This window comes from Nocardia sp. NPDC059177, assembly GCF_042755165.1.
In the GTDB taxonomy this organism is placed as follows: Bacteria; Actinomycetota; Actinomycetes; order Mycobacteriales; family Mycobacteriaceae; genus Nocardia.
The window spans coordinates 57,195-114,865 of record NZ_JBHZBX010000016.1 but is presented as its reverse complement, the minus strand read 5'-3'; the positions used below and the strand labels follow the sequence as shown (position 1 = coordinate 114,865).

The window sequence follows — 57,671 nt, the reverse complement described above, 5'->3', positions numbered from 1 at the left end:
GCCGCCGATCTCGTCGCGATCAAAGCGGCCTCGGCCTCCCCGCTCGGCGCACTCGCCGATCTGGCCGAGGGCTACGTCCGGTTCTCCCGCGAGCATCCGGCCCAGTTCCGGCTGATGTTCCGGCCCGAGCTGTCCCAGCCGGAGAAGCACCCCGACGCGCACGACGCCGGCGACGCGGCCTTCCATGTCCTCGCCGACACGATCGGCGAGTGCGTCGCCGCAGGCACGCTGCCTGCCGACGGTGCCGACAGACTCGCCATCGCCTGGTGGGGCCTCGCCCACGGGCTGGCCTCGCTGTGGCTCGACGGGCACCTCGACAACCGCAGCGCCCAGCTGGGCACGCACACCCCCGAGCTGGTCGACGCGATCATGCGGGGGTTCACCGCGCTCATCGCGGCGCGCCCGATCGAGTCCTGACGCGCCGCCCATATTCCCGTGATCCGGCGTGTCGACTCCCCTAGAGTGGGAAGTACTGCACCACCGACGCGTTATCGACTCGACCAGGAGGCCGGATGTCTGGCACCGCGAAACTCGACCCGGTGGTCGAGGCGTTCGTCGACGCGCTCAACGCCCAGGACACCGACCGCTTCTACGGTGTGCTCACCGAGGACGCGACCATGTCCGACGACGGGGTCGAACGCAATCTGGCGCAGTGGACCGAAGCCGAGATCTTCAGCGCCAACGGGCATCTCCTCGTCGACTCGGTCGACGAGGACGGGTTGGCGCTGACCGCCGACTACACCAACAGCCGCTGGGGTTCGATGCGTACCACCTGGCGGTTCGTCCTGCGTGACGGGCTGATCAGCCGATTCGAAACCGGGCAGGCGTGAGCGAGCGACACCTTCTGATTCCGCAGTACGGCGACGGTTCCATCGCCGATCTCCTTCCCTCCGCACTGGCCTGCCTCGGCGTGCCCGGCGAAACCGACCGGCTCGGGCTCGGACTCGATGTCGACCATGTGTGCGTGCTGCTCGTCGACGGGCTCGGCGCCAACGCGCTGGCCGCCGAATCCGCAGCGGCGCCATTCCTGTCGAGCCTGCCGCCCGCCACCCTGACCACGGGATTCCCGAGCACCACCGCCACCAGTCTGACCACCCTGGGCGCCGGGGTCCCGCCGGGCGAGCACGGCGTGGTCGGCTATCAGGTGCGGCTGCCCGGCGAGGAGCGGCTGTTCAACATGCTGCGCTGGCAGCTCGTCGGCGACGGCCCGAAGGTCGACGCGCTCACCGCGTTCCCGCCGGACCGGATCCAGCCCGCCACCACCGCTTTCGCCCGCGCGAGCGCCGCAGGCATCGCCGCGGTGCAGGTCGCGCCGAGCTACCAGGACGGCTCCGGCCTGACCAGGGCGGGCTGGCGCGGTGGCGGCTTCCGCGCCGCCTACTCGGTCGGTGACCTGGTCGACGGCGTACTGGCGGCGATCACCACGGCACCGAAGACGCTGGTCTACACCTATCACGCCGATCTCGACACCACCGGTCACGCGCGCGGTCCCGGTACCCGTGCCTGGCGATTCGAGCTGGCCAATGTCGACCGGATCGCCGCCGAACTCGCGACCAGGCTGCCCGCGCGCTCGGCGCTGATCGTCACCGCCGACCACGGCATGGTCGAGCTCGTCGACCGCGTCGACTTCGACACCCACCCGGTCCTGCCCGACGGCGTGGCCGCCCTGGCCGGCGAACCGCGGGCCCGCCACGTCTACACCGAGGCGGGCGCGACCGCCACGGTCGCCGATACCTGGCGCGGCATGCTCGGCGACCGGTTCCTGGTGCGCACCAGGGCCGAGGCGATCGCGGCCGGCTGGTTCGGACCGCGGGTCACCGAGGACGCCGCCGCGCGGATCGGCGATCTGGTCGTGGTCGCGACCGGTGACGCGGGCGTGGTCCGCAGCGCCGCCGAGCCGATGCAGACGATGATGGCAGGCCACCACGGGTCGCTGACGCCCGACGAGGTGCTGGTTCCGCTGCGGATCCACCGCACCTGACTCACCCACCGCATAGGCTGTAGCCGACTCGATGCGCAGGTGCGCTCGGCGAACCATCCAGGAGGAACCATGCACGCGAGCACCCGAACCGGCGCCGTAGCGGTGGGCGTTGCGGTGCTGGCCGTCCTGACCGGCGGCTGCGCCGAGGTGGAGCGGGTGCTCAACCAGGGCGGCGAGACCACCTGCCGCGACTACGTCAACCAGGAACCCGACACCAAACGGATCACCATCACCAAGGCGATCAAGGAACGCAACGGCACCGACAACGAGCCGTCGGGCACCCTGGTGGATTCGATGATCGTGCAGGTCGACCTGCTGTGCGCGGGCCAGCGCAATATCGACACCCAGATCAAGAACGCCGATATCGCCGGCCTGTTCCTCAACAAGTAGCGCCGGCGTCAAGGCGCGGCGACACTCCGGCCACCGGCGACCGGGCGGTCCTGCGGCAAAGGCTGTGCGTCATCGGGGCACAGCTGATAGAACAGGAAGCGCCACACCGGTTCTCGGCCGCAGACCGGTGCGTCACCGACCGACAGGGAGTGAACGTGGGCGCACACGACGACCCGATCGCCGGACCGCCCAGGCCCGACCGGCTCTCGGACTATCGCGGCGCGCTCGAGAAGCAGTGGAACCGGCTGGCCGCGCCCTCGCGTCCGCTGCAGCTCCCCCGCGATACCGGTGCGGTGCGCGAAGAGGTCGCCAAATCCTGGCAGCGCTCACTGCACACCGTCGACCCGGGACAGACCGTCGCGCCGGGCTTCAACGACATCAGCGATCGCTGGTCGGAGTCGCCGCTGCGCAGGCCGGTCACCGAACTGGCCGGCCAGCTGCGTGGTATGGCCGAGGAATCGGGTTACCTCGCTGTCGTCAGTGACGAATCGGGCACCATCTTGTGGACCGCGGGTGATCGCGCGCTGCGACGGCAAGGTGAGCAGGTGAACTTCGCCCCCGGCGGGGTGTGGGACGAGAGCCACATGGGCACCAACGGGTTGTCGCTGGCGCTGCACGACGACAAGGCCGTCACCGTCTTCTCCGCCGAACACCTGGTCGCCGCCCTGCACGGCTGGGTCTGCTATTCCGCGCCGATCCACGGCCCCGACGGCAGGCAGGTGGGCGTGCTCGACCTGTCCTCCACCTGGGAGCGCTCGCACCCGATGGTGATGACCTCGGTGCGTGCCCTGGTGACGGCGGTGGAGACGATGCTGCGCGCCGAGGCGCCCGCGCCCGCACCGGGTGTGCGGCTCGAATGCCTCGGCGCCGCACGGCTGTTGCGCGACGGCAGGCCGGTCCCGCTGCCGCCGCGACAGCTCGAGATCCTGGCCCTGCTGGCACTGGAACCCGACGGTTACACCCCCGAACAGCTGCACGCCGCCGTTTACGGCGATCGCGGAGTGTCGCTGAACACGCTCAAAGCCGATGTGTCCCATCTGCGGCGGGCCACCCGCGGCGAGATCACCAACCGGCGCTACATGCTCACCGGCCTGGTCTCCTGCGACGCCGTCGACCTGCTGGCCGCGATCGAGGGCGGCGATCTCACCTCGGCGCTGTGGCTCTATCGCGGTCCGCTGCTGCCCGGCTCGGATCTGCCCGGCGTCGAACAGTGGCGCGCGCACCTGGACGTCGGCATCCGCAACGCGGTGCTCACCAGCGACCGGCCCGAGCACGCCGTCGCCTTCGGCCAGCGCTGCCCCGGCGACATCGCCATCCACGAGCACGCCCTGCGGCTACTTCCGGGCGACGATGTCCGCCGCGCCGTCGTCACCGCCCGGCTCTACACCGCGCGCCAGTCCTGACCTGCGCGAACACACTCGCCAACCTCGTACCAACCTTCGCCGACCATAGTGTGAGCCACCACGCAAGGGTCGCGAGGGAGCGAGGCGCATGATCTACGGCAAGCCCGGATCGGATACCGGCATAGTCAGCTATGCCCCCCGATACGACAACTTCATCGGAGGTGACTGGGCTGCCCCTGTCGAAGGCCGCTATTTCGACAACACCTCGCCCGTGGACGGCGAGATCTTCTGCGCGGTGGCCCGTTCCACCGCGGCCGACATCGACATGGCACTCGACGCGGCACACCGTGGCGCCGGCCGCTGGGCAGCCACCCCGGTCGCCGAGCGGGCCGAGATCCTGCTCAAGATCGCCGACCGGATCGAGAACAGCCTCGAACCGCTGGCGGTGGCCGAGACCTGGGACAACGGCAAACCGGTGCGGGAGACGCTGAGCTACGACCTCCCGCTGGCGATCGACTGCTTCCGGTCGCACGCCGGTCTGCTGCGCGCCCAGGAGGGCGGGGTCTCGCAGATCGACGCCGACACCGTCGCCTACCACCTCCACGAACCGCTCGGGGTGGTCGGCCAGATCATCCCGTGGACCTTCCCGATCCTGCTGGCGGCCCGCAAGCTGGCACCAGCGCTGGCCGCGGGCAACTGCGTGATCATCAAGCCCGCCGAGCAGACACCGGCCTCGCTGCTGCTGATCGTCGAGCTGATCGCGGATCTGCTGCCCGCGGGAGTGCTCAATGTGGTCAACGGGTTCGGGATGGAAGCGGGCAAGCCGCTGGTGCAGAGCCCGCGGGTCGCCAAGATCGCCTTCACCGGCGAGACCGCCACCGGCCGGCTCGTCCTGCGGTACGCGAGCGAGAACCTCGTCCCGGTCACGCTCGAACGGGGCGGCAAGAGCCCCAACATCTTCCTGCCGGACGTCACGGCCGCCGACGACGGCTACCTGGACAAAGCCGTCGAAGGTTTCCTGATGTTCGCCCTCAATCAGGGCGAGGTGTGCACGTGCCCGTCACGCGCGCTGATCCACTCGTCGATCTATGACGAGTTCCTCGCCCGCTGCATCGCCCGCACCGAGGCCATCGTGTCCGGTCATCCGCTCGACACCGAGACGATGATCGGCGCGCAGGCAGGCAACGACCAGTACGAGAAGATCCTGTCCTACTTGGACATCGGCCGAGCCGAAGGCGCCCGCGTGCTCACTGGAGGGGAAGCACGCAAGGTCGACGGACTGCCCGGTGGGTACTACGTGGAACCCACGATCTTCGAAGGCGAGAACACGATGCGGATCTTCCAGGAGGAGATCTTCGGCCCTGTCGTCGCGGTCACCCGCTTCGCGACCATCGACGAGGCTGTTCGCATCGCGAACGACACCCGCTACGGTCTCGGTGCGGGCGTATGGACCCGCGATCTGATCACCGCTCATCGGCTCGGCCGCCAGCTCGAGGCGGACCGGGTCTGGACCAACTCCTACCCCGCGCACCCTGCCTGGGAGAACGACGCCATGACGCTGGCCCACTACCAGCAGACCAAGAACCTGCTGGTCAGTTACTCGACGACGAAACTCGGGATGTTCTGATGCAGAACCGGATACACCGTGTGGAGATCACCGAACGCGCGCAGACCCTGCTCCGCCGCCTCATCGAGGACAACGGCCCCGTGCTGTTCCGGCAGGCGGGCGAGGGCTGCGACGAAAAGGATCTCACCCCGGTGTGCCTATCGGCCAAGCAGTTCCCGATCGAGAAGGCCGATGTGTTACTCGGCCGGCTGAGCTGGCACACCGAGTTCTGGATCAGCCCGGCGCAATTCGAGTGCTGGAAGGACACCCATCTCACCGTCGACGCGGTGCGGGGTCAGGCCGGTCCCGAATCTCTCGAAGCCGGGCAGGGCATGCGTTTCGTGCTGCGCGCGCGCAGGCTGACCGACGCGGAGCACGCGGCGCTGGCCGCTGGACCGCCCCCACGCACCGGCGCCGACCGTACACTCTAGCGGCGCCGACGACCTGACCTGGCTGGATCTTCCCGGTACGGCCAGGCCACGGCGAGCCCCCGCCGACTGGGCCATCGCGGCTCAGCCGGCGGGGCGAGCTCGCTTTCCCATATTCACGCGCAGATAGCAAATGCGTTCCGCCGCAATTCAAATCACATCCCGCTCAGCGAGACACGCACGACAAGACTGCAACGATTCCGTTACGTTATGGCGATGTTCTTAGCGAGACTCGGTGTTCGCACCCGGATTCTGGCGATCGCTCTCGTACCCAGTCTGACCCTCGTGGTGGTCGGTGTCGGTACCGCGGGTTATCTCGTCGACGAGAGCAACAAGGCCAAGACCTGGGCCTCGGAGATGCAGGCGGCCGGGCCGTTCACCCGTGAGCTGATCGAGTCGGTGCAATCCGAACGTCAGCTCACGCTGGCCTATCTCGCCGGCGACGAGACCGCGGCCACTGGCCTACCGCCGGCGCGCGCCCGCCTCGACGCCGCCTTCAAAGCTCTCATCGAGATCTCCGAAGGTATCCGCGAGGTCGACGATTCCGAGATCGGTGACGACAAGGGTGGTTTCAACACCCTCGGCACGCACCTGAGCGGTGTCCGCGGTGGCGCCGATGCCCGCATGCTGCCCGCCGCGGACGCCTACACCTTCTACAACCGCCTGCTCGATGTCTTCACCCAGGGCACCAAGGTGGCCGAGCGTGCGGCGCCCGACGCCGTGGTCGCCTCCGGTGTGGCCGAGGGTCTGCGCATCCTCAATGCCGCCGAGTCGATGTCGCGCAGCAACGCACTGGCGCTGTCGCTGGTGGCCACCGACGGCGCGAGCGCCATCCCGCTCGAGGAATTCACCCGCCAGAGTGGCTTCTACCACAACGAGATCACCAACATCACCGCCGAACTCGCCGAATCGCAGCGCACCAACATCTCCGCGCTGAGCACCTCGGCCGCCTGGCAGCAGCTCACCGCGATGGAGAACGCGATCGCGCAGCACTTCGCCGCGCTCGCGGCGGTGGAGGCCGCCGGCGGCAAGGAGCCCACGCTGCCGCCGCTGCCCTTCTCGACCGCCGAATGGCAGAACGCGGCGGCCGAGGTCAACCGCGGCCTGCTCGACACCTACACCCAGCTCAACGCCGATGTGCAGAAGTCCGCGCAGGACACCGCCCGGCGCGCCGAGGTCAATGCCGCCCTCGCCGGTGGTGGCGTGCTCGCGCTGTCGATCCTGGTGTTCCTGATCGCGGTCCTGCTGGCCAACCGGATCATCCGCCGGCTGCGCCGCCTGCGCACCGAAACCCTCGCGCTGGCCGACGATCACCTGCCCACCACCATGCGCGCGCTGCGAGAGGGCGGCGACATCGAGTCCATCGACACCGAGCCGAAGCTGGACTTCGGCCTCGACGAGATCGGCCAGGTCGCCAAGGCCTTCGAGCACGCCGCCTCGGCCGCGCTGCGCGCCGCGGTCGACGAGGCCCGCACCCGTGAGGGCGTGCGCGCGGTGTTCCTCAACATCGCCCACCGCAGCCAGATCGTGGTGCACCGCCAGCTCGAGATCCTCGACGAAGCCGAACGCCGCCAGGAGGATCCGGCGCTGCTCGAGACGCTGTTCCGGCTCGACCACCTGGCCACGCGCGAACGCCGCAACGCCGAGAACCTGATCATCCTCGGCGGTGGCCGCCCTGGCCGTCAGTGGCGCAACCCGATTCCGGTGATGGATGTCGTGCGTTCGGCCATCGGCGAGACGCTCGACTACGCCCGGGTGCGCGTCACCAAGCTGCCCGAGATCAATGTCGTCGGTACCGTCGTGGCCGACCTCGTGCACCTGCTCGCCGAGCTGGTCGACAACGCGACCGCGTTCTCCCCGCCGCAGTCGCGGGTGGAGGCGGGCGGCAATGTCGTCGGCAAGGGCGTGGTCATCGAGATCACCGACCAGGGCATGGGCATGAGCGCCGAGGACATGGCCCGCTACAACGACATGCTGGCCGATCCGCCGGACTTCGGTGTCGGCACGCTGTCCTCGGATTCGCGCCTCGGCCTGTTCGTGGTCGCGCGGCTGTCCACCGCGCACGGTGTCTCGGTGCGGCTGAGCGAATCCGACTACGGCGGCATCCGGGCGATCGTGCTCATCCCGCAGCAGCTGCTGGCCGGCGAGGCCGATCCGTCGAGCATGCCGCCGGCGATGACCGGTCCGCTGCGCCGCGGTCTGCCCGCCGCGCCGCAGGAGCCGGCTCCGATCGCCGCCATCGAGTCGGCGCCCGCGCCCGTCGCGACGCTGGTCGCCGATCCGCCGCCGCCGCCGCGCCCGGTGGTGGCGCCCGCCCCGGAAATGCCTGCCGTGCAGCCGCAGAACTACGACGACCGGCCCGCCCTGCCGCGCCGCCACCGGCAGGCCAATATCGCCCCCGAGCTCACCGAGCCCGCCGCCGAGGCACCGCGGGCACCCGAGCGGCCCCGCTCCGCCGAGCAGGCGCGCGACATCATGTCCGCGATCGAGAACGGCACCCGGCAGGGTCGCAAACCATTGACCGATTCCAATTCGGACGAACAGGAAGGCTGAGGTGAACTCTTCCCACCCAGGTGATCTCAACTGGTTGCTCGACGATCTCGTCGACCGGCTGGCAGGGGTCCGCTACGCGGTCGTACTGTCCACCGACGGGCTGCTGCTCGGACGTTCCTCGCAGATGAAGCGTGAGGACGCCGAACATTTCGCCGCCATGTCGTCGACCCTCTACGGGCTGGCGCGCAGCGCGGGCAGCCGGTTCGACGGCGGCGGGGTACGGCAAGCGGTGATCGAACTCGATCGCGCCGTCCTGTTCGTCACCTCCGCCGGTGACAACGCCTGCCTCGCACTGCAGGCCAACGAGTCGGCGAATCTCGGTATGGTCGCCTACGAAATGAATCTCACCGTGCAGCGCGTCGGCAACTACCTGTCGACCGAACCCCGGCACGGGCTAGCCGAGCTCTAGGAACCAGCACCATGACTCGACTCGGTGATCCGTGGTTCGACGACGCGGCGGGCCCGCTGGTGCGGCCGTACGCGATGACGCGCGGCCGCACCATGGGCGCGGCGCACGACCTGGACATGCTGACGGTGGTGGTGGCGGTGCACCCCGCCCCCACGCTGCGCCGTCCCGAGCCCGAATACGCGACGATCGCACAGTTGTGCAAGCGGCCGCAGTCGGTGGCCGAGGTCTCGGCCGTGCTGAAACTTCCTCTGGCGGTGACCAAGATCCTTGTCGGTGACCTCATCGGCGAGGGCCACCTCATCTTCCGGGCTCCGGTGACGGCCGAGGCCGGTCCCGGTGACCTCAACGTATTGCGAGCGGTTCTGGATGGCATCCGAAAACTTTGACCCAGCGTCCGCGGGCGGCCAGCATCTGGCGGCCTCGGTCAAGATCCTCATCGCCGGCGGCTTCGGCGTCGGCAAGACCACCATGGTCTCCTCGATCAGCGAGATCGCGCCGCTGCGCACCGAAGAGCTGATCACCGAGGTGAGCTCCGGTGTCGACGACCTGTCGGGGGTGGAGCAGAAGCACACGACCACCGTCGCACTGGACTTCGGCCGCATCACCATCGACCGGGATCTGGTGCTGTACCTGTTCGGTACTCCCGGCCAGGACCGGTTCTGGTTCCTGTGGGACGAGCTGTGCCGTGGCGCGCTCGGCGCGATCGTGCTGGCCGACACCCGGCGCCTGAGCAACTCCTTCGCCGCGGTGGACTTCTTCGAACGGCGTGGCCTGCCGTTCCTGATCGCGGTGAACTGCTTCGACGGCGCCCCGCGCTACACCGTCGACGAGGTGCGTGACGCGCTCGACCTGGATCCCAACACCCCGGTGATCCTGTGCGACGCGCGTGATCGCCCGTCGGCCAAGGCGGTACTCACCCACCTCGTGGAGTACCTCATCGACCGGGCCACCCGCACCCCGGTTACCACGTAGGTACCCCGCGGACCACCCTCGAAACCCGCCTTGCCCCGCACCGATGCGGGTAAGGCGGGTTCGGTTTTGTGGTGGTCAGGCGGGTTCCGGTGCGGCGACGGCACGTTCGGCGGCGCGGCTGGTCTGCTCCCAGCCCGACCAGGTCGCCATCTTGGCGCGGGTCAGGTCGAAGGCCAGGTCGTAGACCATGTCGCCGAGCAGCAGCCGCAGCGGCGGATTGTCGCTGTCGACCAGTCGCAGCAGTGCCTCGGCCGCCAGCGCGGGCTCGCTGTCGACCGAGGCCTCGGCCCACTGCGCCTCGAGTTGCGCGCGCAGCGGGGCGTAGGCCTCGATCGGGGTGGTGTTGCGCATCGCGGAGTACAGGTCGGTCCAGTAGCCGCCGGGTTGCAGGATGCTCACGCGCACACCGAAATCCGCGGCTTCCCTGGCCAGTGCCTCACTCATGCCCTCGAGCCCGAACTTGCTCGCCGCGTACATCCCCGACAGCGGGAATCCGGCGAGGCCGCCGATGCTCGAGACCTGCACGATGTGCCCGGATCCCTGGGCGCGCAGGTGCGGTAGGACGGCCTGGCTCACCCAGAGCGCGCCGAAGAAGTTCACCTCCATCTGTTCGCGGGCTTCGGCTTCGGTGAATTCCTCGATCATGCCCATCGACAGCGTGCCTGCGTTGTTCACCACGATGTCGAGGGCACCGAAGTGGGCGATGGCCGCGTCGACGGCGGTGACGACGGCTGCGCGGTCGGTGACGTCGAGGACCAGTGGCAGCACCTGGCCCGGATGCGCGGCGGCGAGTTTCTCGAGCGCGGCGACGGTGCGCGCCGCGGCGGCGACCCGGTCTCCCGCGGCGAGGGCGGCCTCGGCGAAGGCGCGGCCGAGCCCGCGGCTGGCGCCGGTGATGAACCAGGTGCGGGATGCGGTGGTAGCGGCGGTGCGCATATCGTCCTCCTGAGCTAGACGAGACGTTGCGTCTCGTTCGTGATCCCAGTGTGCACCGGTGACGGGATCCTGTCAAGACGCAACGTCTCGTCTCTTTGATGCTAGATTCGGGGCCATGCCCCCGAAGTCCTCCTCGCCCAGGCCCGCGGATGTGACCCGCCGCAATGAAGCCTCCCGGCGCGCGATCCTGACCGCGGCGTTCGATCTGGCCGGCGAGATCGGCTTCGACAAGCTGACCATCGAGGCCATCGCCGCGCGCGCCGGTGTCGGCAAGCAGACCATCTACCGGTGGTGGCCGTCCAAGGGCGCGGTGCTGCTCGACGCGCTCCTCGCGCTGTCGGAACCCGACAACGCTGCCGAGGCGCCGGAGGCCGGCCTGCCCGACACCGGCGATCTGGAAGCCGACCTGAAACTGGTCCTGCGCGCCACCGTCGCCGAACTCGCCGACCCGCGTTTCGATCGTCCGCTCCGTGGCCTCACCAGCGCGATCATGCACGACACCGACCTGGCCGCCACCTACGCCGAGCGGCTCCAGTCCCCCGTCGACGCCCTCAAACGCCGCCGCCTCGAATCCGCCAGGGCCGCGGGCCAGCTCGCCCCGGAGGTCGACCTCGACATCGCGATCGCGCTGATCTGGAGCCCGCTGATGGATCGCTGGCTGCTGCGCAGCGGCCCGCTCACCCCCGAGTTCGCCGACCGGGTGGTCGAGACCGCGTTGCGTGGTCTGCGGCCGTAGACCCGGCACGTACTCCGGGTGGTTATCAGAGCTGCCGGGTCCAGGCGATGCAGAACAGGACGCCCACCGCGGTGAAGACGACGGCGATCGGCACCGGCCACCAGCCCTCGGCGCGTCCGAGGACCCGGCGGGTCAGGCGCAGTTGCAGGCGGCCCAGCAGAGCGACCAGGCCGATGAAGGCCGGGGCGAGGAGCAGGCCCAGCAGGGCGTGGACCAGCCATGCCCCCACCAGGGTCGGTCCGCCCCAGGCGTTCTCGTAGCCGTCGCCGACGAGCAGCGGATAGGCGAGCCCGCGGATCAGGACCATGATCGCCAGCAGCACCAGGAACCAGGACACCAGGCCGACGCCGGCGGCGAGCACCGAGTGGACCCCACAGCGCCACCACGAGACCCGTTCCGCGCTGACCGGCACGCGGAGCAATCGGCGCGGCACCCGCAGCCGGGTCCGCACCCGGGTACCCGCCAGCGGCAGGGCCAGCAGCGCGAAAACGACTGTCCGGGTGAGGGCGCCGATCACCGTAGCGACCCCGCCGCGGCGAGATCGTCGAAGAGCAGCTGGTCGACCGGCGGCACCAGGTCGCGGTCGGCGGCCCCGAACCAGGCCAGCGCCTCGATCTCGCTGCTGGCGGTGAGCACGCCGCGATAATCAGCGGTGTAGCAGGCCATCCGGACGACAGTGTCGGTGTGCCCGGGTACCGCTGCCTCGTAGGTGCCCACGTGCACGGCGCTGCCGGGGGTGATGTCCACGGCCAGCTCCTCGGCGACCTCGCGGACCAGCGTCTGCAGATCCGTTTCCGCGCCTTCGCGTTTGCCGCCGGGGATGAAGAAGACGTCCTTGCCCCGGGGACGCCCGCACAGGATGCGACCGTCCTCGATCAGGACCCAGGCGACGGTATCGATCAATTTCCGTGAGGAAGCATCCACGGCCCGCAGCCTAGCGCGGTCAGTGTCCCGGCAGCACGCACGCGGTGTCGAGGCCGAGCACCCGGTTCAGCCGCCCAAAGGCGAGCCAGGAGCCGATGCTCATGCTCAGTTCGACCACTTCGGGCTGGGTGTAGTGCTCGAACATCCTGGTCCAGAACTCGTCGTCGAGGCCGTGGTGGTCGGTGGCGTAGCGCTCGGCGTACTCGGCGGCCAACCGGGCCCGCTCGTCGAACAGGTCGGTGGTGCGCCAGTTCGTCACCGCGTCGGCGAATTCCGGTTCTACTTTCACGCCGTCGCGTTCGGTGCGCCAGTCCTGGCAGAACAGGCACCCGTTGATCTGGGCGATCCGCAACCGGGCCGCTTCGAATTCGCGCAGGCCGAGGGTGGAGTGTTCGTAGACCGACAGCGAGAACGCCGCCGCGGCCACGCCGATGCCGGGCACCATCTCGCCCCACACGTAGCCGATCGGGTCCTTGCCCTGGGGTACGTCGATGATCATGCAGTCTTCCTTCCGAGTTTGCCGTCCGCGGCCCGCAGCGGCACATCGAGTGCGTCGTAGAGCCCGGGTTCGGCCTCGACCAGCCAGTCGATCGCATTGACCAATCGCCCCACCGCCGTGGCGTTTCCGCCCGCCGCGCGATTGCCGCCCTCGTCGTCGGCTTCGATACTGATCGCGATGCGCGGCCTGCCCTCGATGATCACCCGGTGCGCGCCGTCGCCGTCGGGCGGCATCGGCCAGTCCGGTGCGCAACTGGCGTGGATGCGGGTGACGTGCTCGATGACGATGCGGGGTTCGCCTTCGACGATGCCCTGCACCTCGAAACGCACCGCACCCTGGGTACCCGCCGCGAATTCGCCCATCTGCACGGTCTGCACGGTCGCATCGAGTGCACGCCGGTCCACGGTCTCGCGGATCTCGTCGAGTTCGACGCCCAAAGCCCTGGCCATCAGCCGGATCTGGCCGCCCCACACCATGGACGGCACCGACGGCAGCAGCATCGGCGGCTGGTAGTCCATCGGCTGGCCCATGCCGACGAGATAGCGCACCGAGTCGGGCTGGTCGTAGGTGCAGTAGTCGAAGATCTCCTGGCAGCGCACCACATCGATGGTCCCGGCGACCCCGCTGATCAACAGCGGCAGCACATCGTTGCCCCAGCCGGGATCGACGCCGGAGACGAACAGCGAACCGCCGCCCTCGGCGATCGCGGCCAGCACCGGATCCCGCATCTCGGCGGGCGCGTTGCGCGGATCGTAGAGCGCGTAGAGCGCCGGGCTGACGACGACCGCCCCGGCCCGGATCGCCCGCACGATGTCGGCGAGCGCGTCGTCGGGGCGGATCTCGCCGGAGGCCGCGTAGACCACCGCGCCCGGGCGGGCGGCCAGTGCCGCGGCGATGTCGTCGGAGGCGGCCACCCCCAGTTCCTCGTCGAGCCCGGCGAGCAGGCCCGCGTCGCGGCCGACTTTCTCGGGGTTGTTGACCAGTACCCCGGCCAGTTCCAGTGCGGGATGGGCAGCCACGGCTCTGATGGCCGCGCGGCCAACATTGCCGGTGCCCCAGACGATCGTGGGGATCATCGCGCGAGCGTAGCAAGCGCTTGGTTTGGTGTCCGGAATATCCGAATACCTCCGAATACCAAGGGCGAGCACGGAAAAGGCGTGACTGTGCGTCACGCACAAACCGGCCGGGTTCAGATCGTGGTGGCCAGGACGTGCGGGTGCCAGCGGCAGACGCCGAGGGCGAAGCGGAGATCGAAGGTGTCGGTGTCGACGGGGACACCGTAGTGGCCGGTGATCTGCTGGATGCGGTACTGGACGGTATTGCGGTGGACGTCGAGCAGACGGGCGGTGCGCGAGTAACTGCTGCTCGCGGCGAGGAAGACATCCAGGGTGTGGCGCAGCAGCGCCATCTTGGTGGTGTCGCGGGCCAGGGGGCCGAGCACACGGTGGACGACACCGGCGAGCTCGCCGGGCTCGTCGGTGAGCAGGGCGAAGGGAGCGACCGCGTCGAAGTCGACGACCTGCGGGGCGCCGGCACCCGCGGAGACCGACAGAGCCTTCGCTCTGGCCGCGCCACGGGCCGAGCGGCGGAAGCCGGGCACGCCGTCGCCGAGCGGGCCCAGCGCCACGCGGACCGGCAGCTCGGCGGCGGTGAGCGCGGCGGCGAGCCGGTCGGCGGGCCGGGACCGGTCGACGGGCAACCACAGGCGCAGATCGCGGGCTCCGGTCGCCGAGACCAGTTCGGCACCGCCCGCGCCCAGCTCGGCCGAGAGCACCTCGCGCGCCTGTTCGAGCGCGCGCACGGCCTCGGCGACCGCGGTGCTCGGCGCGGCCCACACCTCGGCGGCCAGATGCCGCTGGTCCAAGCGGTAGCCCAGGGCCGCCTCGGCGGTGCCGACGTCGACCTCGTCGCTGTCGAGCAGCCGGGCGATCCATTGCTGCCGGGCGGCCTGCCTGCTGCTGAGCCAGCGATCGCGTTCGGCCTCGTAGATCCGGCCCATGGACGAGTTGAGGCGATCCAGATAGGTGCCGGCGAATTCGAGGAGTTCGGCCACGCGGGCGGCCTGGTCCCGGCCGGGGACGGCGAGGACCACCCCGATCGCGGCATCCAGCAACCGGTACTGCCCCAGCCCGTAGGCGCGCAGCAGCACGGTCAGTGGCACTCCGCGCCGTGCCAGGCGCTGCGCGTAGGCGGCCGCGGCGGCCGGCGGTGTGACGGTCGCCGGGTCGATATTGTTCGCGAGCACGTACTGGACCAGGGTCACGTTCTCGGCGATGCTGGCGGCGCGCAGCTCGGCCAGGTCGAAGGCCAGGTCGCGGACCGAGATCAACTCCTCGGTGACCCGGATCAGCTCGTCGGTGATGGCGCCGGTGAGTGGTCCGAGCGCCTGCCCCACCCAGACGAGGGATCCGTAGCCCGCCATCGCGCCCGCTCCGTCCGTTGCACAAAAACCGTCGGGGTTATCGTGCCATCTGCACAAATTTCGGCTTCAGCTGGCACCGGGTGCCGCAGAACAGACCGGTCGTGTGGTCCGTGGGCCCCGACCTGTGGTCTCATGGTCGCCGAATCCGGCCCGGGTTCGTGGGTCGCGGCGTGCCGCGGCCCGGTTGCCCCGAAGGATGTTCTACCCCGATGAGTGAAGTTCGTCGTGCGTCGCGCGGTCGAGGCCCCCGCAAGTCGAGCACCCCGCTCTTCCCCCAGCTGCTGACCGCGGCGGTCGACACCGCGGGCGCGAGGGTCGCGCTGTGCTACTCCCCCGCGCACGGCGAACGGCGGGAACTCACCTACACCGAACTCGACGAGTACTCGTCGCGGCTGGCCAGGGAACTCATCGAGCGCGGCCTCGGTCCCGGCGACGTCATCGCCCTGGGTTTCACCCGGTCGATCGAGTCGGTGGCGGCGGTGTGGGCCGTGGCGAAGACCGGTGCCGCCTATGTCCCGGTCGACCCGGGTCTGCCGCCGGAACGCATCGCCTACCTGCTCGCCGATTCCGGCGCGGTGCTCGGGCTCACCTGCGCGGCGCACCGGGCGATGCTGGGCGAGTCCGTCGCGTGGCTGACCGTCGACGCCGCGCCCGACCGTGACCGGATCGCGGCGCGCCCCGCGCATCCGGTCTCCTATCTGGATCGTGTCCGCGCGCTGACCGAACAGCACCCGGCCTATGTCATCTACACCTCGGGGTCGACCGGCAGGCCCAAGGGTGTCGTGGTCACCCACACCGGTCTGGGCGCGCTGGTCACCGCCGCGCGGGACCGGTACGGAGTCGGCGCGGGTGACCGGGTGCTGCACGTGTGCTCGCCCAACTTCGACGTCTCGGTGCTCGAGCTGCTGCTCGCGTTCCAGGCCGGCGCCACGCTGGTGGTGTCGCCGCCGTCGGTGTTCGGTGGGCCCGAGCTCGCCGCGCTGGTGCGCCGCGAGCGGGTGACCCACATGCTGATCACCCCGGCGGCGCTGGAATCGGTGGATCCCCGGGAGCTGGATTCGCTGCGGGTGGTGGTCGTCGCGGGTGACGCGTTCGGCCCGGCGCTGGTCGAGCGCTGGGCGGTCGGCGCGCGGGCCTTCTTCAACGGCTACGGCCCGACCGAGGCGACCGTGCTGGCCACCGGGAGCACCGCACTGCTGCCGGGCCTGCCGATCACCATCGGCTCGGCGTTCACCGGCGTCGGCGCGGTGGTCCTGGACGCGCGGTTGCGGCCCGTGCCCGCCGGGGTAGCGGGTGAGCTGTACCTGTCCGGGCCCGCGCTGGCACAGAGCTATCTGGGCAGGCCGGGACTGACCGCCGAGCGGTTCGTCGCCGCGCCCTTCGCCGGGGCGGCGGGCGCGCGGATGTACCGGACCGGTGACGTGGTGCGCCGCACCGGCGACGGCGAGCTGGAGTATCTGGGCCGCTCGGACTTCCAGGTGAAGATCCGTGGCTTCCGCGTCGAACTCGGCGAGATCGACGCCGCCCTGACCGCGCATCCCGATCTGGACTACGCCGTCACCCTGGGCGTGACGGCGGATTCGGGCGCGACGGTGCTGGTGTCGTATGTGCTCGCGCGCGAGGGCCGCGCGGTGGACACCGAGGAACTGATCCGCTTCGCCGGTACCACCCTGCCCGGGCACATGGTGCCCACGATCGTGCTCGTACTCGACGAGATCCCGCTCACCCCGAACGGCAAACTGGACCGGAAAGCGCTGCCCGCACCGGTTTTCGGCGCGGCGGGCTCACGCGCGCCCGAAGGACCGGTCGAGTCCCGGATCGCGGAGCTGTTCACCCGGATCCTGGGTGTCGACGAGATCGGCGCCGATGACTCGTTCTTCGCCGCCGGCGGGGACAGCATTCTGTCCATCCAGCTGGTGACCCAGGCCAGGGCGGCGGGGATCTCGTTCACCCCGCAGCAGGTGTTCGAGCATCGCACGGTCGCCGGGCTGGCGCGGGTCGCGGTGCTCGGCGCCGAGGCGGCGCCGACCTTGACGGAACTGCCCGGCGGCGGGGTGGGCGAGATCCCGCTGACGCCGGTGCTGGCCGGGGCGGTGGCCGGTGACCGGTTCTTCGGCCGGTTCAGTCAGCAGATGGTCCTCGCGCTGCCCGCCGGGATCGACCGGGCGGGCCTGATCGCTACGCTCACCGCCGTCGTCGACCGGCACGACATGCTGCGCGCGAGCCTGCGCCGCGCCGAGGGACGCTGGCAGCTGCACACCCGCCCACCCGGCACGGTCGAGGTCGAGCACCTGCTCACCCACATCGCGGTCCCGGCGGGCCTGGACTCCGCCGGGCTGGGCGAGTTCGCCACGGCGGCCATGGATTCGGTGCTCGAGACCCTCGATCCGCAGTCCGCGCGGATGATCGCGTTCGGCTGGCTCGCGCGCGCGGACGGGCCGGACGGGCTCGTCGTCGCGGCCAATCACGCGGTCGTCGACGGTGTGTCGTGGCGCATCCTGCTGCCGGATCTGGTGACGGCGTGGGCGCAGTACGCGGCCGGGCAGCCGATCGTGCTGGCACCGGTCGGCACGTCGTTCCGCCGGTGGGCGCACGGCCTGACCGACGCGGCCGCCGATCGCCGCACCGAACTCGACTACTGGCGGCGGACATCGAGCGTGCCGGACCCACTGCTCGGTACCCGCCCCCTCGACGCCGCGGTCGACACCGCCGCCACCGTGCGCACCGTCAGCGTCGAGGTACCCGCCGCGATCACCCGCGCGGTCCTGACCGAGCTGCCCGCGCGCTACCGCGCGGGCGCCGAGGACGGTCTGCTCGCGGCGCTGGCGCTGGCCGTGCGCACCTGGCGGGCCCGTCGCGGGATCGAGGCGGCCGCGACCCGGGTGCGCCTGGAAGGCCACGGCCGCGAGGAATCCGCCGTCGGCGGCGCCGATCTGACCCGCACTGTCGGCTGGTTCACCAGCATGTACCCGGTCGCGCTCGCACTGGACGGGATCGATACCGAGGCCGCGTGGCACGGTGGCGCCGCCACCGCCGCGGTGGTCAAGGCGATCAAGGAACAGCTGCGCGCAGTACCGGACAAAGGCATCGGCTTCGGCATGCTGCGCCACCTCGACCCCGCGACCGCCGGTGCGCTCGACGGCCAGATCGGCCAGATCGGGTTCAACTACCTGGGCCGGATCTCGGCCGACACCGTGCCGGGCAGCGACCACAGCTGGCTGCCCACGGCCGACTGGGGTGAGCCCACCGCCGCACAGGATCCGGCGCTGCCCGCGGCCGCCGTGGTCGACATCAACGCGCTGGCCACCGCTGCTGCGGACGGCACCCGGTTGCGGGCCTCGTTCTCCTATGCCGCGCGGATCATCGACGAGGCATCGGTCCGGGAGCTGGCCGAGTGCTGGACCGAGGCGCTGCGCGTGCTCGCCGAACATCTCGACGACCCGGCGGCGGGTGGCCTGACGCCCGCGGATGTGCCGCTGGTGCGCGTGACCCAGGCCGAACTCGACACCTGGCACGGTGCCCGGCCCGGCCTTCAGGAAGTGCTGCCGCCCGCGCCGTTGCAGCTCGGATTGCTCTTCCTGGCGCAGATGTCGCCAGCAGACCCGTATCTGGTCCAGCTCGCGGTCGAGCTGGGTGGTGCGGTGGACACCGATCGGCTGCGACGCGCGGCGCAGACCGTGCTCGACCGGCATGCCATCCTGCGCACCGCGTTCGGGACGACCGCGACGGGGACACCGGTCGGATTCGTCACCACCGGTGTCACCGTGCCGTGGCGCGTCGTGGACACCGCCGAGACCGACGCCGCCGCCCTGCTCGCCGCCGAGGCCCTGACCGGTTTCGACCTGTCGATGGCACCGCTGCTGCGATTCACGGTGTACCGCAACGCTTCCGGCGGCATCCACCTGCTGCTGACCGCCCATCACCTGCTGGTGGACGGCTGGTCCATGCCGTTGCTCATGCGGGAACTGCTCGTCGGCTATGCCGCCGACGGCGCCCCCGCACCACTGCCCCGGGTCCGCCCCTACCGTGACTATCTCGCCTGGCTCGACGGCCAGGACCGGACCGCCGCGACTACGGCGTGGTCGACGGCACTGGCCGGGCACACCCCGACCCTGCTCGCCGCGGCGCTCACCCCGCCCACGACCCCGGCGGACGGCTATGCGACGTGCGCGCTCGAGCTCACCCCGGCCGAGGCCGAGGTCCTCAGCGCCTGCGCCGCCGCCCACGACGTCACGGTGAACACGCTGTTCCAGGCGGCGTGGGGCCTAGTCCTGGCCGGTGCGGCCGGCCGCGACGATGTGGTGTTCGGCGCGGTCGTCTCGGGTCGCCCGCCGCAGCTCGACGGCGTCGACGCCATGGTCGGTCTGTTCGCGAACACCATTCCCGTGCGGGTGCGTTCGGCCGCGAAAGTTTCGCTGCGGGCGCTGCTGGCTCGGGTGCAGTCCGAGCAGGTCGCGCTCCTGGGCGGACATCACCTGGGGCTGGCCGAGATCCAGCGCGCGGCCGGCGCGGGCGAACTGTTCGACACGCTGCTCGCCTATGAGTCCTACCCGGTCGACACCGAGGGTCTGCGTCGCGCGCACAGCTCGATCGACGGCCTCGAGATCGTCGACGTCACCGCCGCCAATGCCACCCACTATCCGGTGGCGGTCGGCATCGAGGTGGGTGACGGCATCCGGATCGGGCTGCAATACCGCCTCGACACCATCGACCCCACCATCGCCCACGCCCTCACCACGCGACTACGGACCATCCTCGACGCCTTCGCCGAAACCCCCGACCACACGGCCGCCGAGCTGCTCGACACCCTGGCACTGATCGACGACCCGATCGCCCGAATCACCCACTGGCGCACCGTCTTCACCGACCTCCCCACCGACCTCCCCCTCCCCACCGACCGGCCCCGTCCCCGCACTCCGGTGACCACCGACAGCCACCTCACCGTCGAGCTCCCCGCCACCCTCCAGCAGGCATTGCGGGCGACCGCCGAAGCCGGGACGGTCTTCACCGTCGTCCACGCCGCCTTCGCGACCCTGCTCGCCCGCCTGTCGGGCACCGAGGACATCGCCCTCGGCACCGTCGCCCCCGCCACCGGACGCACCCTGGTTCTGCGGCTGCACGTGCCCGCCGCCCGCCCCGTCGACGAGCTGCTCGCCGACGCCGGCCAGGTCACCCACCGCGCGTTCACCCACCAGCTCCTCTCCCCCGCCGAACTGGCCGCCCTGCTCCCCGCCGATACACCGAATCCCCCGGTGCGCGTCATGCTGCTGGCGGAACACCGCGAACTCGCCTCGGCGGCAGCATCAGCCGGCGATCTGGCGAGTGCCGTCGAGCGGAGTCCGGGTACGGACTGCGACCTGGCGCTGACCCTGCGAACGGCCCCGGCCGGAGTCGCTGTCGAATTCGCTTACGCCAGTGCGCTGTTCGACACATCCACGGTGAAGGTGTTCACGGAACGGCTGGTGCGTCTGCTGGCGACAATGAGCGAGCAGCCGCAGGTGGCGGTCGGTGACCTGCCCCTTCTCAGCACGGCCGAACTGGCGGCGATGACCGCGCGAGCTCCCGGCGGCATTCCCGATCCCGTGCTGCTGCCCGAGTTCCTCGCGCGTGGTGTGGCGCTGGGCGAGGACAGGGTCGCTGTCCGGTACCAGGGTCACTCGATCAGCTACGGCGAAATCGACGCGCGGAGTTCGCGATTGGCCCGTGCGCTGATCGCCCGCGGTGTCGGTCCCGAAGTGGCGGTCGCGGTGGCGCTGCCGAGGTCGGCCGAACTGGTGATCACCGCGCTGGCGATCGCCAAGGCCGGTGGCGTGTATGTGCCCCTGGACCCGAAGTATCCCGCGCAGCGTATCGGGCACTTGATAGCGGATTCCGGTGCGGCACTGGGGATCACGACCTCGGAACACCTCTCCGGACTCCCCGGGGACATCGCCTGGTCAGCCCTCGACGACCCCGCCTTCGCCACGGCGTGCGCCGCGCACCCGGGCACTCCGGTGACCGACGCCGACCGCCACACACCCCTGCGGGCACAGCATCCGGCCTACCTCATCTACACCTCGGGCTCGACCGGCCTGCCCAAGGGCGTCACCGTGACGCACGCGGGTCTGAGCAGCCTGGTGGCCGAGGCGACCGACCGTTACGCGCTCACCGCGCAGCACCGTTTCCTGCACATCTGTGCGCCGAGTTTCGACCCGTCGGTCCTCGAATGGCTGTGCGCCTTCGCGAGTGGGGCGACGCTGGTGGTCGTACCCGCCGACATCGTCGGCGGCGTCGAACTGGCCGAGGTCATGGCCGGCGAAGCGGTCACCCACGCGATCATCACCCCGGCCGTCCTCGGCACCCTCGACCCGGCGGGCCTCGCGTCCGTGGCGGTGGTGTCGGTCGGTGGCGACGTGACCACCCCGGAACTGCTCGCGACCTGGCAGCCGGGTCGCCGCTACCTCAACGGCTACGGCCCGACCGAGACCACGATCATCTCCTCGTACGCGGAAATCACTGCGGGACAGCCGATCACGATCGGCGCCCCGGTGCGGGGTACGCACGCACTGATCCTGGACGCGCGCCTGCACCCGGTGCCGCCGGGGGTCACCGGTGAGCTGTACCTGGCGGGTCCGGCGCTGGCGCGCGGCTATCACGGTCAGCCCGCCACGACCGCGGCCCGTTTCGTCGCCGACCCGTTCGGCGAGCCCGGCACCCGCCTGTACCGCACCGGCGATCTGGTGCGCATGGGCGCGACCGGAGACCTGGAGTACGTCGGCCGCGTGGACACTCAGCTCAAGGTGCGTGGCTTCCGGATCGAACCGGGTGAGGTCGATGCCGTGCTCGCCGGTCACGCCGATGTCGGGTCGGTGGTCACCCTCGGCCGCACGACCACCGCCGGGTCGATGACGCTGGTCTCGTATGTCGTTGCCGCATCGGATCATTCGCCTGATCCCGCCGTTCTCACCGACTACACCGCGCAGCGTCTGCCCGCGCATCTGGTGCCCTCGGCGATCGTGCTGCTCGACGCGTTCCCGCTGACCAGCAACGGCAAGCTCGACCGCGCCGCGCTGCCGGAGCCGGTCACCGCGCCCGCCCCCGGCCGCGCACCCCGCGACGAGCGGGAAACTGTCCTCGCGGCACTGTTCGCGCAGGTGCTCGGGGTGGACGCGGTCGGCGTGGACGATTCGTTCTTCGCCCTCGGCGGCGACAGTATCCTGTCGATCCAGCTGGTCTCCCGCGCCCGGACAGCCGGACTGGTCTTCACCACCCGTGCGGTGTTCGAGCACCGCACGGTGGCGAAGCTGGCCGCGATCGCTACCGGATCGGCTGTCACCACGCTCGCCGAACTGCCCGGCGGCGGCATCGGCGAGATCACCCTGACCCCGGTGCTGGCCGAATTCCTCGCCACCGGTTCCAGCGACCGGTTCGCCCAGACCATGGTGCTGGCCCTGCCCGACGACATCGACCGAGCAGGCCTGCTCGCCACCCTCGACGCCGTCGTGCGCCGCCACGACATGCTGCGCTCCCGGCTCCGCCACGACGGCACCGGCTGGCGATTCGAGGTCCTCGCACCCGATACTGTCGACGCCCTGGTCATCGAACTGGATGCTGCCGACGGCGCCGACCTCACCCGAATCGGCAGCGCCGCACTGGATTCCGCGCTCGCCGCACTGGACCCCGCCGCCGGGCGCATGCTCGCCGCGACCTGGATCCGCAGGCCGGGTGCCCGCGACGTGCTCGCGGTCGCCGCGCACCACTACGCCATCGACGGCGTGTCCTGGCGGATCCTGCTGCCCGACCTGGTCCTGGCCTGGACCCAGCACAGTGCCGGGCAGCCGATCGCGCTGCCCCCGGTCGGCACCTCCTTCCGCCGTTGGGCGCACGGCCTGACCGAGGCGGATCGCGACGGCGAACTCGCATACTGGCGTCAGGTGCTGGCCGCTCCCGATCCGCTGCTCGGCGACCGCGGCCTGGACGCCGCCGTCGACACCGAGGCGAGCATGCGGTCGGTGACCGTGCGGTTGCCGGTCGAGGTCACCGAATCGGTGCTGACAACGCTGCCCGCGCAGTACCGGGCGGGCGCCGACCACGCACTGCTGGCCGCGCTCGCCCTGGCCGTCCGGACCTGGCGGGCCCGCCGCGGCGTCGACGCCGACACGCTGCGGATCCGGGTCGAAAGCCACGGGCGCGACGAGGCCGCCGTCCCGGGCGCCGACCTGACCCGGACCGTCGGCTGGTTCACCAGCATCCATCCGGTTGTCCTCGATCTCACTGCGGTGCAGGCGGATTCGCTCGGTACCGCGGTGCGCGCGGTCAAGGAACAGCTGCGCGCGGTGCCTGGCAACGGCATCGGATTCGGCCTGCTCCGGCAGCATTCGCCCGCCGCCGACGACCTGCGCGCGGGCGACCTCGGCCAGATCGGCTTCAACTACCTCGGCCGCGCGACCACCGGGACCCAGCCCGCCGACGACGCCTGGCTGCCGACCGGCGACCTCGGCGACATCACCGTCGACTACGACCCCACCCTGCCCGCCAACGCCGTCCTCGACATCACCGCCATCGCCGTCACCACCGCGACCGGTCTGCGCCTGCAAGCCGAGTTCCGTTACGCCACCGGCATTCTCGACGAACCCGCAGTGCGCGAACTGGCCGAAAGCTGGTGCGCTACCCTCGGCGCCCTCGCCGAACACACCCGGCAGTCGCCGACCAGTGGTCTCACCCCCGCTGATGTGCCCCTGGTCCCGGTGACGCAGGCCGACCTCGACATCTGGCACACCCGCTACCCCGGCCTGAGCGATGTACTGCCGCTGTCCCCGCTGCAACATTCGCTGCTGGCACTGGGCGAACTGCTCGACGAGTCGGTGCACGCCTACGTCATCCAGCTGGTCGCCGACCTCACCGGAGACCTGGACATCGACCGGTTGCGCGGCGCCGCCCGCACCGTCCTGGCCCGGCACGCGAACCTGCGCTCGGCCTTCGTCACCACCCTCGACGGGACACCGGTGCAGGTCGTCGCCGAGGGTGTCGACGCGCCATTCCACGTCGTCGACGGTGTCGAGGTGAGCGAGCTGCCCGGTCTGCTGGCCGCCGATCAGCGGACCGGATTCGACCCGGAAATCGCGCCGCTGCTGCGATTCACGGTGTACAGCACCGGATCCGGGCGGCACCACCTGGTTCTCACCGGGCATCACATCCTGCTCGACGGCTGGTCCATGCCGCTGCTGATGAAGGAACTCCTGGTTCTCTACGCGACGCACGGCGACGCGGCACCGCTGCCGCCGGTGCGGCCCTACCGCGACTACCTGGAGTGGCTCACCCGCCAGGACCGCGCGGTCGCGGAGCAGGCGTGGTCGGCTGTGCTCACCGAGGTCCGCCCGACCGTGCTGGCACCCGAGCTGACCTGGCCGGCGGCGACCGGCACCGGCTACGGCCTGTGCGAGTTCGTGCTCGACCCCGACCGCACCGCCGCGCTGACCGCCCGCGCCGCCGCGGCCGAGGTCACCGCGAACACGCTGTTCCAGACTGCGTGGGGCCTGGTCGTCGGCGCGAGCACCGGCGCCGCCGATATCGTGTTCGGGGCGACGGTGTCGGGCCGGCCGCCGCAGCTCGACGGTGTCGGCGACATGATCGGCCTGTTCGTGGACGCGGTCCCGGTGCGGGTGCGCATCGCGGGCACCGCCGGCGAACTGGTCCGCGCGGTCCAGGCCGAGCAGGCCGCACTGCTGGATCACCATCATCTCGGGCTCGGAGCCATCCAGCGGGTGGCCGGTCGCGGTGAACTCTTCGACACCATGCTCGCGTTCGAGTCCTACCCCGTCGATGTCGAAGGACTCCAGCGGGCGGGCGGTGCGCTCGACGGGCTGCGCATCGACGACCTCCGCGGCGCCGACCACACCCACTATCCGCTGACCATCCTGGTGTTCCTCGGCGCGCGCACCCAGGTACAGATCAAATACCGGCGCGATCTGGTCGCCGATGCCACCGCGCAGGCGGTGACCGACCGGTTCCGCACCGCGCTCGACGCCCTGGTCACCACCCCGGACACCGCCGCCGCCGAGCTCGCCCACCAGCTCGGCGCCGCACCGACCGATCCGCTGACCCGCTCCCGCTTCTGGCGGGCGACCCTGGCGGGGCTGCCCGCGCGCCTCACCCTGCCGAACAGCCACGCGGCGACCCAATCCGAACCCGTCGACCAGACCGGACCCGCCGACCCGACCGGACCCGCCGACCCGGGCGGACCCGCCGACCCAAGCGCACCCGCCAACTCGACCGGACCCGATGACCCGAGCGTGCCCGGCGTGCAGGCTGATTCACGCGGCCGGGTCATGTCGTCGTTGCCGCCCGCCGTGCGCCGGGATCTGCACGCGCTTGCCGATACCGCTGGCGTCACCTGGACCGCGCTGGTCCGCTCGGCGCTGGCGGTGCTGCTAGCGCGCCTCACCGGGACCGACGACATCGTGGTCACCACGGCGGACGGGTCCGGCGGACGGTTCGTGGTGGTACGCACCGAGATCGACCCTGCCGCTCGATTCACCGACCTGCTGCCCGGCGCCCATCGCGCCGAGGCGCGCAGCCTCGCGCACGGCGCAGTCGCCCTCGGCGAACTCGCCGTGCTGCTCGGCCTCGGCCACGAGCATGCCCTCGGGCAGATCTCGCTGAACTTCCAGGACGCCCCGGACGCGGGCGCCGATCTCGCGGTGGCGGTGTCCGACGCCGCGCTGTCGATCGAATTGTCCTATGCGCACACACTTCTCGACGACGATGCCGCCGCGTCATTCGGCCGCCGTCTGGTCCGGCTGCTGACCGCGATCGCCCAGCGCCCCGACACTCCTGTCGGCGATCTGCCGCTGACCACCCGCGACGAACACGCGACCCTCCTCACGATCGGCGACGGACCGGCCCTGCGCTCGGCGAGTACCCTGCCCGAGCTGCTCGTGCGCGGCACCGGCTACGGACAGCATCGCGTCGCGGTGCGCGACCACGGCCGCACCTACACCTACGGCACCCTCGACGCGGATTCCACCCGCCTGGCCCGTTTCCTGATCGCGGCGGGTGTCGGCCCGGAAACCGTTGTCGCCTCGGCGATCCCGCGTTCCTACCAGTCGATCCTGGCGCTGTGGGCGATCGCGAAGGCCGGCGGCGTGTACCTGCCGGTCGATCCGAACTACCCAGCAGACCGGATCCGGCACATGCTCGACGACTCGGGCGCCACCCTCGGGCTCACCGTCACCGACCGGGCCGCCGGCCTCACCGATGCCGTGCGCTGGCTGGTCGTCGACGATCCCGCCGTGGCGGCACGCATCGCCGCGGCGTCGGCGACACCGGTGCGGGACCGGGACCGCCGCACGCCCCTGCGACGCGAACACGCGGCCTACCTCATCTACACCTCCGGCTCCACCGGCCTGCCCAAGGGCGTCACAGTCACCCACGCCGGGCTCGGCGCCCTCGTCGAACACTCGGCGACCCTGCTCGGGCTGCGGCACGACCACCGGATGCTGCACGTGTGCTCCCCCAGCTTCGACCAGTCGATCGAGGAGATCACCACCGCCTTCCACCGCGGCGCCACCCTCGTGATCGCGCCGGCCGACACCGTCGGCGGCGCCGAACTCGACGAGCTGCTGCGCGCCGAACTGGTGACCCACACGATCATCACCCCCGCCCTGCTGAGCACCCTGGACCCCGCGGCCCTGCCGGAGCTGGCCTGTGTGTCCGCCGGTGGCGAGGCGACCACCGCCGAACTGCTGGCCGACTGGCAGCCCGGCCGCCGCTTCCTCAACGGCTACGGGCCGACCGAGGCGACGATCGGCGCCACCTACGCGACGCTGCGGGCCGGCGCGCGGGTCACCATCGGCCGGCCGGTGCCTGGCGTGCGCGCGGTCGTGCTCGACGCGCGCCTGCATCCGGTGCCGGTGGGTGTCACCGGTGAGCTGTATCTGGCCGGTCCCGCGCTCGCCCGCGGCTATCGCGGGCGCGGCGCGGCCACCGCGGGCCGGTTCGTCGCCAGTCCGTGGGCCGGACCGGGCGAACGGATGTATCGCACCGGTGACCTGGTCCGCTGGGTGCCCGCCGGTGCCGGGCACGAGCTGGAATATCTCGGGCGCGGCGACTTCCAGATCAAGATCCGCGGTTTCCGGATCGAGCCGGGCGAGGTCGATGCGGTCCTGCTGCGGCACCCGCAGGTCGGCTTCGCGCTCACCGTCGGGGCCCAGAATCCGGCCGGGGAGACCGCGCTGGTGTCGTATGTGCTGGGGCGCGATATCGATCCGGGCGCGGTGGCGCGGTGGTCGGCGTCGATGCTGCCGGGGCATCTGGTGCCCGCGGCGGTGGTCGTGCTCGATCGGGTGCCGCTGTCGGCGGCGGGCAAGGTCGACCGGAAGGCGCTGCCCGCACCGGTTTTCGCGGCGCGCCCCTACCGGGAGCCGGCGGCCGGGCCGGAACGGATGGTCGCCGAGGTCTTCGCCGAGCTGCTCGGCGTCGATCGCGTCGGCGCCGACGACAACTTCTTCGAACGCGGCGGCAACTCGCTGCTGGCCACCCGGGTGACCGCCCGGCTCAGCGCCGCCGTGGACGTCCGGGTGCCGGTGCGGGTGCTGTTCGCCGCCCCCACCGTCGCCGAATGCGCCCGCGAGATCGCCCGGCTGACGCACGCGGGCCGTCGCCCCGCTCTCACGGCACTGCCGCGACCGGAACACCTTCCGCTGTCCCCCGCCCAGCAGCGCATGTGGTTTCTCAACCGCTTCGACACCCGCACCGCCGCCTACAACATCCCGGTCGTGCTGCGGCTGTCCGGCCCGGTCGACACCGAGGCCATGCGGCAGGCCTTCGCCGATGTGGTGGCCCGGCACGAGATCCTGCGGACGGTGTATCCCGCCGTCGACCACACCCCCACCCAGCTCGTGCTCCCCAGCGACCACCCCGACGTGCCCCGCTTGCACCTGGGTACCGCCGACGACGTGACAGCCTCCGTGGCGGAACTGGTGTCGGCCACCTTCGACGTGACGGCCGAAGTACCGTTGCGGGCCACGCTGTTCACCACCGGACCCACCGAATACGTGCTGGCCATGACCGTCCATCACATCGCCGGTGACGGCTTCTCCGGCGCACCGCTGACCCGCGACCTGGTCACCGCCTATACCGCACGCGCACAGGGTAATCCGCCCCGCTGGGCACCCCTATCCGTCCAGTACGCCGACTACGCGCTCTGGCAGCGGACGCTACTGGGCACCGACAGCGATCCCGCCGCGCTCGGCGCCGAACAGATCGCCTACTGGCGCACCGCCCTGGCCGGGCTGCCCGATCAGCTCGAGCTGCCCAGGGACCGCCCGCGCCCGGCGACCCAGTCCTATGCCGGTGGGCGGGTGCCGTTCACCATCGACACCGCCACCCACGCCGCGCTCGTCGAACTGTCCCGCACCCACGGCGCGACCCTGTTCATGGCCGTGCACACCGCCCTGGCGGTGGTCCTGGCCGGGTTGTCCGGCACCGACGACATCGCCATCGGCACACCCGTCGCGGGCCGCGGTGACGCCGTGCTCGACGACCTGATCGGCATGTTCGTCAACACCCTGGTCTTCCGCACCCGGGTCGACGGCGCGGCGAGCTTCGCCGCACAGCTGACCCGCCAGCGCGACCTCGACCTGCAAGCCTTCGCCCATGCCGATGTGCCCTTCGAACGTCTCGTCGAGGTACTCGACCCGGCGCGCTCCACCGCACGGCATCCGCTGTTCCAGGTGGGGCTGTCCTTCCAGAACCTCGCTGAGGTCCGCATGGACCTGCCCGGCATCGATGTCACCTCGGTCGAGCTGGATCGCGCACTGTCCCAGTTCGATCTGCACCTGATCCTCGCCGACCGCTACACCCCCGACGGCGTGCCCGCAGGCATCGGCGGCTACTGCACCTACGCCACCGACCTGTTCGACGCGGCGACCGTGCGCGGGTTCCTGGACCGGCTCGGCCGGTTCGTGGCGGCCGTGGTGGCCCAGCCCGGTGCGCCGCTGCACACCATCGACCTGCTCGCCCCCGCCGAGCGGGTCCGCGTGCTCGATACCTGGAATCGCACTGCGCGCCAGACCGATCCGAAGGAAACCCTGGTCTCGCTGCTGGGCACCACCGTGTCCACGGCCGCGAATTCCGTGGCACTGGTCGACGGCGACACCCGCTGGACCTTCGCCGAACTGGACGCGCGGGTGAACCGGCTGGCGCGGTACCTGATGGTAGCCGGTGTCGGACCGGAGACCCGGGTCGCGCTGGCGCTGCGGCGCTCGGCCGACCTCGTGGTGGCGATGTACGCGGTGAGCGCCGCCGGTGGCGCGTACGTGCCGATCGATCCGGATCAGCCGGCCGTGCGCACGCGCTACATTCTCGACACGGCCGCGCCCGCACTCGTCCTCACCGATTCGGCGACCGGATTCTCGGCGGCGGGCAGCACGGTCCGCACCGTCGACCGGCTCGATCTGTCGGGCTACGACAGTGCCCCGCTCACCGATCGGGAACGTCGCGCGCCGCTGCGGGCGGCGAACACCGCCTATGTGATCTTCACGTCGGGCTCGACCGGCCGCCCGAAGGGTGTGGCCGTCTCACACGCCGCCATCGTCAACCAATTGCGCTGGAAGACCAGCGAATTCGGGCTCACCGCGAGCGATTCGGTGCTGGTGAAGACGGCGGCAACCTTCGACCTGTCGGTGTGGGAGTACTGGTCGGCCGCCGCCTGCGGTGCGCGGCTGGTGCTCGCCGCACCCGGCGGGCACCGCGACCCGGCCTACCTCGCCGAGCTGATGCGGCGCGAAGAGGTGACCACCCTGCACGCGGTGCCCTCGATGCTCGACGCACTGCTCACCGTCACCGTGCCGCGCACGCTGCGCCGGGTGCTCGCGATCGGCGAGGCCCTGCCCGCCGCGCTGGCACACCGAATCGCAGCCGCCGCACCGGATCTCGCGCTGTTCAATGTGTACGGGCCGACCGAAGCGGCCGTCTCCATCACCAGTCACCGGGTCGGCGCCGCCGACACCGGATCGGTGCCGATCGGCGCGCCGGTGTGGAACAGCCAGGTCTATGTGCTCGATGCCTGGCTGCGGCCGGTGCCCGCGGGCGTGCCGGGCGAGGTGTATCTCGCCGGCGCCCAGCTCGCCACCGGATACCTGGGTCGTCCCGATCTGACGGCCGAGCGGTTCGTGGCCAATCCGTTCCGTGCGGGCACCCGCCTGTACCGCACCGGTGATCTGGCGGTGTGGACCGCAGGCGGCGAGCTCGACTATCGCGGCCGCACCGACTTCCAGCTCGAGATCCGCGGATTCCGGATCGAACCCGGGGAGATCGACGCGGTGCTCGCCACGCACGCCGATATCGGGTCGACCGTCACGATCGGGCGGCAGAACCCGGCAGGCGACACCGTCCTCGTGTCGTATGTGGTTGCGGCACAGGGCCGCCGGGTCGCCGGCGACGAGCTGCTCGAGTGGGCCGCGCGGTCCCTGCCCACGCACATGGTGCCGGCCACGGTCGTGGTGCTCGACAGTGTCCCGTTGACACCACACGGCAAACTCGACCGGGCCGCACTCCCCACACCCGAACTCACCACCCGGGCCTATCGCGCTCCGGAATCGTCGATCGAGCAGACGGTGTGCGAGATCTTCGCCGAGGTGCTGCACACGGACCGGGTCGGCCTCGACGACCACTTCTTCGAGCTGGGCGGCACCTCCCTCGGCGCCACCCGGCTCGCCGCCCAGCTCGGCGAGGCACTGGGCGCGACGATCCCGGTCACCTGGATCTTCACCACGCCGACCCCAGCGGGTCTGCTCGCCGCCCTGCGCGCGGCCGGCGCGGACGGTGCGGGCGCCGACGACGCCCTGGCGGTCCTGCTGCCGTTGCGCACCACCGGTTCCCGCGAACCACTGTTCTGTGTGCACCCGATCAGCGGTGTCGCCTGGTCGTTCAGCGGCCTGGCCGCCCACCTCGACGCCGACCGCCCGCTCTACGGGTTGCAGTCCCCGGCGCTGAGTTCGGCCGAGCCGCTGCCGGATTCGATCGAGGAGTGGGCGCGGCTCTACGTCAAGCACCTGCGCGCGGTACAGGCCGAGGGGCCCTATCACCTGCTGGGCTGGTCGCTGGGCGGGGTGCTCGCGCACGCCATGGCCGTACAGTTGCAGGCCGAAGGCGAACAGGTCGCCCTGCTGGCCATGCTCGACAGCACGCTCACCTGTGCCGCGCCCGTGCGCACCGGCGCCGCGAGCACCGTCGATCTCCTCGGCGGATTCGCCGGGGAGATCGGCGATCTCGACGCCGCGGGCGATGTCACCGAGCTGGCCCGAGTCCTGTCAGAGAGCACCACCCCGCTCGCGGGTCTCGGCCAGGAGCGCGTCGAACGTGTCCTCACCGCCGCGCTCGACGCGATCCCCCTCGACGCGGCCTACCGCCCCCGGCCCTTCGACGGAGACATCACCTTCTTCACCGCCACCGGTGACGACCCCACCGGCACCACCGCCGCCGGGTCTTGGCGCACCGCCGTCACCGGCACCGTGCACAACCACGCCGTCCCCACCACGCACTGGCGGATGACGGACCCGGCCGCGCTGGCGCGGATCGCCGCCGTCCTGCGGGAGGGCTGATCAGCCCCAGGTGGCCTGGTCGGGGACGGTGGAATCGAAGACGACGTAGAAGAAGTGGCCCGGCGTGAGCTCGTTCATGTCGTGCCAGCGGCCCCACGGATCGCGCTGGTAGTAGTTCTCCATGCCGGTCCCGTCGTCGTAACAGACGATGCCGCCGGTACCGAAGGGGCTCCAGTAGACGTCGGTACCGGCGCGCGGGGCCTCCAGCGGGGTGCGGAACAGGTGACCGCACGGCGTGATGACCGGGTCGTAATAGCTGGGTTGGGCGCCGGCGACGGGCGCCAGGCCGGTGACGGCGGAGATCGCGGCGGCGGCGAGGCCGGTGCGGACGAGGGAACGCGACATTTCTGCTCCTCACTGGGCGGAAAACGGTTCGCTGATGTGTCGGGATCGGGCCGGAGATCGTTACCCGGGCTCACCGTACCCCGGACCGCCGCGCGAGCCGGAAAGATCCGACCGTAGATGGATATGCGGCGGGCGCGACCGGGCTAGCGTGGGACAAGCGGTTCTGCGGAAGTGGGGAAACGGTGGACAGCACGACGATTGCGCGGCAATGCACTTTGTGTGAAGCGCACTGCGGGATTCTGGTGACGGTCGAGGACACGCGGGTCACCCGCATCGAGGGCAACCCCGACGATGTGTTGTCCCAGGGCTACATCTGCCCCAAGGCGACGGCGATGGGCGGGCTGCACCACGACCCGGACCGGCTGCGCACCCCGGTCCGCCGGGTCGGTGACCGCTTCGAGCCGATCGGCTGGGACGAGGCGTTCCGTGAGATCGGGCAGCGGCTGCGGGCGGTGCGCGCCGCGCACGGACCCAGCGCGATCGGCATGTACCTGGGCAACCCGGCCGCCCACAGTTCCTCGGTGCTCTACGGCGGCCTGCTGCGCGCAGCCCTGCTGACCCGCAACTTCTTCACCGCCTCCTCGATCGACCAGTTCCCGCAGGAATTCGTCGCGTGGCGGATGTTCGGCGCGAATGTGCTGATGCCGATCACCGATATCGACCGCACCCACCGCCTGGTGGTGCTCGGCGCCAACCCGGCGGTGTCCAACGGCTCGATCACCACCATGCCCGGCGCCAAGACCCGGATCAGGGAGGTGCGCAAGCGTGGCGGCACGGTCGTGGTGATCGACCCGCGCCGCACCGAGACCGCCCGTCTGGCCGACGAGCACGTGGCCGTGCGGCCGGGCGGCGATGTCTACCTGCTGCTGGGCATGCTGCACGTGCTGGTCACCGAGGGATTGTGCGATGAACGCGCGGTGCGCGCGCAGTGCTCGGGCTGGGACACCCTCACCGGGCTGGTCGCCGACACCACACCGGAGCGGATGGCCCCGCACGCCGGGGTCGACGCCGACACCATCCGGCGTCTGGCCCGCGACCACGCCGCCGCGCCCTCGGCGGTGCTCTACGCCCGCATCGGGGTGTGCCTGCAGACCACCGGCACCCTCACCCACTGGCTGGTGAACACCGTCAACGCCGTCACCGGCAACCTCGACCGGCCGGGCGGCCAGATGTTCGCCACCCCGATCGTCGACGCGCCCCGCTACGGGAAGTACCTCCCGATGGGGCACGGCGCGTGGACCGACCGCTCCGGCAAACACAAGTCGTTCCGCAGCGAACTGCCCGTCGCGGTGCTGGCCGAGGAGATCCTCACCCCCGGACCGGGCCAGATCAAGGCGATGATAACCTACGCGGGCAACCCGGTGCTGTCCACCCCGCAGGCAGGCCGCCTCGACAAGGCGCTGGCCTCGCTGGACTACTACGTCGCCGTGGACATGTACATCACCGAGACCACCCGCCACGCCGACATCATCCTGCCGCCGGTCTCCGCGCTCGAACGCGAGGACCTGAGCCTGCTGTTCCCGGTGTTCAGCGTGCGCAACAACGCCCGCTTCGACGCCCGCGTGTTCACCCCACCGGCCGACGGGCTCGACGACTGGCAGATCCTGGCGCGGCTGATCACCGAAGTGGTACCGCTGCCTGCCCGGCGGATCACCGGCCGGGCGATGAACGCGCTGTTCGAGCAGTTGAGCCCGATGCGGCTGACCGCGGCGGCCATCGCCACCGGACCCTACGGCGTCCTGCGGCGCGGCCGGAAAGGCTTGACCGTCGGCAAGATCCGCCGCGCACCCGGCGGGGTCGACCTCGGTCCGCTGCAACCACGGCTGCGCGAACTCCTCGGCACCGGCGACCGCAAGGTGCGATTGACGCCACCGGACTTCCTCGCCGCCGTCGGCGAGGTCCTCGACGCGGCCGACGCCCCGAGCGGCGACTACGACCTGCAACTCATCGGGCGACGGCACCTGCGCAGCAACAACTCCTGGCTGCACAACATCGAATCCATGGTGAAGGGCCGCGACCGCTGCACCGTGCTCATGCACCCCGGCGACGCCGCCGCGCGCGGCCTCACCGACGGTGACCTGGCCACCGTCGAATCCGCCGCGGGCGCGATCGAGGTGCCGGTGGAGATCAGCGACGACATCCGCGCCGGGGTGGTCGCCATCCCGCACGGCTGGGGGCATCGCGAACCGGGGGTGGGCTGGACCGTGGCGACCGCGCACGGCGGCGCCAATGTCAACCTGCTGCACGACCCGGCCGTGACCGACCCGCTCACCGGCGCGGCCGCGGTCAACAGCACCCGCGTGCGGGTACACCCGGCGACGCCCGAATCCGGTGGCGCGGCAACGGTTTCCACCGCCGCCGCGCACTGAACCCGGGCGCCTCGGCTCAGCGGAAGCGGATGTCGGCGGTGGCGAGACCGTAGATCTTGCGGCCGCCGGACTTGGCCACGATCAGGATGACCGCGCTGCGATTGTCGGGGTCGAGGGACTTGACCTTGCCGGTGTACTCGACCTGGCCACCTTGCTCCCGGTCGACGACGGTGTAGTTCGACAGCCGCACACCGTAGCGGGTGACCGCACCCGGGTCGCCCGACCAGGCCGACAGGAACCCCGCGCCCAGGCCCATGGTGAGCATGCCGTGGGCGATGATGTCGGGCAGCCCGGCCAGGCCGGCCACCGTCTCGTCCCAGTGGATCGGGTTGTTGTCACCGGAGACACCGGCGTAGTTGACCAGGTCACCACGGGTGATCTTGGCATCGCGCAGGGTCACCTCGTCGCCCACGCTCAGGTCGTCGAACGACAGCGTGGTGCCGGGTGTGCGGGTCGAGCCGGCGGTCGACAGGCGCAGCTCGCCCTCGGGACGGCGCGGCACCTCCTGGTCGGCGTCCTGAGTCGCCTCGGCGGCGCGGCCGAACATGCTCACGCCGTGCACCATGATGTTCTCCACCGCGGTGGTGATCGCCGGATCCACCTCCTCACCGGTGACGCCGACGACCGTGGTGTGCATGACGTGCACCGTCTCACCGAGTTCGTCGGTGAAGGTGTTGGTCACCGTGATCAGGTCCTTGCCGGCGATCCGGCGCACCGAGGACAGCTCCACATCGGTGGTCAGCCGGTCACCGGCCACGATCGGCTTGTGCTGCTCGAAGACCTGCTCGGTCTGCACGAAAGTGTCGTAACCGACGACGACTGTTTCGAACAGCGCCCGGTTGGCCGCCATCGCGGGAATCGAGACGAAGGTCAGCGGCGCGACCAGGCCCTTGTAGCCCAGCGCGGCGGCGGCGTCTTCGTCCCAGTGTGCCGGATGGTAGTCCTGGACCGCCCTGGCGTACTCGCGGACCTTTTCCCGCCCCACCTCGTACGTCCCGTCCATCCGGTAGTAGTGCCCTACCTTCGACGCGACATCAGGAGCATCGACCACCGCATTCACCGTAAACCAACCTTTGTTCGAGGAACGGACTCCGGCAGGATAGCGGCCCCGCCGGAACCAGGCCCGGATTGCGCACACAACTCGTGGCCCGAAACCCTTCCGTTCTTATCTGGAATGAGTAATAATCTGGAATGTGTCCAGCAAGTCGGATTTCGAGCAGATGCTCCGCGCAGCCTCGCTCCGCGTCACCGCGCCGCGTCTCGCGGTGCTCACCGCGGTGCATCACCAGCCCCATGCCGATACCGACACCATCATCAGCCGGGTCAGGGACACCCTCGGCACGGTGAGCCAGCAAGCCGTCTACGACGTGCTGCGCGCCCTCACCACCGCGGGCCTGCTCCGGCGGATCCAGCCCATGGGCACCGTCGCCCGGTACGAGACCCGCGTCGGTGACAACCATCATCACCTGGTGTGCCGATCCTGTGGCGTGATCGTCGATATCGACTGTGCAGTCGGCGATGCGCCGTGTCTGACCGCGCCCGATGACCGGGGTTTCGTCATCGACGAGGCCGAGGTCATCTATTGGGGCCTGTGCCCCGATTGCTCGTCATCACGATCACTCTCCTGAAAGGAATCACCGTGCCCGAGGAACACCCACCCATCGCGGAAGCCCAAACGGAACCCGGTGAAAGTGGTTGCCCCGTAGCGTCGCGCCGGCCGTTCGCCTCCGCGGACGCCCGCGGCAGCAATGTCGACTGGTGGCCGCATCAGCTCAATCTCTCGATCCTGCAGAAGAACCCGCCGGTGACCAACCCGTTCGGCGCGGACTTCGACTACGCCGCCGAATTCGCGACCCTCGACCTGGCCGCCGTCAAGGCCGACATCGAGCAGGTCATGACGACCTCGCAGCCCTGGTGGCCCGCCGACTTCGGCCACTACGGCCCGCTGTTCATCCGGATGGCCTGGCACTCGGCGGGCACCTACCGCGTCGGCGACGGCCGCGGCGGCGCCGGTGCGGGCCTGCAGCGTTTCGCCCCGCTCAACAGCTGGCCCGACAACGCCAGCCTGGACAAGGCGCGCCGGCTGCTGTGGCCGGTGAAGAAGAAGTACGGCCGCAAACTGTCCTGGGCCGACCTCATGGTCTACGCGGGCAATGTCGCGCTCGAGTCGATGGGCTTCGAGACCTTCGGCTTCGGCGGCGGCCGCGTGGACGTCTGGGAGCCGGAGGAGGACGTCTACTGGGGTCCCGAGCGCACCTGGCTCGGCGACGAGCGCTACTCCGGTGAGCGCAACCTGGAGCGCCCGCTCGCGGCGGTCCAGATGGGCCTGATCTACGTCAATCCCGAAGGCCCCAACGGCAATCCGGACCCGATCGCCGCCGCCATCGACATCCGCGAGACCTTCGCCCGGATGGCGATGAACGACGAGGAGACCGCCGCCCTGATCGCCGGCGGCCACACCTTCGGCAAGACCCACGGCGCAGGCCCGGCCGATCTCGTCGGTCCCGAGCCCGAGGGCGCCCCGCTCGAGGAGCAGGGACTGGGCTGGAAGAGCGGCTTCCGCACCGGTGTCGGCGCGGACGCGATCACCTCCGGCCTGGAGGGCATCTGGAACAGCACCCCGACCACCTGGGACAACAACTTCCTGGAGACCCTCTACGGGTACGAGTGGGAGCTGACCAAGAGCCCCGCGGGTGCCAACCAGTGGATCCCGAAGGACGGCGCGGGCGCCGGTACTGTGCCCGACCCGTTCGACTCGGCCAAGAAGCAGACCCCGGTCATGCTCACCACCGACCTGTCGCTGCGCCTCGACCCGATCTACGGGCCGATCACCCAGCGCTGGCTGGAGAATCCGGCCGAGTTCGCCGACGCCTTCGCCCGCGCCTGGTACAAGCTCACCCACCGCGACATGGGCCCGGTGGCGCGCTACCTCGGCCCGCTGGTGCCGTCGGAGGAACTGCTGTGGCAGGACCCGATTCCGGCGCAGACCGGTCAGCTGATCGGTGACAGCGACATCGCGGCGCTCAAGAGCCAGATCCAGGCCTCGGGGCTGACCGTCGCCCAGCTGGTCAGCACCGCTTGGGCCGCGTCCTCCTCGTTCCGTGGCAGCGACAAGCGCGGCGGCGCCAACGGCGGACGTCTGCGGCTGCAGCCGCAGGCGGGCTGGGCGGTCAACGAGCCCGACGAGCTCGCCCAGGTCATCCGGGTGCTCGAGGGCATCCAGGAGACGTTCAACGCCGCGGGTGGGGCCACCGTGTCCTTCGCCGACCTGGTGGTCCTCGGCGGCGCGGTCGGTGTCGAACAGGCCGCGCAGGCGGCCGGTGTCGCGGTGACGGTCCCGTTCACCCCGGGCCGCACCGATGCCGCCCAGGAGCAGACCGACGTCGAGTCCTTCTCGGCACTCGAGCCGGTGGCCGACGGTTTCCGCAACTACGTCGCCAAGGACGCACAGATCCCCGCGGAGTACCTGCTGGTCGACAAGGCGAACCTGCTCACCCTCAGCGCGCCGGAGATGACCGTGCTGATCGGTGGTCTGCGGGTGCTGGGTGCGAACTACCAGCAGTCGCCGCTGGGCGTGTTCACCGCGACCCCGGGCGCGCTGACCAACGACTTCTTCGTCAACCTGCTCGACATGGACACCGAGTGGGCGCCCTCGGCGGCCGACGAGAACGTCTACGAGGGCAAGGCCCGTGCCGGTGGCGCGGTCACCTGGACCGGTAGCCGGGTCGACCTGATCTTCGGCTCGAACTCGCAGCTGCGGGCCGTCGCCGAGGCCTACGCCACCGACGACGCGAAGGAGAAGTTCGTGCACGACTTCGTCGCCGCGTGGACCAAGGTGAGCAACCTGGACCGGTTCGACCTGGCCTGACCCACCCGCACCACAGCGAAACACCCTGCGACGCGCACTGCGCCGCAGGGTGTTTCGTTCGCCGGGCGTGGCACCCCCGGCTTCCTCGGCATATGCGACCGGGTAGTTCGTTCCTCTAACGTTGCGGGGTGCTTGGACATTCACACGCGACGAGCGGGGCGCTGGCCTGGGCGGGTACCGCCGCCGTGCTGCCCCTCACCGTCGCCGCTTTCCCCCTGTTCGACAGCGAGACAACGCGATTCGGGATCGCGGAGCTGATCATGGGCACGCTGCTCACCGCGGGTGCCGCGCTGCTGCCGGACGCCGATCATCCGAGCGGAACGATCTCGCACGTGCTCGGCCCGATCTCACATCACCTGTGCCGCTTCATCTCCTGGGCCTCCGGCGGGCACCGGCACGGAACCCATTCGCTGCTGTTCGTGGTGGCCGCGGTCGCCGCGACCTGGGCCGGAGAGCACTGGCTCGGCAGGCCGTTCACGCTGAGCCTGGTCTTCTTCCTGCTGGCGCTGGCGGTGCGTTCGCTGCACCTGTGCCCGCCGGGTAAGAGCGTGCGCACCTACGGCACCGTCGTCGTGCTGGCCGGCGCGGGCACTTTCGCCGTCGACCACTGGATCGTCGACCGGCCGGCCTGGCTGCCGATCTGTGTCGGACTGGGCTGTCTGGCCCATCTGCTGGGCGACTGCCTCACCGAGCGCGGATGCAGGCTGCTGTGGCCGTTCCCGTTCCGCACCCGGATCCCGTTGATCGAGCGGACCGGCAACCGGGTCGAGACCTGGGTGCTCTCACCGCTGTTCGTCGTCGGGGCGTCGGGCGCGCTCTGGTACGCGATCGTCAACCACGTCTAGTCCGGGGCGAGGACGGCGATCCCCCGCCGTCCTTGCCCTTTTTTCTGCCGCACGATCATTGCCACCCCGATTATCCAACATGCGTTGATGCGCATATCGCAGTAGCGCCATGCTGTTGTGATCCGTCCCGCCCCGGCGCGCGGCGCTCGCCCACAGCTCCCAAAGAAGCCCCGAACTCACCAATTTTCAGTGCACAGTTGTACTCTCAAACTCGTGACCGAGCAGCTCCCCCAGCCCCAGGCCGAAGTACAGGCACTCACACGCCTGGCCGGCGACGAGTTCGCCGGCGCGGTCGACGGGATCGCGGCCGTCCACCGGGCCATTTCCGATCGCGTGTTCGCCGCGGTCCGCGCCGGGGTCGGGGCGGCCGCCGATCCGGTGAAGATCGTGCACGACGCGATCACCGACAGCGTCTACGCCGCGGTCGGCGGCACCGGGTTCGTGGTGGGCGAAGTGGCGAGCGCGGTCCAGATGCCCGGCGTCCCCGCGCCCTCGCGCACCGTATGGGGCGCCGGTGTGCTCGCCGCCGTGCAGGGGCTGATCGGTGACTCCCTCGAGGACCAGGCGCCGATTCTGGCCTCCCCCATGACCATTCGCGTCGAGGGCGCACCGGTCGCGGCCGAACTGCTGCCCGCCCACGTCCTCGTGCCGACCTCGCGGCTGGTCGTGCTGGTGCACGGGCTGGTGGAGACCGAGCACTCCTGGAGACTCGGCGGCAGGCCGGACTACGGCGAACTGCTCGAGGCCGACCTCGGCTACACCCCGGTGCACGTGCGCTACAACACCGGCCTGCACATCTCCGAGAACGCCGCCCAGCTCGACGCCCTGCTCACCCGGCTGGTCGCGAGCTGGCCGATGCCGGTGCACGAGATCTGCCTGGTCGGCCATTCGATGGGCGGGCTGGTCGCCCGCAGCGCCTGCCACCGGGCCGACGAGGCAGGCGCGGACTGGGTGCGCGCGGTCCGGCAGGTGGTGTGCCTGGGGTCACCGCATCTGGGCGCACCGCTCGAACAGGTCGCGCACTACGCGGCCGCCGCGTTCGATCTGCTGCCCGAGACACGTCCGCTGAGCGCGCTGCTGCGCAGGCGCAGCGCGGGCATCCGCGATCTGCGGCAGGGTTCGCTGGTCGACGAGGACTGGCGCGATCTCGACGACGACACCCTGCGCGCCCGCGCCGTCCAGGAAGTGCCGCTGATCGTGCACGCCGACCACTACTTCGTCACCGCGACGATCACCCGCAGCCCGAAGCATCCGCTGGGCCGCGTCGTCGGCGACGGCCTGGTACTGACCGGCAGCGGCTCGGGCCGGGGCCGGTCCCGGCGGATCGGGCTCGGTGAGGTGAACGGTCTGCACGTCCCCGCGGCCAACCATTTCAGCCTGCTCAACCACGACGCGGTCTACCGGGCACTGCACTCCTGGCTGTCGAGCAGGCCCCGCCGAGCCGTCCGGGTGGATACGCTGTGGCCATGACTCTCGACCACGGCGACCCCGGCGACGCACCCGCCATCCCGCTGCCGACCACTCCCCTGGCCAACGAGGCGCATCCCTCGGCCGCCGAGGAGGCCAGAACGATCGCGGCGGCGACCAATATCGGCACCCTGGCCAGCTTGACCGCCGACGGGGCGCCGTGGGCGTCGTTCATCACCTACGGCCTGCTCGACGGCGCCCCCGTGCTGAGCGTCTCGCGCCTGGCCGAGCACGGCCGCAATCTGGCCGTCGATCCCCGGGCCAGCATCGCCGTCGTGACCCCGGACATTCCCGCGGATCCACTGGCGGGCACCAGGATCACCCTCGCCGGTGTGGTGGAACGTCCCGAGGGCGCCGAGGCCGAGGCCGCGCGGGCCGCGCATCTGGCCGCGGTGCCCGCCGCGAAGTACTACATCGACTACAGCGATTTCACCCTGTGGGTGCTGCGGGTCCAGCGGGTGCGCTGGGTCGGCGGGTACGGCCGGATGGATTCGGCCTCGGCGGCGGAATACCTGGCCGCCGAACCGGACCCGATCGTGCCGCGCGCCGCGCCGGGCATCGCCCACCTCAACGCCGACCACGCCGACGCGCTGCTGGCCATGGCGCGGCACCTCGGCGGGTTCCCCGACGCGACCGCGGCCGCCTGCGAGCGCGCCGACCGCTACGGTCTGCAGTTGCGGGTCGACACCCCGCGCGGTGTGGCCCGTACCCGCGTCGGCTACGCGCAGCCACTCACCGAGATCAGTGAATTGCGTTCGGCGACAGTCGAGTTGACCAAGCTCGCGCGCGCAGCGGGCTGACCTGCGCGGCGGAGCTGGTCGCGGATCAGGTCCAGAGCGCGGCGACGACGACGTTGACGATGGCCAGGCCGCCCGCGGCGTCGGTCATCCAGTCGGCCCGCTCGCCGCGCTTGGCGTCGGCCCGGCTGATCTCGGCGAACGCGCAGACGACCACCGCGATCGCCAGCTTCACCGCCAGCTTGATGGTGTCGGGATCTTTGTCGAGCGAATCGACGCCCGAGGCCAGACCAGCCAGGATCACCCCGGTGATCAGCTGGGCGCGCGCACCCCACACCATCAGTTCCGAGACGACGGGCCGGCCCGCGACGAAGCCACCTACCACCGCGGCCATGCCCAGCAGATGGGCGACTACCACCAGGTTGTAAAGGAAATCCATGAGCGCCGAGCGTAGTTCACCCGGCGACGGCCGGCACCCGTCGGCACCGGCCGCCGCACGACGAATTCCGCGGTTACTCCTTATACCTGTGTATCCACCAGATGCGAATCCTTGCGGACGCCGAAGGCGGTGATGATCTCCATGACACCGATGACGATCAGCGAGATGCCCGCCACCCACATCAGGGTGGCCAGCGAGCCGACCGGCCACACGATCAGGACGACACCGGCGATCGCGCTGATGATGCCGTAGAAGATCTGCCAGCCCCGGCCCGGCACACCCTTGTCCGCGACCGCGGCGAACAGCACCGCGACACCGCGGAACAGCCAGCTGATGCCGATCCACAGCCCGAGCAGCACGATCGAGGCCAGGTCGTCGCGGAAGCAGAACACACCGATGATCAGCGACAGCACACCGCTGATGAACGAGAGCACCCGGAAGCTGGTGCTGGGCAGATGGGTGAACGCGGCGATCAATTGGAAGATGCCGCTGACAACCATGTAGATGCCGAACAGCACGCCCGCCACGAGCAGCGACGGGCCGGGCCACACGAGGACGATGATGCCCAGCACCACCGCGAGGAGGCCGGTGACCAGAATTGTTTGCCAGGTCTTCTTGGCAAGAGCCGCAATTGGACTCTCCAACACGGTATTTGTCGTCATGACGAGATGTTATGCCCGGTTGCTCTGGTTTTCCCGATATTAGCTGGGCCGGTGACCGTGTCGCGATCGCCGTGACAGTGGACACGTCCGCCCCTGCACGAACGTTTGGTGCGCGCGGGTGCCGGGTAGGACAAAGAAGTGTCGGTTGTACTCGTGCTGCAAGCTCGGGGCCTCGGTGATCTGCTCGCCGCGGTCCCGGCTCTGCGTGCCCTGCGCCGGGCCGAACCGCAGAGCCGGATCATCCTGGCTGCGCCGCACCGCTTGGAGCGGATCGTCGACCTGATCTCCTCGGTCGACGAACTGGTCCCCACCGCCGATCCCGCCGCCCTCATCTGGGACGGGCCCGCCCCCGAGCTGGCGGTGAACCTGCACGGTCCCGACGGCGCCAGCGCCCGGGCACTGGCCGACACCGGGGCCGCCCGGATCATCGGGCACCGGACCCCGGAACTGCCGAAACTGGCCGGGCCCCGCTGGGATCCGGAGGCGCACGTGGTGGACCGCTGGTGCCGGCTTCTCGAGTTCGAGGGCATCGCCGCCGATCGCCGCAATCTCGGCCTGGTGCCGCCGGTGGCCTCGCTCAGCCGCCGCGATTGTGTGGTGGTCCACATCGGCGCGGGCGCGCCGGCGCGGCGCTGGCCGCCGGAACGCTTCGCCGCGGTGGTGCGGCATCTGCTGGTACTCGGCCGGGGCGTGGTACTCACCGGCGACCCGTTCGAACGCGAGATCGCGATGGAGGTGGCCGCCCAGGCCGGGCTGCCCGACGATCGCGTGCTGGCCGGCAGGCAGAACCTCACCGATCTGGCGGCGACGGTGGCCGAGGCGGCCTTGGTGATCAGCGGCGACACCGGCGTCGCGCATCTGGCGACCGCCTTCGGCACGCGCACGGTGCTGCTGTTCGGCCCGACGCCCCCGCGCCGGGGCGGACCGCCTGCGCATCTGCTGGGCAGGCACGCGGTGCTGTGGGCCGGACAGGTCGGCGACCCGGAGGGACGCACGCCCGACAGCGGACTGCTGCGGATCGGCGTCCCGGAGGTGCTCGCGGCGGTCGACGCCCAACTCGACAAGCAGGACTGGGCCGAGTCGACCAAGTCCCGCTATCGCCGGGTGGGCTGAGCCGGCTCGGTGGCCACGGCGGTCCGCAATGCCGCCGCATGGGCGGCCAGCGCGCTCGGCCAGAACTGCTCGAGATAGTCCCGGGCGTCGCCGAGACCGCGGGGGTCCAGGGAGTAGAGGTGGCGGTTGCCCGCGGGGCGCATGGCCACCAGATGCGCGTCGCGCAGCACTTTCAGGTGCTGGGAGGCGGCCGAGCTGGTGATTCCGGTGGCGGCGGCGAGCTCGGCGACCGAGCGCGGACCCGCGGGCAGCGACTCGAAGATCGCGCGCCGGGTGGGGTCGGACAGGGCCGCGATGGCCCGAACTCCGTTAGTGTCCACTTCACCAGTGTGCGCGCATTCAGGGGGTCCGGCAATGATCTTGCCGGTCGCGCATTTCGCCCGGTCGTCATCAGGATGTAGACAGTTCGTTATACCGCCGTTATAGATCAACTGGGGTTATAGCGCTTCGTGATGACAGCCACAGGATTCGCCGCCGAGGTCACGGCTTCGCTACGTTCGAGACATGTTCGTGACCAACCCGTTATCTGCCCGAGTCTCCGACGCCTTCGCCGGCCGTTGGGGAGGCGTTGTCGCGGGTGCGGTGGCTCTGTCCGCACTCGTGGGAACCTCCGTCGCCACCTTCGGTGAGCCCGAGACCCCCGCGTCCAACACCACCATCACGGCCAGCAGCACCGAGTCCGTCGCCCGGGGCGCCTCGCCCTACCGCTTCACCTCGTACACCCCCGCCGAGGCCCAGGGCGCGCAGGGCACGGCCGCCGCGTCGGCGCCGATCCCGTGGGAAGAGCACCGCGAAGCGGTCGAGGTCGCCCTGCCCGAGATCCCGTTCATCGCGCCGCGGCCGCATACCGTCCGCCCGGTGAACGGCCGGCTGACCTCGTACTTCGGCGCCCGTTGGGGCACCGCGCACAACGGCATCGACTTCGGCGACCCGATCGGCGCACCGATCTTCGCCGTCACCGACGGTACCGTGATCGAGGCGGGTCCGGCCACCGGCTTCGGCCTGTGGGTCCGCGTGCAGCAGGACGACGGCACCATCGGTGTGTTCGGTCACGTGAACGAGATCCTGGTTCAGGTCGGTCAGCACGTCAACGCCGGTGATGTCATCGCCACCGTCGGCAACCGGGGCAATTCCACCGGCCCCCACCTGCACTACGAGGTGCACGTGCCGGACGGCTCGCGCTACGGCGCCCCGATCGACCCGCACCCGTGGCTCGCCGCGCGTGGCGTCGACGCAGGCATCGCCCAGGACTGATCCTCACGCACCACTGATCGCCGCTCGCCGGTCGATCAGGAATTCCCGAAGCCGCGCGACCGCGAGCGTCGGCCGATGGTCTCCCGAGACCAGGCCGATCTCGCGGTCGCGGTCGCCATCGATGCGCACGATCGCCAGATCCGGATGCGGCAGCTCCGCGGCGGGCAGCAGCGCGACGCCGAGACCCAGCGCGACCAAGGCCCGCACCGTCTCGAACTCGGTGATCTCGAACAGCACGCGCGGCGTGAAACCCGCGGCGGCACACCAGGTGTCGAGTAGCGCGCGCAGGTGATAGCTGGGCGGGTTGGCGATGAAGGCCGCGTCCGCCAGTTCCGCCAGCGCCACGCGCGCCCGCCCGGCCAGCGGGTGGGTGCGGGCGACATGCAGGTCGATGCGCTGGCGGCCCAGGTCCACCGAGCCCAGATCGACCGGGGGCGGGATCATCACCGCCAGATCGAGCCGGCCGTCGCGTACCTGTTCGGCGAGCTCTTCACCGTGCGCCTGCACCAGACGCAGCCGGATGCGGGGCGCGCGGGTGTGGAACTGCGCCAGCAGCGACGGAATGCTGACCGGTCCCAGCGTCAGCGGGAAGCCGAAGCGGACCAGCCCGCTGTCGGGATCGGCGTCCGCGCGGACCCGGCGCACCGCGTCGTCGAGGGCGCGGACCACCCCGCGCGTGCGCTCGTGCAGATCACGCCCCTGCGGCGTCAGCGCGACCCCGCGACCGAGCTGCTGGAACAGCGCGACACCCAGAGTCTGCTCCAGCGTCCGGATCCGGCGGCTGAGCGAGGACTGCGGAACCCCGAGGCGCTCGGCCGCCCGGGTGAAATGGCCGTCCTCGGCGGCGGCGTCGAACGCGGCCAGCAGCGGAACCAGGTCGTGGGCGCCCACCTCCCCGTATTCATCCATATCCGGATCATAATCGCGGCGATATCGCGTTGGACGGATTGCTTCTCCCGGCGTGACGATGGCGGTACACAGCTCACGGGAGGTTCCGAGATGACCGATACGACACCCATCCAGCCCGAATCCGCCAGGGGCGAGGACATTCTCGACGCGGTCCTGATCGGTGGCGGCATCATGTCGGCCACCCTCGGCGCGCTGCTGAGCACGATCGCGCCGGACTGGTCGATCGCGCTGTTCGAACGGCTCGGCGAACCTGCCGCGGAGAGCAGCCACCCGTGGCACAACGCCGGGACCGGCCATGCGGGCCTGTGCGAACTGAACTACATGCCCGATCCGGCCGACGGCACCCGCGCCGCGCGGATCGCCGAGCAGTTCGCGCTCTCGCGCCGGTTCTGGTCGGCGCTGGCGCACCGCGACGCCCTCGACCCGGCGACCTTCCTCACCCCGGCACCACACATCACCGTGGTGTTCGGCGAGCGCGACATCGCCTACCTGCGCGAGCGCTACGCGACGCTGCGGACACTGCCCGCCTTCGCCGGACTCGAGTACACCGAGGACCGGGCCGTCATCGCGCAGTGGGCGCCGCTGCTGGTGCGCGGACGGGCCGACGACGAGGCGATGGCGGCCACCCGGCACACCGCGGGCACCGATATCGACTTCGGCGCACTGACCAGGTCGTTGCTGGCGACCATGACCGAGGCGGGCAACGCGGTGCGCCTGCACCGCGAGATCACCGGACTGCGCCGTGGCCGCGACGGTCTGTGGACGGTGCGCGGTCGCGATCTGGACAGCGGGCGCCGGTTCACGGTGCGCACGCGGTTCGTCTTCGTCGGGGCGGGCGGATACGCCCTGCGCTTGCTCCAGCGGGCCGGGCTGCCCGAGGTGCGCGGCTACGGGGTGTTCCCGCTGGGCGCGCAGTTCCTGCGGACCAGTGATCCCGCGGTGGTCGCCGAGCATCGGGCCAAGGTGTACAGCCAGGCCGATCTCGGTGCGCCGCCGATGTCGGTGCCGCATCTGGACCGGCGGGAGGTGGACGGCGAGGCCGCGCTGCTGTTCGGTCCGTTCGCCACCTTCAGCACCCGGCTGCTGCGCTACGGCAAGCTCACCGATCTGTTCACCACGCTGCGGCCGCACAATGTCGTCCCGCTGGCCGCGGTGGGCGTGCGGAATCCGGGTCTGCTGCGCTACCTCGTCGGCCAGCTGATCGCCTCGCCGCGGCGCAAGTTCGCGCAGTTGCAGCGGTTCTACCCCACTGCCGATCCGGCCGGCTGGGAGCTGGTCCAGGCCGGGCAGCGCGCCCAGCTGGTGAAGCCGGACCGGCGGCGCGGCGGGGTGCTCGAATTCGGCACCGAGCTGGTGACCGGCGCCGACGGCACCGTCGCCGGCCTGCTCGGGGCCTCACCCGGCGCGTCGATCGCGCCGTCGATCATGCGCGATCTGCTGGAGCGGTGTTTCCCGGAGCGACGCTACGAATGGGCGCCCCTGCTGGCCGAACTACTGCCCGCCGGCGACCTGCCGCTCGGCGCGTAATCGCTTGCCCGGCAAGCAGACCCACTAGCGCGCGGCGGCGAACAGGGCGGTGATCAGGCGGTGGGAACGGGCGGTCATCTGCGCGGCGGTCTGGTCGGGGTGGCGCAGCCACCACAGCACCAGCGAGGTCACCGCACCCATCCAGACATCTGTCAGTGCGGACAGGTCGAGCGGATCGGTGAGCTCGACGACACCGATCGCATCGGCTACTCCGCGCGCCGCCTGGGCCGCGATGCGCCGCCGCGCCGCCCGGGAGGCCTCGGCAACCGGCCCCTCGTCGGGATGGGACCGGTCGAACACGACGGTCCAGTCGTGTGGCCGTGGTTCCAGCGCGGCGAAGATCGCGTCGAGGGTGCGTTCGGCCTTGCTGAGCCCGCCGGCTTCGGTGATCGCGAGCTCGATCGCGTCGTAGAGAATCGTCGCCGCCCGATCGACACACCCGTTGTACAGCCCGTCCTTGGACTGGAAATAGGTGTAGACCAGCGGCTTGGACACCCCGGCCCGCTGGGCGACATCGGCGAGCGAGAGCCCCGCGTAGCCGACCCGCCCGATCTCGGCGACGGCGGCATCGAGGATCTGCTGCTCGCGTTCGGGACGCGGGACACCCTTGGTTCCGGCAGTACTCACCGGTTCATCCAACCATCGCGAGCCGCCATCGTTGACACCCGACTGACCATTTTGTAATTTACGTTTGAGTCAATTCAAGGAGTCGCCGTGCCGGACGCCGTCTGGGATCAGATCAACACCCCCATCCTCTACGCCGTCCCGTTCTTCGCGCTGTTCCTCGGCATGGAGATCCTGAGCCTGCGCCACGATGCCGGGGACCGGCGTGGCTACCACGTCGCCGACACCAGGACCAGCATCAGCATGGGGTTGGTGTCGCTGGCGTTCACCGCGCTGTTCAAGGTGCTCACGCTCGTGCTGTTCGTCTTCCTGTGGTCGACGCTCGCGCCCTGGCACCTGCCGACCGGCGCCTGGTGGTACTGGCCGGTGCTGGTGCTCGTCGTCGATCTGGCTTATTACACCAATCACCGGTTCTCCCACCGGGTCCGGATCGGCTGGGCGGCGCATCAGGCCCACCATTCCAGCGAGTACTTCAACCTCGGCACCGCCCTGCGGCAGAAGTGGAACCCGTGGTCGGAGGCGATCTTCTGGGCACCCCTGCCGCTGCTCGGCTTCGCGCCGTGGACGATCTACATCGCGTTCTCGATCAACCTCATCTACCAGTTCTTCACCCACACCGAGACCGTCGGCCGGCTCTGGCGCCCGATCGAGTTCGTGTTCAACACGCCCTCGCACCACCGCGTCCATCACGGCCGCGACCCGGAATACCTGGACAAGAACTATGCCGGGATCCTGATCGTCTGGGACCGGATGTTCGGTACCTTCGCCCCCGAGCGCCGGACCCCCACCTACGGCCTGACCAAACCCGTCGGCACCTACAACCTGATCCACCTGCAGTATCACGAGTACGCCGCCATCGTGCGTGACCTCCGCGGTGCGACGAGCTGGCGGGAGCGGCTCGGGTACCTCTTCGCCCCGCCCGGCTGGCAGCCCACCCCCGGCGGCGCGCCGACCACCGCCTGACCCTCGATCCGACAGGAGACCTCCGTGTTCACCGAACTCGCCCGATCGGTGCTGCTCAACCCGCCCGCCCTGCCCCGGACGGTGGCCCGGCTCGTCCTCGGTGAACGCCACGAGATCGCGGGCAAGACCGTGGTGCTGACCGGTGCGTCCGCCGGCGTCGGCAAGGCGGCCGCGCACGCGCTGACCCGCGCGGGCGCCGCGGTGATCCTGGTGGCCAGGACCCCCGAACCCCTCGCCGCGGTGCGCGACGCCGTGCGCGCCTCGGGCGGGAACGCCGAGATGATTCCCTGCGATCTCGCCGACGCCGAACAGACCGACGCGCTGGCCAAGACCCTCGTCGAACAGTACGGCCACATCGACGTGCTGGTGAACAACGCGGGCCGCTCGATCCGCCGCGGCGCCGCCGAGGCCACCGACCGCTTCCACGACTACGAGCGGACCATGGCGCTGAACTACTTCGGCGCGGCCCGGCTCACCATGGGCCTGCTGCCCTCGATGCTCGAGGCCGGTGACGGGCACGTCGTCAATGTCGCCACCTGGGGTGTCGCGGCCGGATCGATGCCGCTGTTCACCGCGTATCACGCGTCCAAGGCGGCGCTGGGCGCGTTCGGGCGCAGCCTCGGCGCGGAGACCAGGCCGCGCGGCGTGCACGTCACCACGCTGGGGTACCCGCTGGTGCGCACCGAGATGATCGCGCCCACCGGCAAATACGCCGACGCGGCCGCCCTGTCCCCCGAGGACGCGGCGGCCTGGATCCTCACCGCGATCCGCACCCGCCCGATCGAGCTGTACCCGCGCTACGGCCGGGTGCTGCAGACGCTGGCGACCGTCTCGCCGCGCGCGGTCGACGCCGCGATCTGGCGGATGGGGATCTGACCCTGAGAACCCGGGTAAGGCCGACCCCCTACCCGGGTACGGGCGGTGATCCCGCTCCGCAGCGGGAGGTGTTGGGGCATACCGGATTCCTACCGTCGAGACATGGCGACGATCGCATTCCCCCAAGCCCTGTCCGGCCTCCGGTTCCCGGCCGCCCACCGGGGCGACGCGGCGCCGTGGCACCGCCCCCTGCTGGTGAATTCGGCGCTGATGGCCGGACTCGTGCTGGTCTCGATCATCGGCATGCTGGTCGACGACCGCGAACTGCTCGGCGAATCCGTCTGGCTCAAACCCGCGAAGTTCGGCCTCGCCTTCGCCCTCTACGGGGTGACCTTGGCGTGGATCCTGCGGCTCCCGCATCGTGGCAGGCGCGCGACCTGGTGGCTGGGCACCGTCTTCGCGGCGACCGGGATCGCCGATGTCGGATTCATCGCGCTCCAGGCCGCGCGGGGCACGTTCAGTCATTTCAACACCGCCACCGACCCGGTCAACCAGATCGGCCAGCAGGTGTTCACCTCCGGCGTGCCCGGCCTGTTCGTCGCCAATCTCGTCCTGGCGGTGATCATCTCGTGGCAGAAGCTCGCCGACCGGCCGACCCGGATCGCGTTGAAGGCCGGACTGTGGCTGGCGGTGACCGGAATGGCGCTGGGCTATCTGATGGGCTTCACCAGCCCGCAGCTCGTCCGGCAGAGCGACGGCACCGTGGTCGGGCTGATGGCCGGGCACACCGTGCGGCCCGGAGTGCCCACCGATGTGGCGCGCGACGGGGTCGGTGCCATGCCGATCACCCACTGGAGTACCACCGGCGGTGACCTGCGCATCCCGCACTTCGTCGGCCTGCACGGTATCCAGGTGCTGCTCGTGCTCGCCGTCGTGCTCGCGGCACTGGCACCGCGCTACCGCTGGCTGCGCACCGAGCACACCCGCGCCGGACTGCTCGGCGTCGCGGTGCTCGGCTACTTCGGGCTGCTGCTGCTGGTGCTCTGGCAGGCCCTGCGCGCCCAGCCGCTCCTCGCGCCGGACCTGGCGACCGCCGGTGCGGCCGCGGCGCTGGCGCTGTTCGTCGCGGGCGGTGTCACCACCGTGTACCTGCGCTCCCGCGACTCCGCCGAAGCACCATCGGCCTGATCGCCCTCGCCTGCGCCGGCCCATCGTGGTCAGCGCAGGCGTTCGGCTTCCCGGGACAGCTGCACCAGAGTCGCGCTCAGCTGAGCGAGTTCGGCGGTGTCGGCGCCCTCGGCGACCGCGGTCGCCACGTCCTCGGCGGCGCACCGCGCGGCGAACCAGCGATCGGCCAGGTCGGCGGCCTCCTGCGCGGACAGCACCACCGCGTCCTCGGGAATCCCGGTCCCTTTCAAGCTGGTCCGGTGCTCGTAGGCGCGTTGCCTGCACGACTGGCGGCAATAGCGGCGACGGCGACCCGACTCGGAATCCACGATCTCCCGCCCGCACCACAGGCAGGACAGCAGGCGACTGCGCGACATGCTGCGAAACCCTAGCCGCCCGGCGGCCGATCCGGCGGCGCAGGTCTCGCTCAGCGGGCAGCGACTACAATGGAACAGTTCAGACTTCTCGCGCGTTGAACTGTAGAACTAAGCCCCGTTCTCGGCCCGACTCGATTCTGGACTGACCGAAGGGTGCGACGAAGGAGTACCCGCAGGGAGGGAAGAATCGAGGCCCCGGGGGCCGAGAACACGCGGCGCCAGCCGCCAAAAGTACAGGAGCACACATGGCAGATCGCGTTCTCCGAGGCAGTCGGCTCGGAGCGGTGAGCTACGAGACCGATCGCGACCACGATCTGGCCCCGCGCCGGATCGCCCGTTACCGCACCGACAACGGTGAGGAATTCGACGTCCCGTTCGCCGACGACGCGGAGATCCCGCCGACCTGGCTGTGCCGCAACGGCCAGGAGGGTCAGCTCATGGAGGGCACCTCGGTGGAGACCAAGAAGGTCAAGCCGCCGCGTACCCACTGGGACATGCTGCTGGAGCGTCGCAGCAAGGAGGAGCTCGAGGAGCTGCTCAAGGAGCGTCTGGACCTGCTCAAGACGCGCCGTCGCGGATAACCAGCGCACACACGGCGAAGGCCGCCTGCCGGGATCACCGGAGGCGGCCTTCGCCATGTCCGCGCGGTCAGTGGCTGGCGACCTTGCGGTATTGCAGCAGTGCCGCCGGCATGGCGACGGCCAGAATGACCACCGAGCAGATGACCGCGTAGAGCACGCAGTGTTCGGCCGCCCAGCCGGTCGCGGGGGCGAAGGTCGGTGGCGAGTCGTTCTCGAAGAGTTTGCGGCCCGCGGCCGAGACCGCGGTGATCGGATTCCATTCCGCGATGGTGCGCAACGGGCCGGGCAGGGTCTCGGCGGAGATGAACGCCGAGGAGATGAACGACAGCGGGAACATCCAGATCAGGCCCGCGCTCTGGGCCACTTCGACCGTCGGCGAGATCAGCCCGGTGAGCGCGCCGACCCAGGACATGGCGAAGGCGAACAGCAGGATGATGGCGAAGGCCAGTGCCGCGTCGGCGGCGCTGCCGTGGATGCGCCACCCGACGATATAGCCGCAGATCACCATCACGCCGAGACTGAGGATATTGACCACCAGGTCCGAGAGCGTGCGGCCCATCAGCACCGCCAGCCGCGACATCGGCAGCGTCCGCATCCGGTCGATGATGCCTTTCTGCAGGTCACCGGCCAGGCCGACGGTGGTGAAGGCGGCGTTGAAGGCGACGGTCTGGGTGAAGATGCCTGCCAGCAGGAATTCGCGGTACTGGTCGCCGCCGAGTGAGGCGCCGAAGATGTAGGCGAACAGGAATACGAACATCAGCGGCTGGATGGTCGCGGTGACCAGCAGCGTGGGCACGCGCAGGATGGTCAGCAGATTGCGGTAGGCCACGATTCCGCTGTCGCGGAAGAACCGCCCGCGCGGCTGCATCTCGGCCGCCGCGGCGGGACGCGGTGACGTCGTCGGGATCGGCATCTCGCGGGTCTCGTAGTCCTCGACCGCGACGTCCGGGGCACTCACGACAGGATCTCCTCTTGCACTTCGTCGGTTTCGGGTTCCGGGGCGGGCGCGGCCGGGGTGCCGGTGAGGGACAGGAACACATCGTCGAGGGTGGGGCGCACGACGGTGGCGTCGAGGACGCACACGCCGGCGTCGTCGAGGCGGCGCAGGGCTTCGACCATGGTGCGCGAACCGTTACCGACCACCACCGAGACTTCGTCGGTGCCCGGTTCGTGGATCGGTTCGCCGATGCCGACCTGCTGAAGCACCGATACCGCGGGACCCGGGCTCTGTCCGGCGGCCAGGGTGACGGTGAGCCGGTCGCCGCCGATGGAGGTCTTGAGTTCGTCGGCCGAGCCGCGCGCGATGACGGTGCCCTTGTCGATCACGGTGATCCGGTCGGCGAGCAGGTCGGCTTCCTCGAGGTACTGGGTGGTGAGCAGGACCGTGGTGCCGTCGTCGACGAGGTCGCCGATCACCTTCCACATGTCCAGGCGTCCCCGGGGATCCAGGCCGGTGGTCGGCTCGTCGAGCACCACCACCGGCGGCCGGGCGACCAGCGCGCCGGCCAGGTCGAGGCGCCGGGCCATGCCGCCGGAGTAGGTGCCTGCGCGCCGGCCCGCGGCGTAGTCCAGGCCGAACGCGGTGAGCAGTTCCTCCACCCGGGACACGGCCTGTTTGCGGCCCATGCCGTACAGGCGCGCCACCATGCGCAGGTTCTCGTAGCCGGTGAGGTTCGCGTCGACCGCGGCGTACTGGCCCGACAGCCCGATCCGGGTGCGCGCGGTGGCCGGATCGGCCAGCACGTCGACCCCGGCGACCCGGATCGATCCGGCGTCGGGGCGCAGCAGCGTGGTCACGATCCGCACGGTCGTGGTCTTGCCCGCGCCGTTGGGTCCCAGCAGGCCGAGCACGGTGCCCGCCGGGATCTCCAGGTCGATCTCCTTCAGCACGCGTACCTTGCCGTAACTCTTGGCCAGGCCGCGTACTTCTACCGCCAGACTCACGGACGCATCTCCTTCTGGCCGCCGCCGCACACGGTGATCTCCGGGACCGCGTCGAGGTGGCGATGCAGCACGGGGCCGATCACCGCCAGCGATTCCGGCGTGGTCATCGCCGCATGCCTGCAGGGCAGGTCGTGGTTGTGGATGTTGCCGGTGACGAACGGCTGCCAGGCCTCGGCGCGGCGGCCGGGGTCGGCGGCGTTGATCTCGTCCGCCGCGGCGGTGAAGAACAGCAGGTCACCGTCGAACAGGCGCGGCCGGAACTTGTTGGCCAGCACCGTGCCGTCGGCGTAGCCGGTGTAGAGCCGTTGCAGGTTCTCCACCGAGAGCGCGGCGAACGGGCCCGGCTGGGACCGCAGCAGATCCGCCGCTTCGCGCAGGTCGAGATCGGCGGGCAGGGGCGCCCCGTCGAGCAGATCGGCACCGAATTCACCGAGGATGTCGGCCACGCTGGGCATCGCGGTCTCGAGCCAGCGGTCGCCGAGCTGGTAGCTGTCGAGCATGGCCAGCAGCGCGACGTCCTCCCCCGCGTCCTGCAACTGGACGGCCACCTCCTGCGCGATCAGGCCACCGAGCGACCAGCCGAGCAGATGGTATGGACCGTGCGGCTGGATCGACTTGATATGGGCGACATAGTGTCCCGCGGCTTCCGGAATCGAGGTGAAGCTGTCCTCACCGGACACGTGCGGCGCCTGCAGGCCGTAGAGCGGACGCTGCGGAGCCAGGTGCGCGAGCAGGCCCGCGTAGCACCAGGACAGCCCGATCGCGGGGTGCACACAGAACAGCGGGGTGTCGTGCGGTCCGCTCGACGGACGCAGCGGCAGTACCGGGCCGGTGGCCGCGGCCATCACCGCGTCCGCGTCGCCGGCATCCAGCAGCGCCGCGATCCCGGCCGGGCTGGCATCGCCGAACATCATCTGCACCGAGACCTCGTAGCCGCGTTCCCGCAGCGCGGCAACGACTTTGGTGGCCAGCAGCGAGTTTCCGCCGATCTCGAAGAACCCGTCGTCGGCGCCGACCCGGTCGAGCCCGAGCACCTCGGCGAAGACCGCGCACAGCGCCACCTCGGCCGGGGTCACCGGCGCGCGATAGCCCTCGGACGCGGCGAACACCGGCTCCGGCAGCCGGGCCCGGTCGAGTTTGCCGACCGGGCTCAGCGGCACCTCGTCGAGCACCATGACCGCCTGCGGGACCATGTAGTTCGGCACGTGCGCACCGACATGGGCCAGCAGTTCGGCCACGCTGGGCGCCGCGCCCGCGCGGGCCTTCACATAGGAGACGAGCGCGGTGGCGCCGGCCGGGGTGGTGTGCCCGATGGTTAGCGCGAACTCGACCTCGGGATGCCGGCCGAACGCGACGTCGATCTCGCCGAGTTCGATCCGGAAACCGCGCACCTTCACCTGGTGGTCGGTGCGGCCGACGTATTCCACGTCCAGCGCCGACTTCGCGCCGTCGCGCCAGCGCACCAGGTCGCCGGTGCGGTACATCCGCTCGCCCGGCGCGCCGTAGGGATCGGCGACGAACCGCTGCGCGGTCAGGCCGGGCCGGTTGTGGTAGCCGCGGGCCAGCGCGGAACCGGCCAGCTGCAGTTCACCGGTGACGCCGATCGGGGTCGGGTGCAGGCGCCGGTCGAGCACGCTGGCCGCGACGCCGCGGATCGGCCCGCCGATGGTGATGGGCCCCTGCGGGCTCATCGGCTGCGGCATCAGCGTGACGATGGTGGTCTCGGTCGGGCCGTAGACGTTGTAGAAGTTGCGGCCCTGCGCCCAGCGGGCGAGCAGGTCCGGCGGCAGCGCCTCACCGCCGACGAGCACGTGCGCGAGCGAGTGCACACCCGCCGGGTCGACGGTGCCCAGCGCGGCGGTGGTGATGAACGCGTGCGTGATCCGCTCACGGATGAACAGCTGGCGCAGGTCCTCACCGCCGACCACGCCCGTCGGGGCGATCACCAGGGTCGCGGCGCCGCCGAGCGCGAACAGGATGTCGAGCTGGGCGGCGTCGAAACTCGGGGTGGCGAAGTGCAGGATCCGGCTGCCGGGGCGCACGTCGAAGCGGTCGGCGGTCTCGGCGGCGAAGTTGGACAGGCCGGCGTGGGTGACGACCACGCCCTTCGGGGTGCCGGTCGAGCCGGAGGTGTAGACCACGTAGGCCGGGTTGGCCAGGCGCAGCGGCCGGATCCGGTCGGCGTCGGTGACCGGTGCGTCGTCGGTGCCGAGCACGGTGGCTCTGGTGTGCGGGTCGTCGAGGACCAGCCAGCGGGTGTCACCGGGCAGCCGGTCGCGGTGCGCCAGCAGGGTCAGGCCCAGTGCCGCACCGGAATCGGTGAGCATGTGGCTGATCCGCTGGGCCGGGTAGTTCGGGTCGACCGGCACGAACGCCGCGCCGGCCTTGGCGACCGCGAGCATGGTCGCCACCGATTCCACCGAGCGCGGAATGCCCAGGGCGACCAGGCTTTCCGGGCCGACACCGTGACTGATGAGCACCCGGGCCAGCCGGTTGGTCCAGCGGTCGAGGGCGTCGTAGGTCACCACCGTGTCGCCCGCGCTGAGCGCGACACCGTCGCGTGAGCGCGCCACCGCGGCACCGAACACGACGGGCAGGGTGACCGGACGGTCGGCGCGGCTGCCGTGCACCGGCGCCAGCGCGGTCCACTCGACGGCGTCGAGCAGGGCCAGATCGCCCACGGCGGTGTTCGGGTCGGCCGCCACCGCGGTGAGCAACCGGACCAGGCGGTCCCCGAGACGGCGGGCGGTGACCTCGTCGAACAGGTCGGCCGCGTAGTTCACCGCCAGGGTGATGCCGTCGCCGACGCGCTCGGCGGTCTGGGTCTCGGTGAAGGTGAACTGCAGGTCGAATTTGGCGATGCCGGCGTCGGCGTCGACCGCCTCGATCCGCAGACCGGGCAGTTCCAGCATCCGGACCGGGGCGTTGCGCACCGACAGCATCACCTGGAACAGCGGGTGATGGGCCTGCGAGCGAGCCGGATTGAGCACCTCGACGAGTCGTTCGAACGGCAGGTCGGCGTGAGCGAAGGCGTCGAGATCGCCGTCGCGGACGGTGCGCAGCAGGTCCACGAAGGCGTGGTCGTCGGCGACCTCGGTGCGCAGCACCAGGGTGTTGACGAACATGCCGATCATCGCGTCGAGCGCGGGATGGCCGCGGCCCGCGCTGGCGGTGCCGACGGCGATGTCGTCGGTACCGGTGACGCGGTGCAGCAGCACCACCAGTGCGGCGTGCAGCACCATGAACATGCTGACGTTGTTGGCGGTGGCGATGCTGCGCAGTGCGCGGTGGGTGGCCGCGTCGACCGCGCAGTCGACGGTGCCGCCCCGGTAGGAGGGCACCGGCGGGCGTGACCGGTCGGCCGGCACGGACAGCAGTTCGGGCAGCCCGTCGAGCACCTCACGCCAGTGCGCGAGCTGCTTGCTGATCAGCGCGTCCGGATCGTCCTCGGTGCCGAGCACCGCGCGCTGCCACAGCGTGTAGTCGGCGTACTGGATCTCCGGATCGGCCACGCCGAACGGTTCGCCCGCCCGGATGCCGCGGTAGGCCGCGGCGACCTCGCCGGCCAGGGGTTCCAGCGACCAGCCGTCCATCGCGATGTGGTTCACGACCAGCACCAGGACGTGCTCCTTGGAGCCGGCCACCGCCAGTTTGGCTTGCGCGGGCACCGGCAGCCCGGTGTGGTCGACGGTGATCAGCGCCGCCCGCAGCGGCACCGAGGACGAGAGGTCGAAACCGGGTGCGGCGAAACGGGTGACGGCCGGTTCGACCTCGTGCGGGGCCGCGGTGGCGTGGAACAGGGTGACCGCCGCGTGCTCGGGATCGAGGACCAGCTGCTCGGGTTCGCCCGCGGTCTCCGGGAAGACCGTGCGCAGCGTCTCG

43 protein-coding genes (2 of these 43 cut by a window edge) are annotated in these 57,671 nt (G+C 70.6%); 26 read left to right on the top strand and 17 right to left on the bottom strand.

The window, feature by feature from the left end; genetic code table 11:
* The 11 genes from ACFXK0_RS20565 to ACFXK0_RS20515 form a co-directional block, all read left to right on the top strand.
* On the top strand, positions 1–417 hold the 3' portion of the coding sequence (locus ACFXK0_RS20565; RefSeq protein WP_379412120.1) for a TetR/AcrR family transcriptional regulator. The gene continues 207 nt to the left of window position 1, outside the view; the window shows 417 of its 624 coding nt (coding positions 208–624); its start codon lies off the left edge, out of view; it ends in the stop codon at positions 415–417.
* A 95-nt stretch (positions 418–512) separates the two neighbouring features.
* Complete coding sequence (locus ACFXK0_RS20560) at positions 513–830, top strand: nuclear transport factor 2 family protein (RefSeq protein WP_379412119.1); 318 nt, start codon at positions 513–515, stop codon at positions 828–830.
* Positions 827–1,981, top strand: coding sequence for an alkaline phosphatase family protein (locus ACFXK0_RS20555; RefSeq protein WP_379412118.1), 1,155 nt, complete (start codon positions 827–829; stop codon positions 1,979–1,981). The genes ACFXK0_RS20560 and ACFXK0_RS20555 overlap by 4 nt, the downstream gene beginning before the upstream one ends.
* Before the next feature lie 69 nt (positions 1,982–2,050).
* Positions 2,051–2,371 (top strand): hypothetical protein, encoded by a 321-nt coding sequence (locus tag ACFXK0_RS20550; protein WP_379412116.1) that lies wholly within the window; start codon positions 2,051–2,053, stop codon positions 2,369–2,371.
* Between the two features lie 155 nt (positions 2,372–2,526).
* Positions 2,527–3,774, top strand: coding sequence for a transcriptional regulator (locus tag ACFXK0_RS20545; RefSeq protein WP_379412115.1), 1,248 nt, complete (start codon positions 2,527–2,529; stop codon positions 3,772–3,774).
* Between the two features lie 88 nt (positions 3,775–3,862).
* Positions 3,863–5,341: an aldehyde dehydrogenase family protein gene (locus ACFXK0_RS20540; protein WP_379412113.1), complete on the top strand. Its 1,479-nt coding sequence runs from the start codon at positions 3,863–3,865 to the stop codon at positions 5,339–5,341.
* On the top strand, positions 5,341–5,751 hold the full coding sequence (locus tag ACFXK0_RS20535) for a DUF779 domain-containing protein (protein WP_379412112.1): 411 nt from the start codon (positions 5,341–5,343) through the stop codon (positions 5,749–5,751). Before ACFXK0_RS20540 ends, ACFXK0_RS20535 begins: the two co-directional genes overlap by 1 nt.
* A 213-nt stretch (positions 5,752–5,964) precedes the next feature.
* Positions 5,965–8,301, top strand: a complete 2,337-nt coding sequence (locus tag ACFXK0_RS20530) for a nitrate- and nitrite sensing domain-containing protein (protein WP_379412110.1) — start codon at positions 5,965–5,967, stop codon at positions 8,299–8,301.
* Between the two features lies 1 nt (position 8,302).
* Positions 8,303–8,710 carry a roadblock/LC7 domain-containing protein gene (locus ACFXK0_RS20525; protein WP_379412109.1) on the top strand — a complete coding sequence of 136 codons (408 nt, stop codon included), beginning with the start codon at positions 8,303–8,305 and terminating at the stop codon, positions 8,708–8,710.
* A gap of 11 nt (positions 8,711–8,721) precedes the next feature.
* Entirely contained in the window at positions 8,722–9,096 is a 375-nt protein-coding gene (locus ACFXK0_RS20520) for a DUF742 domain-containing protein (RefSeq protein WP_379412108.1), read from the top strand.
* Positions 9,077–9,682 carry an ATP/GTP-binding protein gene (locus ACFXK0_RS20515; protein ID WP_379412106.1) on the top strand — a complete coding sequence of 202 codons (606 nt, stop codon included), beginning with the start codon at positions 9,077–9,079 and terminating at the stop codon, positions 9,680–9,682. The genes ACFXK0_RS20520 and ACFXK0_RS20515 overlap by 20 nt, the downstream gene beginning before the upstream one ends.
* A 75-nt stretch (positions 9,683–9,757) precedes the next feature.
* Here ACFXK0_RS20515 and ACFXK0_RS20510 read toward each other — a convergent pair whose 3' ends face one another.
* Complete coding sequence (locus ACFXK0_RS20510) at positions 9,758–10,618, bottom strand: SDR family NAD(P)-dependent oxidoreductase (protein WP_379412105.1); 861 nt, start codon at positions 10,616–10,618, stop codon at positions 9,758–9,760.
* Between the two features lie 115 nt (positions 10,619–10,733).
* On the opposite strand from ACFXK0_RS20510, the gene ACFXK0_RS20505 reads away from it, so the two are divergent.
* Positions 10,734–11,354 (top strand): TetR/AcrR family transcriptional regulator, encoded by a 621-nt coding sequence (locus ACFXK0_RS20505; protein ID WP_379412104.1) that lies wholly within the window; start codon positions 10,734–10,736, stop codon positions 11,352–11,354.
* A 25-nt stretch (positions 11,355–11,379) separates the two neighbouring features.
* Here ACFXK0_RS20505 and ACFXK0_RS20500 read toward each other — a convergent pair whose 3' ends face one another.
* The 5 genes from ACFXK0_RS20500 to ACFXK0_RS20480 all read right to left on the bottom strand — a co-directional run bounded on the left by ACFXK0_RS20500 (position 11,380) and on the right by ACFXK0_RS20480 (position 15,199).
* Positions 11,380–11,871: a hypothetical protein gene (locus ACFXK0_RS20500; protein WP_379412103.1), complete on the bottom strand. Its 492-nt coding sequence runs from the start codon at positions 11,869–11,871 to the stop codon at positions 11,380–11,382.
* A complete protein-coding gene (locus ACFXK0_RS20495; protein ID WP_379412102.1) occupies positions 11,868–12,278 on the bottom strand; it encodes an NUDIX domain-containing protein in 411 nt (136 codons plus the stop codon). The genes ACFXK0_RS20500 and ACFXK0_RS20495 overlap by 4 nt, the downstream gene beginning before the upstream one ends.
* Before the next feature lie 19 nt (positions 12,279–12,297).
* On the bottom strand, positions 12,298–12,777 hold the full coding sequence (locus tag ACFXK0_RS20490) for a carboxymuconolactone decarboxylase family protein (RefSeq protein WP_379412101.1): 480 nt from the start codon (positions 12,775–12,777) through the stop codon (positions 12,298–12,300).
* The gene (locus ACFXK0_RS20485; RefSeq protein ID WP_379412100.1) at positions 12,774–13,853 is read right to left on the bottom strand and encodes a dihydrodipicolinate reductase; all 1,080 of its coding nucleotides are present in this window, start codon (positions 13,851–13,853) and stop codon (positions 12,774–12,776) included. Before ACFXK0_RS20485 ends, ACFXK0_RS20490 begins: the two co-directional genes overlap by 4 nt.
* 113 nt (positions 13,854–13,966) lie before the next feature.
* Entirely contained in the window at positions 13,967–15,199 is a 1,233-nt protein-coding gene (locus tag ACFXK0_RS20480) for a PucR family transcriptional regulator (protein ID WP_379412099.1), read from the bottom strand.
* Positions 15,200–15,408: 209 nt separating this feature from the next.
* On the opposite strand from ACFXK0_RS20480, the gene ACFXK0_RS20475 reads away from it, so the two are divergent.
* Positions 15,409–31,782, top strand: coding sequence for an amino acid adenylation domain-containing protein (locus tag ACFXK0_RS20475; protein ID WP_379412098.1), 16,374 nt, complete (start codon positions 15,409–15,411; stop codon positions 31,780–31,782).
* Here ACFXK0_RS20475 and ACFXK0_RS20470 read toward each other — a convergent pair whose 3' ends face one another.
* The gene (locus tag ACFXK0_RS20470) at positions 31,783–32,127 is read right to left on the bottom strand and encodes a hypothetical protein (protein WP_379412097.1); all 345 of its coding nucleotides are present in this window, start codon (positions 32,125–32,127) and stop codon (positions 31,783–31,785) included.
* Positions 32,128–32,309: 182 nt separating this feature from the next.
* On the opposite strand from ACFXK0_RS20470, the gene ACFXK0_RS20465 reads away from it, so the two are divergent.
* Positions 32,310–34,496 carry a molybdopterin-dependent oxidoreductase gene (locus ACFXK0_RS20465; RefSeq protein WP_379412096.1) on the top strand — a complete coding sequence of 729 codons (2,187 nt, stop codon included), beginning with the start codon at positions 32,310–32,312 and terminating at the stop codon, positions 34,494–34,496.
* Between the two features lie 16 nt (positions 34,497–34,512).
* Here the strand turns inward: ACFXK0_RS20465 and ACFXK0_RS20460 are convergent, their stop codons facing one another.
* Positions 34,513–35,556: a fused (3R)-hydroxyacyl-ACP dehydratase subunits HadA/HadB gene (locus ACFXK0_RS20460; protein ID WP_379412095.1), complete on the bottom strand. Its 1,044-nt coding sequence runs from the start codon at positions 35,554–35,556 to the stop codon at positions 34,513–34,515.
* Positions 35,557–35,716: 160 nt separating this feature from the next.
* On the opposite strand from ACFXK0_RS20460, the gene ACFXK0_RS20455 reads away from it, so the two are divergent.
* The 5 genes from ACFXK0_RS20455 to ACFXK0_RS20435 all read left to right on the top strand — a co-directional run bounded on the left by ACFXK0_RS20455 (position 35,717) and on the right by ACFXK0_RS20435 (position 41,476).
* Positions 35,717–36,124: a Fur family transcriptional regulator gene (locus ACFXK0_RS20455; protein WP_379412166.1), complete on the top strand. Its 408-nt coding sequence runs from the start codon at positions 35,717–35,719 to the stop codon at positions 36,122–36,124.
* Positions 36,125–36,135: 11 nt separating this feature from the next.
* Complete coding sequence (gene katG / locus ACFXK0_RS20450; RefSeq protein WP_379412094.1) at positions 36,136–38,364, top strand: catalase/peroxidase HPI; 2,229 nt, start codon at positions 36,136–36,138, stop codon at positions 38,362–38,364.
* Between the two features lie 128 nt (positions 38,365–38,492).
* Positions 38,493–39,209 (top strand): metal-dependent hydrolase, encoded by a 717-nt coding sequence (locus ACFXK0_RS20445; RefSeq protein WP_379412093.1) that lies wholly within the window; start codon positions 38,493–38,495, stop codon positions 39,207–39,209.
* A 213-nt stretch (positions 39,210–39,422) separates the two neighbouring features.
* Positions 39,423–40,679 (top strand): esterase/lipase family protein, encoded by a 1,257-nt coding sequence (locus ACFXK0_RS20440; RefSeq protein WP_379412092.1) that lies wholly within the window; start codon positions 39,423–39,425, stop codon positions 40,677–40,679.
* Positions 40,676–41,476 carry a HugZ family protein gene (locus tag ACFXK0_RS20435; protein ID WP_379412091.1) on the top strand — a complete coding sequence of 267 codons (801 nt, stop codon included), beginning with the start codon at positions 40,676–40,678 and terminating at the stop codon, positions 41,474–41,476. The genes ACFXK0_RS20440 and ACFXK0_RS20435 overlap by 4 nt, the downstream gene beginning before the upstream one ends.
* A 25-nt stretch (positions 41,477–41,501) precedes the next feature.
* Here the strand turns inward: ACFXK0_RS20435 and ACFXK0_RS20430 are convergent, their stop codons facing one another.
* Together ACFXK0_RS20430 and ACFXK0_RS20425 are read right to left on the bottom strand one after the other, a co-directional pair.
* Positions 41,502–41,852, bottom strand: coding sequence for a hypothetical protein (locus ACFXK0_RS20430; RefSeq protein WP_379412090.1), 351 nt, complete (start codon positions 41,850–41,852; stop codon positions 41,502–41,504).
* Between the two features lie 80 nt (positions 41,853–41,932).
* Complete coding sequence (locus ACFXK0_RS20425) at positions 41,933–42,514, bottom strand: HdeD family acid-resistance protein (protein WP_379412089.1); 582 nt, start codon at positions 42,512–42,514, stop codon at positions 41,933–41,935.
* Positions 42,515–42,652: 138 nt separating this feature from the next.
* Here ACFXK0_RS20425 and ACFXK0_RS20420 point away from each other — a divergent pair, with 138 nt between their 5' ends.
* Positions 42,653–43,627, top strand: coding sequence for a glycosyltransferase family 9 protein (locus ACFXK0_RS20420; protein ID WP_379412088.1), 975 nt, complete (start codon positions 42,653–42,655; stop codon positions 43,625–43,627).
* Here ACFXK0_RS20420 and ACFXK0_RS20415 read toward each other — a convergent pair.
* A complete protein-coding gene (locus ACFXK0_RS20415; protein WP_379412087.1) occupies positions 43,609–43,947 on the bottom strand; it encodes an ArsR/SmtB family transcription factor in 339 nt (112 codons plus the stop codon). The two genes, ACFXK0_RS20420 and ACFXK0_RS20415, sit on opposite strands and share 19 nt — an antisense overlap.
* Before the next feature lie 280 nt (positions 43,948–44,227).
* Here ACFXK0_RS20415 and ACFXK0_RS20410 point away from each other — a divergent pair, with 280 nt between their 5' ends.
* The gene (locus ACFXK0_RS20410) at positions 44,228–44,881 is read left to right on the top strand and encodes a M23 family metallopeptidase (RefSeq protein WP_379412086.1); all 654 of its coding nucleotides are present in this window, start codon (positions 44,228–44,230) and stop codon (positions 44,879–44,881) included.
* 3 nt (positions 44,882–44,884) lie between these two features.
* Here ACFXK0_RS20410 and ACFXK0_RS20405 read toward each other — a convergent pair whose 3' ends face one another.
* On the bottom strand, positions 44,885–45,790 hold the full coding sequence (locus tag ACFXK0_RS20405) for a LysR family transcriptional regulator (RefSeq protein ID WP_379412085.1): 906 nt from the start codon (positions 45,788–45,790) through the stop codon (positions 44,885–44,887).
* Between the two features lie 90 nt (positions 45,791–45,880).
* On the opposite strand from ACFXK0_RS20405, the gene mqo reads away from it, so the two are divergent.
* A complete protein-coding gene (mqo, locus tag ACFXK0_RS20400; protein ID WP_379412084.1) occupies positions 45,881–47,317 on the top strand; it encodes a malate dehydrogenase (quinone) in 1,437 nt (478 codons plus the stop codon).
* A 24-nt stretch (positions 47,318–47,341) separates the two neighbouring features.
* Here mqo and ACFXK0_RS20395 read toward each other — a convergent pair whose 3' ends face one another.
* Positions 47,342–47,944 (bottom strand): TetR/AcrR family transcriptional regulator, encoded by a 603-nt coding sequence (locus ACFXK0_RS20395; RefSeq protein ID WP_379412083.1) that lies wholly within the window; start codon positions 47,942–47,944, stop codon positions 47,342–47,344.
* Positions 47,945–48,031: 87 nt separating this feature from the next.
* Between ACFXK0_RS20395 and ACFXK0_RS20390 the strand changes: the two genes are divergently transcribed.
* From ACFXK0_RS20390 to ACFXK0_RS20380, 3 genes are all read left to right on the top strand, one after another.
* Positions 48,032–48,904 carry a sterol desaturase family protein gene (locus ACFXK0_RS20390; RefSeq protein WP_379412082.1) on the top strand — a complete coding sequence of 291 codons (873 nt, stop codon included), beginning with the start codon at positions 48,032–48,034 and terminating at the stop codon, positions 48,902–48,904.
* 24 nt (positions 48,905–48,928) lie between these two features.
* Positions 48,929–49,780: an SDR family oxidoreductase gene (locus ACFXK0_RS20385; protein WP_379412081.1), complete on the top strand. Its 852-nt coding sequence runs from the start codon at positions 48,929–48,931 to the stop codon at positions 49,778–49,780.
* A 102-nt stretch (positions 49,781–49,882) separates the two neighbouring features.
* Entirely contained in the window at positions 49,883–50,908 is a 1,026-nt protein-coding gene (locus ACFXK0_RS20380; RefSeq protein WP_379412080.1) for a hypothetical protein, read from the top strand.
* Positions 50,909–50,937: 29 nt separating this feature from the next.
* On the opposite strand, the gene ACFXK0_RS20375 is transcribed toward ACFXK0_RS20380, so the two are convergent.
* Positions 50,938–51,264 (bottom strand): hypothetical protein, encoded by a 327-nt coding sequence (locus ACFXK0_RS20375; protein ID WP_379412079.1) that lies wholly within the window; start codon positions 51,262–51,264, stop codon positions 50,938–50,940.
* 245 nt (positions 51,265–51,509) lie between these two features.
* Here ACFXK0_RS20375 and ACFXK0_RS20370 point away from each other — a divergent pair, with 245 nt between their 5' ends.
* Complete coding sequence (locus tag ACFXK0_RS20370) at positions 51,510–51,845, top strand: RNA polymerase-binding protein RbpA (protein WP_067453486.1); 336 nt, start codon at positions 51,510–51,512, stop codon at positions 51,843–51,845.
* Between the two features lie 67 nt (positions 51,846–51,912).
* Here the strand turns inward: ACFXK0_RS20370 and ACFXK0_RS20365 are convergent, their stop codons facing one another.
* The 3 genes from ACFXK0_RS20365 to ACFXK0_RS20355 form a co-directional block, all read right to left on the bottom strand.
* Positions 51,913–52,713 (bottom strand): ABC transporter permease, encoded by an 801-nt coding sequence (locus ACFXK0_RS20365; RefSeq protein ID WP_379412165.1) that lies wholly within the window; start codon positions 52,711–52,713, stop codon positions 51,913–51,915.
* An 86-nt stretch (positions 52,714–52,799) separates the two neighbouring features.
* On the bottom strand, positions 52,800–53,789 hold the full coding sequence (locus tag ACFXK0_RS20360; protein WP_379412078.1) for an ATP-binding cassette domain-containing protein: 990 nt from the start codon (positions 53,787–53,789) through the stop codon (positions 52,800–52,802).
* Positions 53,786–57,671, bottom strand: partial view of an amino acid adenylation domain-containing protein gene (locus ACFXK0_RS20355; RefSeq protein WP_379412077.1) — the end only. 9,764 nt of this gene lie beyond the right edge of the window; only the last 3,886 of its 13,650 coding nucleotides appear in the window; its start codon lies beyond the right edge, outside the window — the gene reads right to left on this strand; its stop codon occupies positions 53,786–53,788. Before ACFXK0_RS20355 ends, ACFXK0_RS20360 begins: the two co-directional genes overlap by 4 nt.

Excerpts from the sequence above, each read along its gene's own strand:
- ACFXK0_RS20455 (WP_379412166.1), top strand. The coding sequence starts at position 35,717 with ATGCTCCGCGCAGCCTCGCTCCGCGTCACCGCGCCGCGTCTCGCGGTG.
- ACFXK0_RS20475 (WP_379412098.1), top strand. The coding sequence starts at position 15,409 with ATGAGTGAAGTTCGTCGTGCGTCGCGCGGTCGAGGCCCCCGCAAGTCG.
- ACFXK0_RS20520 (WP_379412108.1), top strand. The coding sequence starts at position 8,722 with ATGACTCGACTCGGTGATCCGTGGTTCGACGACGCGGCGGGCCCGCTG.
- mqo (WP_379412084.1), top strand. The coding sequence starts at position 45,881 with ATGACCGATACGACACCCATCCAGCCCGAATCCGCCAGGGGCGAGGAC.
- ACFXK0_RS20510 (WP_379412105.1), bottom strand. The coding sequence starts at position 10,618 with ATGCGCACCGCCGCTACCACCGCATCCCGCACCTGGTTCATCACCGGC.
- ACFXK0_RS20490 (WP_379412101.1), bottom strand. The coding sequence starts at position 12,777 with ATGATCATCGACGTACCCCAGGGCAAGGACCCGATCGGCTACGTGTGG.
- ACFXK0_RS20470 (WP_379412097.1), bottom strand. The coding sequence starts at position 32,127 with ATGTCGCGTTCCCTCGTCCGCACCGGCCTCGCCGCCGCCGCGATCTCC.
- ACFXK0_RS20505 (WP_379412104.1), top strand. The coding sequence starts at position 10,734 with ATGCCCCCGAAGTCCTCCTCGCCCAGGCCCGCGGATGTGACCCGCCGC.
- ACFXK0_RS20370 (WP_067453486.1), top strand. The coding sequence starts at position 51,510 with ATGGCAGATCGCGTTCTCCGAGGCAGTCGGCTCGGAGCGGTGAGCTAC.
- ACFXK0_RS20365 (WP_379412165.1), bottom strand. The coding sequence starts at position 52,713 with ATGCAGCCGCGCGGGCGGTTCTTCCGCGACAGCGGAATCGTGGCCTAC.
- ACFXK0_RS20560 (WP_379412119.1), top strand. The coding sequence starts at position 513 with ATGTCTGGCACCGCGAAACTCGACCCGGTGGTCGAGGCGTTCGTCGAC.
- ACFXK0_RS20375 (WP_379412079.1), bottom strand. The coding sequence starts at position 51,264 with ATGTCGCGCAGTCGCCTGCTGTCCTGCCTGTGGTGCGGGCGGGAGATC.
- ACFXK0_RS20405 (WP_379412085.1), bottom strand. The coding sequence starts at position 45,790 with ATGGATGAATACGGGGAGGTGGGCGCCCACGACCTGGTTCCGCTGCTG.
- ACFXK0_RS20540 (WP_379412113.1), top strand. The coding sequence starts at position 3,863 with ATGATCTACGGCAAGCCCGGATCGGATACCGGCATAGTCAGCTATGCC.
- ACFXK0_RS20535 (WP_379412112.1), top strand. The coding sequence starts at position 5,341 with ATGCAGAACCGGATACACCGTGTGGAGATCACCGAACGCGCGCAGACC.
- ACFXK0_RS20380 (WP_379412080.1), top strand. The coding sequence starts at position 49,883 with ATGGCGACGATCGCATTCCCCCAAGCCCTGTCCGGCCTCCGGTTCCCG.
- ACFXK0_RS20530 (WP_379412110.1), top strand. The coding sequence starts at position 5,965 with ATGTTCTTAGCGAGACTCGGTGTTCGCACCCGGATTCTGGCGATCGCT.
- ACFXK0_RS20515 (WP_379412106.1), top strand. The coding sequence starts at position 9,077 with ATGGCATCCGAAAACTTTGACCCAGCGTCCGCGGGCGGCCAGCATCTG.
- ACFXK0_RS20485 (WP_379412100.1), bottom strand. The coding sequence starts at position 13,853 with ATGATCCCCACGATCGTCTGGGGCACCGGCAATGTTGGCCGCGCGGCC.
- ACFXK0_RS20430 (WP_379412090.1), bottom strand. The coding sequence starts at position 41,852 with ATGGATTTCCTTTACAACCTGGTGGTAGTCGCCCATCTGCTGGGCATG.
- ACFXK0_RS20550 (WP_379412116.1), top strand. The coding sequence starts at position 2,051 with ATGCACGCGAGCACCCGAACCGGCGCCGTAGCGGTGGGCGTTGCGGTG.
- ACFXK0_RS20435 (WP_379412091.1), top strand. The coding sequence starts at position 40,676 with ATGACTCTCGACCACGGCGACCCCGGCGACGCACCCGCCATCCCGCTG.
- ACFXK0_RS20480 (WP_379412099.1), bottom strand. The coding sequence starts at position 15,199 with ATGGCGGGCTACGGATCCCTCGTCTGGGTGGGGCAGGCGCTCGGACCA.
- ACFXK0_RS20425 (WP_379412089.1), bottom strand. The coding sequence starts at position 42,514 with ATGACGACAAATACCGTGTTGGAGAGTCCAATTGCGGCTCTTGCCAAG.